Here is a 57,671-nt window from a genome sequence, read left to right as displayed (position 1 = left end):
GACGGCCACGATGATCAGGATCTCGGCCCAGGACGGCAGGCTCTTCGGGCGGTTCACCGGACGGGTGTCGTCCGGGAGGGCGAAGGCCGCCAGCGATACGGCGGAGACCACCAGGGCAACAAAGCCGCCGGGCTCCAGATTGACCACGCCGCCGAGCTTCGCCGCGATGGCGACGACGGTGTAGGCGGTGGTGCCGAAGGCGCCGAGGGCGAGCATCCGCAGCGCCCGGGCGGAACCGGCGGGCACCAGCCAGCCGAGGCCCTTGACGCCGAGGCCGGCCAGCGAGAACAGCACGACCAGCAGACCGGCGACGAGGCTCAGGATCTGGAGGCCGCCGGGGTAGCCGTAGACCGTCAGATCGCCGGGGAACTCGTCGGTGTAGGTCCAGGCGAGGAAGGTGCTGATGACGGTGGCGACACCGCCGCCCGCCGTGATCAGGCGCAGCATCCGGGTGCGGGACTCCGCGTCCGCGGGCGCGGAGGAGTCGGTGGTGGGGGAGGTCTCTGTGGTCATCTCTCTCACGCCCGATCCGCGACGCGCTCACCGAGCAGGCCCTGGGGCCGCACGAGGAGCACAAGGATGAGGAGGACGAAGGCCCAGACGTTGGCCCAGGCGCCGCCGCCGAGCTGCTCCATCCCGGGGATCTCGGCGACGTAGGCGATGGACAGTGCCTCCGCGACGCCGAGGACCACTCCGCCGACCATCGCTCCGTAGATATTGCCGATACCGCCGAGCACGGCGGCGGTGAAGGCCTTCAGCCCGAGGATGAAGCCCATCTCGAACTGGATCTGGCCCTTGTCCAGGCCGTAGGCGACCGCCGCGATGGCGGCGAAGCCCGCACCGATGGCGAAGGCCATCACGATGATGCGGTCGGTGTTGATGCCCATCAGCTTGGCCGTGTCCGGGTCCTGCGCGGTGGCCTGCATCGCCCGGCCGCTGCGGCTCTTGGAGACGAACATCCCGAGCGCGAGCATGCAGAGCGGGGCGAGGACCAGCACGAACAGGTCTGCCCGCTGGAGGTGCAGATTCTCGGTGATCTCGAAGGACTTCCCCGCGAACTCGGGGAAGCTCCGGGCCTTCTTGGCGTCCGGGTACCAGGCCCAGACGACCTGCTGGAGGGCGATGGACAGGCCGATCGCGGTGATCAGCGGGGCAAGTCTCGGGGCACCTCGGAGAGGCCGATAGGCGAACCGTTCCGCCGCGGTCGCGACGGCGACCGCCGTGATGGCCCCGCCTATGATCATGACGGGGATCGCGATGATCAGCGAGCTTCCGTCGGGGAGGATCAGATAGGCGGTGAGGGCGCCGAAGCCCCCGATCATAAAGATCTCGCCATGGGCGAAGTTGATGAGCTGGACGATGCCGTAGACCATGGTGTACCCGATGGCTATGAGGCCGTAGAGGGCACCGAGGGCGAGGCCGTTCGCCAGCTGTTGCGGCAGTTCGTTCACCGCAGAGCCTCCGATGAGCGTGTCGGATATGACTCCGCGCGAGGGCGCTGTTTGCACCCTCGCGCGGCTGGGGTCAGATGCTGGGGGCCGGTCGGCTCAGTCCTCGAAAGTGGCGTTCTTGATGGACTTCCACTCGCCCTTTTCGACCCGGTACACCGTGAGCTGCTTGTTCGTGGTGTCACCGAACTCGTCGAAGGAGACCTTGCCGGTCACTCCGTCGAAGGAGACCTTGCCGAGCGCCTCGGTCACCTTGGCGCGGGCATCGCTCGGAACCTTGCCGTCGTTGGCCTCGACGACCGTCTTCACGGCCTGGATGATCGCCCAGGCGGCGTCGTAGGAGTAGCCGCCGTACGCCGCGTACGGGTCCTTGTAGCCGCCCGCCTTGTAGTCGTCGATGAACTTCTTCGCGGTCGGCAGCATCTCGATCGGGTAGCCGACCGAGGTGGCCAGGTCGCCGTCGTTCGACTGGCCGGAGGCCTTGATGTACGCCGGGTCGTAGAGCGCGTCGCCGCCCATGGTCGGGACGTTGGCGCCGGCCTTCTTGATCTGGTCGGCCAGCAGACCGCCCTCGGGGTACTGACCGCCGAAGAAGACGGAGTCCGCGCCGGACGCCTTGATCTTGTCGGCGGCGGGGGAGAAGTCGGTCTCCTTGACCGTCACCTTGTCGGTGCCGACCACGGTGCCGCCGAGCTTCTTGAACTCGTCCGCGAAGATCGCCGCGAGGCCGGCGCCGTAGGTCTGCTTGTCGTCGACGACGAAGACCTTCTTCTTCTTGGCCTCGTTGAACAGGTACTGGGCGGCGAACTTGCCCTGGATGACGTCGGTGGTGGCGGTCCGGAAGTAGGTCTTGAAGGTGCGCTTCTTGTCGCCGGAGGCCCAGTTGTCGCCCTGGGACAGGGACGGGTTGGTGTTGGCCGGCGAGATCTGCGCCAGGTCCGCCTTGGCGAAGTCGCCCTGCATGGACTGGGCGACGCCCGAGTTCAGCGGGCCGACGACACCGAGGACGTCCTTGTTGGCGACCAGCTTGATGGCGTTCTGCTGGCCGGACGCGGGCAGCGCCTGGTCGTCGTAGGACTCGACCTTGAACTCGATGCCCGGGACCACGTTGTCCTTGTTCGCGGTCTTGGCCGCGAGGTCCACGGAGTTCTTGATGCCCTGGCCGAGCGCGGAGAGCGAGCCGGTCAGCGGGGCGTCGATGCCGATGACCACGGTGGTCTTGCCACCACCACCGCTGTCGCTGCCCTTCTTGTCGTCATCGCGCGATCCGCAGGCGGTGAGGGTGAGTGCTCCCGTGGTGACCACGGCGGTAAGTATGAGCAAGGAACGGTGTCGCACGATATGTCCTTTCCCTGGCACGGCCCTCCCCCTAGAGGTGCCGTTTGGTCGCCGGGCCGAACGGGAATGCGCGGTGCTGATATGCGCCCGGCGGCGCGGTAACTGGCGGTGACTCTAAGGGGAGGTGCTCGGGCACGGCACTAGGGAAGTCAGGATGTGACGTTCTTGTTATGCGGATCGGATATCGGTGCACCCGAAAGAGGGTGCCGTGGGGCCGTCTCGTCGGCCCTGTGCTGACCACATGGTGAGAACGCCCTGTTCCGCTAAGGTCCTTGAGGCGATCATGCTCCTGTCGGTCCCTCTATCACGACTTTCCGGGCCCGCTGACCGTCCGATATCCGGTGAGGGGCGGAAGGGCGGTTTTCGGACCCTGAGGGCGATTACGCAGAGTGAAAATCTTGCGAGGGTCGCGATATCTTATATGGCATATGCATCCATCTCGGGGTGGCCGCACCGCTCGAACGCCGAGCCGTGGCGCGGGTGTTCGCGGGCCCCTGGCTGATGGAGCGTCAGTTCGCCTCGGGGTGAGGTGATCGACCCGCGTAGACGCATGACAGCAGGTGAGATGTCCCTGTCATGCCCTGGGTTCGCCGGGCCGGGCGGCGGCCGGCCCGCCGGTGAACATCCCGCGGCCGGCGGCCGGTCGGCCGCCTCCGGGGATCGTTGATGACGGGCGTGCGACGCCTGTGTTTCGGGTGCCTGAAGGGCGGCGGCGGCCCCGGCGCGGGAAGATCACGCAGAGTGCGGGTGCCGCCACCGCCGCCCCGGGGCCGGAGACCCCGGAGCGGGCGCGGGCGAACTCTGCGGTAAGGCGTGCGGTACGGCGACGCTCATGTCCCCGGGGTGGGGTCGGGCGGGATGGGGTGGGGCGGGCGGAAGACCGCCCGGCCGCGAAATGTGCGGAATTTTCTGAAAAGTGGGTGAACAGGAAGCGCCGCCCGGGTGGGGCGGACGGCCCCGCGGGCCCGGCGCGCGCACTCCCGTCCTGCGGGATCAGGCGGTGCGGCCCCGGTCCGGGACATGTCCGGCGTCGGAGGGGTTGATGTCCCGCAGCATGCACGTCAGCCGGGCCGTGCAGACCCGCCGCTCCTGTTCGTCGGAGATCACGATCTCGTACGTCGCCGTGGACCTGCCCCGGTGCACGGCCGTCGCGACCCCGGTCACCAGCCCCGACCGCACCCCCCGGTGGTGGGTGCAGTTGAGGTCCACCCCCACCGCGATCCGGCCGCTGCGGCCGTGGAGCATGGCGCCCACCGAGCCCAGGGTCTCCGCCAGCACGGCGGAGGCCCCGCCGTGCAGCAGCCCGTACGGCTGGGTGTTCCCCTCCACCGGCATCGTGCCCACGACCCGCTCGGCCGAGGCCTCCAGGATCCGCACGCCCATCCGCTCGCCCAGATGCCCGGCCGAGAACAGCGCCGGCAGATCCACCCCCAGGGCCGCGTACTCGTCGACGATGTCCTGCGGGAACTGCACGGTGTGGTGCTCGCCCATGGGCCCGGCTCCGATCTCGGTGGTCCAGTGCGCCGGCGGATGGCTGCCGGCTGCAGGCACCGTCATATCAGATGCCTGAGCGGACGCTTAGGGTCCCCGGCGTGCCGTTGCCCACAGCCCGGCCCCGCAGCCGCCCCGCGCCCGGCCGCGGCCGGTCAGTCGCAGGGCTCCAGCCGCACCACCACCGACTTGCTGGCGGGCGTATTGCTGGTGTCGGCCGTCGAGTCGAGGGGCACCAGGACGTTCGTCTCCGGGTAGTACGCGGCCGCGCAGCCCCGGGCCGTCGGATAGTGCACCACCCGGAAGCGCGGGGCGCGGCGCTCCACCCCGTCCCGCCACTCGCCCACCAGATCCACGTACGCCCCGTCGGCCAGCCCCAGCCGGTCCGCGTCCGCCGGGTGCACCAGCACCACCCGGCGCCCGCCGCGCACCCCCCGGTAGCGGTCGTCCAGCCCGTACACCGTGGTGTTGTACTGGTCGTGGGAGCGCAGGGTCTGGAGCAGGAGCCGGCCCTCCGGCACCCGCGGATACTCCACCGGCGCGGCCGTGAAGTTGGCCCGGCCCGTCGCCGTCGGGAAGCGGCGCTCGTCCCGCGGGGCGTGCGGCAGGGTGAAGCCGCCCGGCCGGGCCGCCCGGGCGTTGAAGTCCTCGAAGCCGGGGACCACCCGCGCGATCCGGTCGCGGATCGCGCCGTAGTCCCGCTCGAACTCCTCCCACGGCGTCCGCGACCCGGCCCCCAGCACCGCCCGCGCCAGCCGGGCCACGATCGCCGGCTCGGACAGCAGCGCCGGGCCCGCGGGCGGCAGATTGCCGCGCGAGGCGTGCACCATCCCCATGGAGTCCTCCACGGTGACGAACTGCCGCCCGCCCTCCTGCACATCCCGGTCCGTCCGGCCCAGGGTCGGCAGGATCAGCGCCCGGCGGCCCGTCACCGCATGGGAGCGGTTGAGCTTGGTGGACACCTGCACCGTCAGCCGGGCGTGCCGCAGCGCCGCCTCGGTCACCGTGGTGTCGGGCGACGCCGCGGTGAAGTTGCCGCCCATCGCGAAGAACACCTTCGCGTCCCCGTCGCGCAGCGCCCGGATCGACCGCACCACGTCGTAGCCGTGGTGCCGCGGCGGCGCGAAGCCGAACTCCTTCTCCAGGGCGTCCAGAAAGGCCGGCGCGGGCCGCTCGAAGATCCCCATCGTCCGGTCGCCCTGCACATTCGAGTGGCCCCGCACCGGGCAGACCCCGGCACCCGGGCGGCCCACCGCGCCGCGCAGCAGCAGCAGGTTCACCACCTCGCGGATGGTGGCCACCGCGTGCTTGTGCTGGGTCAGCCCCATCGCCCAGCAGACCACGGTCCGCTCCGACGCCAGCACCATCTCCAGCGCCCGCCCGATCTCCTCCCGGGCCAGTCCGGTCGCGGCGAGGGTCTCGTTCCAGTCCGCCGCCCGGGCCGCCGCCGCGAACTCCTCGTACCCATGGGTGAAGTCCCGGACGAACTCCTCGTCCACCGCCCCGCCGGCCTCGATGACCAGCTTGTTCAGCAGCCGGAACAGCGCCTGGTCGCCGCCGATGCGGATCTGGAGGAAGAGATCGGCCAGCGGTGTACCCCGGACCAGGCTCAGCGGGTTCTGGGGGTTCTTGAACCGCTGCAGACCGGCCTCCGGCAGCGGATTCACCGAGATGATCCGGGCCCCCGCCGCCTTCGCCTTCTCCAGGGCGATCAGCATCCGCGGGTGGTTGGTACCCGGGTTCTGCCCGGCGACGACGATCAGATCCGCCCGGTGCAGATCCTCCAGCGAGACACTGCCCTTGCCGACTCCGAGGGTCTCGGTCAGCGCCGAACCCGACGACTCGTGGCACATGTTCGAGCAGTCGGGCAGATTGTTCGTACCGAACTCCCGGACGAACAACTGGAACAGGAACGCCGCCTCGTTGCTGGTCCGCCCCGAGGTGTAGAAGACGGCCTCGTCGGGGGAGGAGAGCGCGGACAGCTCCTCCGCGATGATCGCGAACGCCCGCTCCCAGCTCACCGGCGTGTAGTGGGTACCGCCCTCCGGGAGGTACACCGGCTCGGTGATCCGGCCCTGCTGCCCCAGCCAGTAGCCGCTGCGCTCCGCCAGCTCCGCCACCGGGTGCTCGGCGAAGAACGCGGGCGTCACCCGCCGCAGGGTGGCCTCCTCCGCGACCGCCTTCGCCCCGTTCTCGCAGAACTCCGCCAGATGCCGCTTCCCGGACCCCTCGGGCCAGGCGCACCCCGGACAGTCGAAGCCCTCCTTCTGGTTGACCTTGAGCAGGGTCCGTACGGAGCGGACCGCGCCCATCTGCTCCCGGGCGGCCCTGGCCGTGTGGACGAGGGCGGGAACGCCCGCCGCGGCCCGGCCGGGCGGGCCGATCTCGGGCGCGTCCTGGACGGGGTCGTCCGCGGGCGGCTTGCTGACCATGGTGCTCCCCTCGGTCGGGACCGGGCCCGCCCCCGGCGGACTCCGGCGAGGCCGTACGCCGTACGCCGTCGGCACGGCCCGGTGCGGCGGCTGCGGCCGGTGTTCCATCCTGTCACGGACCGGTGACACCGTGCGGTCGCGAGCGGACAGCCGGAGACACGGAGGGTCCGGGCGGCCCGCCCGGACCGGTGGTGCCGGGAGTGCCGGGGGCCCGGCCGAGCATGCCGTGGCCGTCATTGTCAGTGGGGCGTGGCAGGATCGTCCCCGTGGCTGAGACAGCATCGAAGAAGACCCCGCAGACCGTGACGCCCCCGGAGACCGCGAAGGGCGGCGAGGGGCGTCCGCGCCTGCTCCTCATGGACGGGCACTCCCTGGCGTACCGGGCGTTCTTCGCGCTGCCCGCGGAGAACTTCACCACCGCGAGCGGCCAGACGACGAACGCCGTCTACGGCTTCGCGTCGATGCTGGCGAACACGCTCCGCGACGAGGCGCCCACGCACTTCGCCGTCGCGTTCGACGTATCGCGCAAGACCTGGCGCTCCGCGGACTACCCCGAGTACAAGGCGAACCGCTCCTCGACGCCCGACGAGTTCAAGGGCCAGGTCGAGCTGATCGGCGAACTCCTCGACACGATGAACGCGGTCCGCTTCGCCGTCGACGGCTTCGAGGCCGACGACATCATCGCCACCCTCGCGACCCGGGCCGAGGCCGCCGGGTTCGAGGTGCTGATCGTCACCGGCGACCGGGACTCCTTCCAGCTGGTCAGCGAGCACACCACCGTGCTCTACCCCACCAAGGGCGTCTCCGAGCTGACCCGGTTCACCCCCGCGAAGGTCGAGGAGAAGTACGGACTCACCCCCGCGCAGTACCCGGACTTCGCGGCCCTGCGGGGCGACCCGTCGGACAACCTCCCCGGTATCCCCGGCGTCGGCGAGAAGACCGCCACCAAGTGGATCAACCAGTTCGGTTCCTTCGCCGAGCTGGTCGAGCGCGCCGACGAGGTGAAGGGGAAGGTCGGCCAGTCCCTCCGGGACCATCTGGACGCCGTCAAGCTCAACCGCCACCTCACCGAGCTGGTCCGGGACGTCGAACTGCCGAAGGCCGTGGCCGAGCTGGAGCGCGCCCCGTACGACCGCAAGGCTCTCCAGGGCTTCCTGGAAGTGCTGGAGATCCGCAATCCCAGCCTCCGCGAGCGGCTGCTGGCGGTCGACCCGGGCACGGCCGAGGACGAGCCCCCGGCCCCCGCCGCCGGCGTGGAACTGGACGGCTCCGTCCTCACCACCGGCGAGCTGGCCCCCTGGCTCGCCGAACACGGCGGCCGGCCGCTCGGGATGGCCACCGTCGCCGACTGGTCCCTCGGCACCGGCAGCGTCACCGAGATCGCCCTGGCCGCCGCCGACGGCAAGGCCGCCTGGTTCGACCCCACCCGTCTCGACGAGGCCGACGAACGCGCCTTCGCGGACTGGGCCGCCGACTCCGGCCGCCCCAAGGTGCTGCACGGTGCCAAGGAGTCCCTGCGGGTCTTCCCCGAGCACGGCTGGCACCTCGCGGGCATCACCATGGACACCGCCCTCGCCGCCTATCTGGTCAAGCCCGGGCGCCGCTCCTTCGCCCTCGACGCGCTCGCCGTGGAGTACCTCGGCCGGGAGCTGGCCCCGGCCGCCGCCGACGGCCAGCTCGCCTTCGGCACCGACGAACACGCCGAGGCCGATGCCCTGATGGCCCAGGCCCGGGCCGTCCTCGACCTCGGGGACGCCCTCGGCACCCGGCTCGAAGAGGTCGGCGCCACCGATCTGCTCCACGATATGGAGCTGCCCACCTCCCTACTCCTCGCCCGGATGGAGCGGTACGGCATCGCCGCCGACCGCGCCCATCTGGAGGCCATGGAGCAGCTGTTCGCCGGGGCCGTCCAGCAGGCCGTCAAGGAGGCCCATGCCGCCGTCGGCCACGAGTTCAACCTGGGCTCGCCCAAGCAGCTCCAAGAGGTCTTCTTCGGTGAGCTGAACCTCCCCAAGACCAAGAAGACCAAGACCGGCTACACCACCGACGCGGATGCCCTCGCCTGGCTCGCCGGCCAGACCGAGCACGAACTGCCCGTGATCATGCTCCGCCACCGGGAGCAGGCCAGGCTGCGGTCCACCGTCGAGGGCCTGATCAAGACCGTCGCCGCCGACGGCCGGATCCACACCACCTTCAGCCAGACCGTGGCCGCCACCGGCCGACTCTCCTCCACCGACCCCAACCTCCAGAACGTGCCGGTGCGCACCGACGAGGGCCGGGCCATCCGCCGCGGTTTCGTGGTCGGCGAGGGCTTCGAAACCCTGATGACCGCCGACTACAGCCAGATCGAACTGCGGGTGATGGCCCATCTCTCGCAGGACGAGGGCCTCATCCGGGCCTTCGCCTCCGGCGAGGACCTCCACAACACCGTCGCCTCCCAGGTCTTCGGCGTCGCCACCTCCGACGTCGACGCCGAGATGCGCCGCAAGATCAAGGCCATGTCGTACGGCCTGGCGTACGGACTCTCCGCCTTCGGGCTCTCCCAGCAGCTGAACATCGAGGCGGGCGAGGCCCGGGCCCTGATGGACACCTACTTCGAGCGCTTCGGCGGGGTCCGCGACTACCTCCACCATGTGGTGGACGAGGCCCGCGCCACCGGCTACACCGCGACCATCTTCGGCCGCCGCCGCTATCTCCCCGACCTCACCAGCGACAACCGCCAGCGCCGCGAGGCCGCCGAGCGGATGGCGCTGAACGCCCCCATCCAGGGCACCGCAGCGGACATTGTGAAGATCGCCATGCTCCGGGTGGACGCCGCCCTGCGGGAGGCCGGGCTGACCTCCCGGCTGCTGCTCCAGGTCCATGACGAAATCGTGCTGGAGATCTCCCCCGGCGAGCGCGAGGCCGTGGAGGCCCTGGTGCGCCGGGAGATGTCCGGCGCGGCGGAGCTCAGCGCTCCGCTCGATGTCTCCGTAGGTGTCGGCGCCGACTGGGAGTCCGCGGCCCACTGACGCAACACCCGGCCCGGCCGCGCCCCCTGGCACAAGGGGGCGCGGCCGTTGTCGTTCCCGCCCGGCGGCCCGGCGGCCCGGGACTCGCCGGCGGGACGGAGCAGGACGCGGGACTTACAGAGGACTGGCGCGCGGCTGACGCAGGGCGGACACGGAGCCGGACGCGGGGCGGACCGTATCACTCCGGATCTCCATCACGAGGTGGCGAAGTGGTGAAAAACGGTCAGGGCCCGGTGTTCCGGAGGCCTGGGGTGACGTAGGGTCGGCTGAGTTGACGCGTACGCGGACCGTACGCGGACTGGACGCGGACCAGGGAGAACGTCTCGGGGAGGGACAACGTATGGCAGCGCATTTCGGCCGCCGACTGCGCCGAGGGGCTACCACCACGGCTGTGGCGGCCGCCGCCGTGGCCGCGCTCTCGGCCTCGCAGGCGCCGAGCGTCACCCATGCCGTATCGGGTGACAGCCACGGCGCGCAGGACGATGCCACCGACGAAGTGACCCCACCGCCCGGCACTCCCGTCACCGGGGACTCTCCCTACTACACCGACCTGCCGCCGCTGAAGTCCCCGACCCCGACCGGCACGACGGGCCCGGGCGGGACCACCACCGGCGGACACGGACCGGCGGGCGCGGCCGAGGCGGGCATACCCGCGACCGTTCTCGCCGCCTACAAGCGCGCCGAGGAGACCATCGCCTCCTCCGACCCCGGCTGCAAGGTCCCCTGGCAACTGCTCGCCGCGATCGGCAAGGTGGAGTCCGGGCAGGCCCGCGGCGGCCGGGTCGACGCCAACGGCACCACGCTCTCCCCGATCCGCGGGCCGGTGCTCAACGGAGTGGGCTTCGCCAACATCCCGGACACCGACAACGGGGCGTACGACGGGGACACCGTCTACGACCGCGCCGTCGGGCCGATGCAGTTCATCCCCTCCACCTGGGCCACCTGGGGTCAGGACGCCAACGGTGACGGCCGCAAGGACCCGAACAACATCTACGACGCGGCTCTCGCCGCCGGGCGCTACCTCTGCGCCAACGACCGGGACCTGACGAACGCCCAGGACCTGGAGCGGGCGATCCTCGGCTACAACCGCTCCCGGGCGTATCTCAATACCGTCATGTCCTGGTTCGAGTACTACAAGAAGGGCACTCACCAGGTGCCCGACGGCAGCGGGGTGCTGCCCGGCTCCAACACCCCGGACAGCGGCAGCGGCAGCGGCGGCAACCACGGCGGCGGCACGGGCAACAGCGGCACCACGCCGCCGTCCACCGGCACCGGGGAACCCGCGAAGGAGCCCGCCGCCCCCGGGAAGCAGCCCGGGAAGACCCCGCCGGCCGGTCCCGGCACCAAGCCGCCCCAGAAGCCGAAGCCGCCCGTCACCCCGCCCGCGAAGCCCGCCCCGGTCACCGTCGTCGAGAACGCGGGGACCGGCGCGCTGAGCGCGATGGCCGGGCGGGACGTCGAGGAGCGGGTCACCGTCAGGGTGAAGACCGACGGCCGCGCCGTCGCCGGGCAGGAGGTCCGCTTCGAGATCACCGGCACCACCGCCACCGTTTTCGCCGGGGGCCGGAAGAACGTCGTCCTGCGCACCGCCGCCGACGGCACGGTCACCGCGCCGGTGCTGGAGGCGGGCGACCGCACCGGCTCCTTCACCGTGACCGCCACCACCGTGAGCACGAAGCCCGCCGCGACGGGCTTCCGCGGGAAGGTCACCCCCCGCGCCGCGGACCGGGTCGTCCGGGTCGGCGAGGGGAAGCCGACGGCCGCCCCCGGGACGGCGTTCGCCGAGCCGGTCGTGGTCAAGGCCACCTTCCGCGACACCGTGGCGCCCGGAGTGGCCGCCCGTGCCGTCCTGGAGACGACCGGCCCGGAGACGACCGGCCCGGACGGCACGCCGGTGCCCGCCGAGAAGGGCCCCTACTTCAAGGGGGCTGACGGCAAGCCGCTGCGCGTCCTCGACGGACTGGTCACCGCCGCCGACGGGACCCTGACCCTCCCGGAGCTGTTCGCCGACGAGTTGACCGGCCCCTTCCAGCTCAAGCTGGTGTTCTCGGGCGGCATCAGTCTGATCGTCGACATCGAGGTCGCCGAGGCCCCGGCGCCGACGTCCTCCCCGAGCGCTCTCGGATCGGCCACGGCCGGCTGACACCGGCTCCGCCGCACTTCCCCCGTCCCCGTACCGGTATCCGGTGCGGGGACGGTGCCGTATCCCCGGCCGGTGCGGTAGCGGTACCGGGCCGGTCCACGGGTTCTCATCTCACGGCCAGGTTGCTACGGTGCCCCATCCCTGACGGTGTATCAGATTCGGCAGGGGGATCCGACCACCGGGAGGTCGAGCATGCGCGCCCTCGTCGCCGTCGCCGTCGGGCTGGCGGCCGCCTTCGCCCTCGTCCTCACCGTCACCGCGATCGGCGCCCCGCCGGGGAAGACCTCGCCCGAACCGCTGCTGACCACCGTCCCCGGCCCCAAGAAGTAGGGGCGCCGGTCATGCGCCGCCGCGCCGGGCTGGTCCTGCTCTCCCTCGCCGTCTTCTTCGCCGCCCTCGCGCCCCTGCTGCGCTACTACGCCTTTCCCCGGCTGGTCGAAATCCCCCCGGGCCAGTACCAGGAAGTCGTGCTGGAGGCCCGGCCCGCGACCCTGCTCGACTACGGCACCCTCCAGGCGGAGAAGGTCGAGCGGATCACCATCGTCCAGACCCTCAAGGGCAATGTGGAGGAGTCCGAGCGGATCGAACGCGGCACCGACCGCTCCGTCGTCGTCTGGGACGCCCTCACCCATATCCAGGGCCCCGACGGGAAGATGGTCTCCCAGATCCCCGAGCGCTATGTTTTCGACGCCCACAGCCAGGAACCCGTCCACGCGGCCGGAGAGTCCGTCGACGGCGATCCCGTACGGCGCGACGGCATCGCGTACAAATGGCCCTTCCTCACGGAGAAACGGGACTACCGGTACTTCGATGCCCAGACCCGCACCTCCGCCCCCATCCACTACCGGGGCACCCGCACCTTCCGCGGCCTGGAGGTCTACTACTTCGAACAGACGATCCCCTGGACCAAGGTCCCCTTCCCCAGGAAGATGCCCATCCCCGGTGTCGACGCGACCACCCTGGAGAAACAGACCGGCACCACCCGCTGGTACACCACCAAGCGCATGTTCTGGGTGGATCCCGTCACCGGCGCCCCCGTCAACGGGGAGGAGATCCACAAGGAGGAACTCCGCGGCGGCACCCTCCTCGGCGGCCGTGACCGGGTCACCGCCTTCGAGGGCCATGTGAAGATGCGCCCCGACTATCTGGACCACACCGTCGGCCTGGTGAAGTCCCAGCGTCTGCCGATCCTGCTGATGACCTCCTATCTGCCCCTGGGGTTCCTCGGGCTGGCGGGGGTGCTGCTTGCCCTGGCGCTGTACCTGGAGGCCCGCTCCCGCCGCCCCCTTCCCCCCGCCCCGCCCCCCACCCCCTCCCGCCCCGGCCCTCCCGGCCCCCTCCCCGTCTGACGGGCCCTTCCCCGTCCGACCCCGGGCACCTCCGACCCCGGGCACCTCCGACCCCGGGCACCTCCGACCCCGGGCACCTCCGACCCCGGGCACCTCTGAACCCCCGGTGCGCGCCCGCCGCTCCTCCGGCTTTCCGGGGCGTGCCCGCCGTTGTCTCGTCGGCCCGGGGCATGCCTGCCGCCGCTCCGTCCGGTCCCCGGCGCAGGCCACCGCCGCCCCTTCGGACTCCCCGGGGCCCGCCCGCCGTCCCGGGCGGCCCGCCGTGCCGTGCACGGCCGTCAGGGGTTCCGGGTGGCGCGGGCGCGGGCGCTCGTGTGGCGGGTGGGCTCGGCCGTCGCGGGATCCTCCGGCCAGGGGTGCTTGGGATAGCGGCCGCGCAACTCCGCCCGGACCGAGCGGTAGCCGTCCCGCCAGAACGAGGCCAGGTCCGCGGTCACCGCGACCGGCCGCCCGGCGGGGGAGAGCAGATGCACCAGCACCGGCACCCCTGCCACTTCGGGCGTCGCCTCCAGCCCGAACAGCTCCTGGAGCTTCACCGCAAGCACCGGCTGCTCCCCGCCGTACTCCACCCGGATCAGCGAACCGCTCGGCACCGCGATCCGCTCCGGCGCCAGCTGTTCCAGCCGCGCGGCCTCACCACCCGCCCACGGCAGCAGCCTCCGCAGACACGCCTCGGCGTGGATCCGGCCCAGATCCGACCGCCGCCGCGCCCGGGACAGCTCCGGCTCCAGCCACTCCCCGGCCCGCTCCACCAGCGCCTCGTCCGCCGTATCCGGCCAGGGCTCGCCGACCACCCGGTGCAGAAAGGCCAGCCGCTCCCGCAGCCCGCGGGCCTCCCGCGTCCAGTGCAGCAGCCCGAGCCCCTCCCGGCGTATCCCGTCGAGCACCGCGGCCCGCAGCAGTGCCGGGTCCGGATCGGCCGGCGGTCTCGCCGACAGTTCCACCGCGCCCAGCCTGCGCACGCTCCGGGCGACCACATCGCCGTCCTCCCAGCGCACCTGCTCCTCCGACACCAGCAGATGACCGGCCGCCGCCCGCGCGGTCTCCTCGTCGGCGGGCGCGGCCAGCCACACCCGGGCCGACGCCGCCGACGCCGGACGGTCCGCCACCGCGACCGCCAGCCAGGGAGCGCCCCGCAGCGCCGAACCGCTCCCCACCTCCCCACGGGTGCCGGACACCATCAGAAAGGACCCCTCGCCCCGGGCCCGCGCCACCCGCTCCGGGAACGCCAGCGCGGTGACCAGACCGGCGGCCGCGTCGTCCGAGAGCCCGCCCCCGCCCGCCCGGCCGCCCCTGCGGCCGCCCGGGTCCACCGCCGCCAGCGCCGACTCCAGCCGCCGCACCTCCGCCCGCCACCGGCCCGCGTATCCGTCGCCGCCGCGCCGGGCCGTCCGCCAGGTGGCGGTCAGATCGTCCCCGTACTCCCGGGGCGGCTCCTCGCTCAGCAGCGCCACCACCTCGGCCGCCCGGCCCGCGCCGACCTGCCCCGCGCCGTCCAGCAGGGCCCGGGCCAGCCGGGGATGCACCCCGAGCCGGGCCATCAGCACGCCCCGCTCCGTCGCCCTGCCGTCCCGGTCCACCGCGCCGACGGCCCGCAGCACGGAAGCCGCCGCGGCCATCGCCCCGCCCGGCGGAGCGTCCAGCAGGGCCAGCCCCCGCGCCTGCGGATCGCCCCAGCAGGCCACCCGCAGCGCGAACCCGGTGAGGTCCGCGACGCTGATCTCGGGGGCCGGGAACCGGGCCCGCCGGCCGTCCTCCGCCTCCGCCCAGCAGCGGTACACCGTGCCGACGGCCTCCCGGCCCGCCCGGCCCGCCCGCTGGGCCGCTCCCGCCACCGACACCGGGACCGTCGTCAGCGAGCCCAGCCCCCGGGCATGATCGGTCCGCGGCTCCCGGGCCAGCCCCGAGTCGACCACGATCCGCACCCCGGGCACCGTCAGGCTCGACTCCGCGACCGAGGTGGCCAGCACCACCCGGCGACGCTCGCCACCGCCCCGCAGCACCGCGTCCTGGACCGCCGCCGGGGCCCGCCCGTGCAGCTGGAGCACCTCCGCGCCGACCCCCTCCAGCAGCCCCGCCGTACGGGCGATCTCACCCGTCCCCGGCAGAAAACAGAGCACGTCCCCCTGATGGCGGGAGAGCGCCAGCCGGACCGTCGCCGCGATATGGCGCAGCAGCGCGGGATCCACCCGGGTCCCGTGGGCGGGCCGGATTCCGGGCGGCGGCGGCGCGAAGTGCAGCTCGCTGCCGAAGCCCTCGCCCGCACCCCGGACCACCGGCGCGGGCTCCGAACCGTCCACCGAGGTCAGCAGCCGCGCCCAGGCATCGGTGTCGCTCGTGGCCGAGGCCGCGATCAGGCCCAGCTCGGGGCGGAGCGCCGCCCGGACATCGACCAGGAACGCCAGGGCCGTATCGGCGTCGAGATGGCGCTCGTGGCACTCGTCGATCAGCACCACGTCCACGCCCGCCAGCTCGGGATCGCGCTGGAGGCGCTGGAGCAGCACGCCCGTGGTCACCACCTCGACCAGGGTCTCCGCACCGGCTCTGCGCTCGCCCCGGACCGTGTAGCCGACGGTCCCGCCGGTCTCCTGCCCCAGCAGCCAGGCCATCCGCCGGGCCGCCGCCCTGACCGCCATCCGCCGCGGCTCGGCGACCAGCACCCGGCGCCGCGGCCCGGTCCCGACCACCCCGGCCAGCGCCAGCGGCACCAGCGTCGTCTTCCCCGTGCCCGGGGGTGCGTGCAGTACCGCGGTGCCGTGCCCTTCGAGCGCGGTCAGCAGCTCGGGGACGCAGTGGCGGACCGGGAGCCGGTCGATTGCCTCGGTTCGGATCATGCTTTCAGTGTGGTCCGTGCCCTCGGGGCGGGCGGCCGGTTGTCCACCGCCGCCACCCGTCGGTCTGTTGATATGACGAATCGGTCCCGTGTGCCGGACCCCGTGCCGGACCCCCTGCCGGACCTTGCGTCAGTCCCGTGCGCAGACGAAGATCGCCGTGCCCGGGATCAGGTTCCCCCGCAGCGGAGACCAGCCGCCCCACTCCTGGTCGTTCCACGCGGGCCACTCCGGCTCCACCAGGTCCACCAGCCGGAAGCCGCCGGCCACCACGTCCCTGACCCGGTCGCCGAGGGTCCGGTGGTGCTCCACGTACACCGCGCGTCCCTCGTCGTCCTGCTCCACGTACGGGGTGCGGTCGAAGTAGGAGGCGGCGATGCTCAGCCCCTCGGGCCCGGGCTCGTCGGGGAAGGCCCAGCGGATCGGATGCGTCACCGAGAACACCCACCGGCCGCCCGGCCGCAGCACCCGGCGGACCTCGGCGAAGACCGCGGCCGGGTCCGCGACGAAGGGCACCGCCCCGTACGCCGAGCACGCCAGGTCGAAGGAGCCGTCCCGGAACGGCAGCGCCCCGGCGTCCGCCTCGACCAGCGGCAGCCCGCCGCCGATCCGCAGCGCGTGCTGGAGCTGCCGGTGGGACAGGTCCAGCGCCACCGGCCGCGCGCCCTGCGCCGCGAGCCAGCGGGAACACTGCGCGGCGCCGGCCCCGATCTCCAGGACGTCGAGCCCCTTCAGCGACTCCCGCGGCCCGAGCAGTCCCGCGTCCGCCTCGTCGAGACCCTCGGGGCCCCAGACGAAACGGTCGTCCCCCAGGAACGCGCCGTGGTCGTGCTGGTACTCGTCGGCGTTCCGGTCCCACCAGCCCCGGTTCGCCCGGCTGCTCTCGGTGGCGCCGGCGTCACGGCGGGTGGCCTCGGCCTCTCCGTCCGGCGCCTCCGCCGGATCTGCCGGGTCCGCCGCTCCCGGGGCCCGGCGGGCCCCCGGATCGCCGGACGGGTGTGCGGGACCTCGGACGTCTTGGCTCATGTTCACCGTCGTTGTAGTTTGCGTTCAGAGTGCCGACCGGCGGCCATAACGGCCTCCGCAAACCTCAGTTGCGCCGGGTATGGGGCGTTCCGCCCCCGGTGTGCGCCTTCGCGCATTGACCGCCTCCGGCTGCCCCCGTATGCTACAAGTTGCGCTGCGAGCCTGCGCGCCTCAGACCGAGCAGGCCGCTCGCATCTGTGATGTATGTCCCCTCGGTTCACGAGGTGCCTCCAGACGGAGGCCGGTTTCCCGGGAGCTTCCCAGCCCCCGGATCGCCGGCCCGGTCGGCGCCTCCACGCTGTTCGGCTTATTGCAGGTTGCGATACGGGGCTCCCGGCGTAGCAGTACCTACGACTTCAATGTCCGTACCGGAGCCCTTTCCCACATGACGAGCAGCACCGAGACCACCGCCACTCCGCAGGTAGCGGTCAACGACATCGGTAACGAGGAAGCCTTCCTCGCCGCGATCGACGAGACGATCAAGTACTTCAACGACGGCGACATCGTCGACGGCGTCATCGTGAAGGTCGACCGGGACGAGGTCCTGCTCGACATCGGTTACAAGACCGAAGGTGTCATCCCGAGCCGCGAGCTCTCGATCAAGCACGACGTCGACCCGAACGAGGTCGTCAAGGTCGGCGACGAGATCGAGGCCCTCGTCCTTCAGAAGGAGGACAAGGAAGGCCGCCTGATCCTCTCGAAGAAGCGCGCCCAGTACGAGCGTGCCTGGGGCACCATCGAGAAGATCAAGGAAGAGGACGGCATCGTCACCGGTACCGTCATCGAGGTCGTCAAGGGTGGTCTCATCCTCGACATCGGCCTCCGCGGCTTCCTCCCGGCCTCCCTGGTCGAGATGCGCCGTGTCCGCGACCTCCAGCCGTACGTCGGCAAGGAGCTCGACGCCAAGATCATCGAGCTGGACAAGAACCGCAACAACGTGGTCCTGTCCCGCCGTGCCTGGCTGGAGCAGACCCAGTCCGAGGTCCGCCAGACCTTCCTCACCACCCTCCAGAAGGGCCAGGTCCGGTCCGGTGTGGTGTCCTCGATCGTCAACTTCGGTGCCTTCGTGGACCTGGGTGGCGTCGACGGTCTGGTCCACGTCTCCGAGCTGTCCTGGAAGCACATCGACCACCCGTCCGAGGTCGTCGAGGTCGGCCAGGAGGTCACGGTCGAGGTCCTGGACGTCGACATGGACCGCGAGCGCGTCTCCCTGTCGCTGAAGGCGACCCAGGAAGACCCGTGGCAGCAGTTCGCCCGCACCCACCAGATCGGCCAGGTCGTCCCCGGCAAGGTCACCAAGCTGGTTCCGTTCGGTGCGTTCGTCCGCGTCGACGAGGGCATCGAGGGCCTGGTCCACATCTCCGAGCTGGCCGAGCGCCACGTGGAGATCCCGGAGCAGGTCGTCCAGGTCAACGACGAGATCTTCGTCAAGGTCATCGACATCGACCTCGAGCGTCGCCGGATCTCGCTGTCGCTGAAGCAGGCCAACGAGTCCTTCGGTGCCGACCCGGCGTCGGTCGAGTTCGACCCGACCCTCTACGGCATGGCCGCGTCGTACGACGACCAGGGGAACTACATCTACCCCGAGGGCTTCGACCCGGAGACCAACGACTGGCTGGCGGGCTTCGAGACCCAGCGCGAGGCCTGGGAGACCCAGTACGCCGAGGCGCAGACGCGCTTCGAGCAGCACCAGGCCCAGGTCATCAAGTCCCGCGAGGCCGACGAGGCCGCCGCTGCCGAGGGTGGCACCGCCGCTCCGGCCGCCGCGCCGACCGGTGGTTCGTACTCCTCGGAGTCGGACGACAACTCCGGCGCCCTGGCGTCGGACGAGGCCCTCGCGGCTCTGCGCGAGAAGCTGGCCGGCGGCCAGAGCTGAGGCTCTGACCTGCTGAACCACGGCTGAAGCACCAGGCCCGTCCCTCCGGGGGCGGGCCTGGTGGCGTATCCGGGACCGGGCACACCGGGCCGCCCTGCTTCATCCGGCCCGCGGTTCGGGCGTGTTCGATCCGTACCGGGGGAATGCCCGTACGTCACCTCGTGTTGTTCGGACAGACACGAGGAGGAGCGGTGATCGTGGCTGATCCGCAGGATTTGTACACATGGGACCCGAAGGGTCTCGCCGTCGTCGACATGGCGCTCGCGCAGGAGTCGGCCGGCCTGGTCATGCTGTACCACTTCGACGGCTACATCGACGCGGGCGAGACCGGCGAGCAGATCGTCGACCATCTGCTGGCCACCCTGCCGCATCAGCTGGTGGCCGCCTTCGACCACGACCGGCTGGTCGACTACCGGGCCCGCCGTCCCCTGCTGACGTTCCGGCGCGACCGCTGGACCGCCTACGAGGTCCCGGCCATCGAGGTCCGGCTCGTCCAGGACGCCACCGGGGCGCCGTTCCTGCTGCTCTCCGGCCCCGAGCCGGATGTGGAGTGGGAGCTGTTCGCGGCCGCCGTCGCCCAGATCGTGGAGCGCCTCGGAGTCCGGCTCTCGGTCAACTTCCACGGCATCCCCATGGGCGTTCCGCACACCCGCCCGGTCGGGCTGACCCCCCACGGCAACCGTACGGACCTCACCCCCGGCCACCAGAGCCCCTTCGACGAGGCCCAGGTCCCCGGCAGCGCGGAAGCCCTCGTCGAGTACCGGCTGATGAAGGGCGGCAAGGACGTCCTCGGCGTCGCCGCCCATGTACCGCACTACGTGGCCCGGTCCGCCTATCCCGACGCCGCACTGACCGCCCTGGAGGCGATCACCGCCGCCACCGGGCTGGTCCTGCCGGGAGTCGCGCACGCCCTGCGCACCGCCGCCCACCGCACCCAGAACGAGATCGAGCGCCAGATCCGCGAGGGCGACGAGGAGCTGACGGCTCTCGTCCAGGGGCTCGAGCACCAGTACGACGCGGTGGCCGGGGCCGAGAGCCGCGGCAATCTGGTCGCCGAACCGGTCGATCTGCCGTCCGCCGACGAGATCGGGCTGGAGTTCGAGCGGTTCCTGGCGGAGCGGGAGGGCGAGTCCTGAGCCGCTGCGGCGGCCGTGAGGCGGGCCCGCTCCCTCCCGTATCCGATTCCCTCCCGGACACGACCCCGTCCGTACGGCCGCGACCGGCGGGCACCCGCGCCCGCGGACGGATGACCTAAGCTGCTGCCCATGCTGTCTGTGGGCCTGACCGGCGGAATCGGCGCCGGCAAGAGCGAAGTCGCCCGGCTGCTGGAGTCGTACGGCGCCGTGCGCATCGACGCCGACCTGATCGCCCGGGAGGTCGTGGCGCCGGGCACCGAAGGGCTCGCCGCCGTCGTCGCGGAGTTCGGCGACGACATGCTCCGGCCCGACGGCACCCTGGACCGCCCCCGGCTCGGTGCGATCGTCTTCGGCGACGCCGGGAAGCTCGCCGCGCTCAACGCCGTCGTGCACCCCCTGGTGGCGGCCCGCTCCGCCGAACTGGCCGCAGCGGCCCCCGCGGACGCCGTCGTCGTCCACGAGGTACCCCTGCTCGCCGAGAACGGACTCGCGTCCCGGTACGACCTCGTCGTCGTGGTCGACGCCGCCCCCGCGACCCGCCTCGACCGCCTCGTACGGCACCGGGGCATGACCGAGTCCGACGCCCGGGCCCGGATGGCCGCCCAGGCCACCCCCGAGGAACGGCGCGCGGTCGCCGATCTGATCGTCGACAACGACGGTCCGCGCGAGGAACTCGAACCCCGGGTCCGCGAACTGTGGGCGGAACTGAACCGCCGGGCCGCCGCCATGTCCGGCTGACCGCCCCGCACACCATCCGTCAAAGGCCCGTCAGTGACCCGTCAGAGGCCCGTCAAACCGCGTGGCACGGCGCGGGCCGCGGAGTACGCCGGGCGCTAGCATCGGCGCGATGCCGACCGTCTTCGCCGCGTTCACCGCCCTCGGCGGGCTGATTGCCGTCCTCGCGGGCGGGTACGGGCTGCACCGGACCCGCCGGATCCGGGGTACGGGACGCACGGCCACCGCCCTGGTGAAGCCCCCGCCGCCCGGCGCCGAACGGCACCTGCTGGAGTACGAGACCGGCGACGGGCGGATCGTCGAGATCCCGTCACCGGTACCGCTGCCCACCGTGCCCGCCGGAGGCACCGTGACGATCTCCTACGACCCCGGCGACCCGCGCGAGGTCGTCGTCCGCGGCCGGGAACGCACCGGACTGGACGCCTCCTTCGTCCTCGCCGGACTGCTCCTCGTGATCGCCGCGGCCGTGCTGACGGCCGCCCTGCCGCGGTCCGGCGGCTGAGCACCGGCAGCTGAGCACCGGCCGGTCCGCGCCTCCCGGAATAGCTCCGGCACGGCCGGTGTTGCAAACGTGCGGCCGAGGGGAAGGATTCGACCGTGCCCACAAGTGATCCGCACACGCATGTCATCGACTACCGCGCGGCCGAGCAGCTGCTCGCCGCGAGGGACCCCCGCGGTGCCGTGAAACTGCTGGATTCCGTCATCGCGGCCCACCCCGAGAACACGGCCGCCCGCCTGCTGCGCGCCAGAGCCTTCTTCGCCGCCGCCCAACTGCGCCCGGCCGAACTCGAATTCGAGCTGGTGCTGGAGCGCGAACCCGACAACGCCTTCGCCCACTTCGCCCTGGCCCGTACCTTCCAGCGGTCCGGCCGCCCGCAACAGGCGAAACGACACTTCAGACTGGCCGCCGCACTCGACCCCAGGCCCGAGTACCTGGAGGCGGCCCGCTTCGACGAGAACCGGAAGGACGAGAACCGGACGGCGGACGGTGGCGGCCCGGACCCCGGGACCCCCGGAAGCTGAGCCGCGCCGCCCGCCCGCGGCCTCACGGGCCGCCCGGCCCACTGTGCCCCGGCCCACCGTGCCCCGGACGGTGCTCCTCCCGCACCGGCTCGTACGGCGGTATGTCCCGGCCGGGCTGGAAATGCGGGCCCTGCCGGATATGCCGGACCACGACGACCAGATCGACCACGACGATCAGCAGCAGCACCCCGCAGAAGGCCGCCCACTTGGGGTGCCCGGTCAGCAGAAAGCCGGCCAGGCCGCCACCGGCCCAGACCAGACCCCAGATGCTCAGCCAGAACCGCATCCGCAGCGGACTGCGTGCGGTCACCGGCTCACTGCCGGTACGCATCGCCTCTCCTTCTCCCCTCCAGCATGCACCCGGGCGCGCTCCGTACCGCCGTACGGCGGGCCGGACCGCGGCACGCTTCCCCGGGCCCCTCGCCCCGGCCTTCCCGCGGGCATACCGTGGAGGGAACGGGCGTACCGGAAGGGGGTGCCCCGATGGTCGAGGAGCTGGTGCTCGGCGTGCTGGCCGCCGCCTCCGGGATAGCGGTCTACACATCGGCCGCGGCCAGGGTGATCAAACAGTTCGAACGGGGCGTCGTCTTCCGGCTCGGACGGCTGCACGGCGGGGTCCGGGGACCCGGATTCACCATGATCGTTCCGCTGGTCGACCGGCTGCACAAGGTCAATATGCAGATCGTGACCATGCCCGTGCCGGCCCAGGAGGGCATCACCCGGGACAATGTCACGGTCCGCGTCGACGCCGTTGTCTACTTCAAGGTCGTCGAGGCCACGGACGCCCTCATCGAGGTGGAGGACTACCGCTTCGCCGTCTCCCAGATGGCCCAGACCTCCCTCCGTTCGATCATCGGCAAGAGCGATCTCGACGATCTGCTCTCCAACCGGGAGAAGCTCAACCAGGGCCTGGAACTGATGATCGACAGCCCGGCCATGGGCTGGGGCGTCCAGATCGACCGGGTGGAGATCAAAGACGTCTCCCTGCCCGAGGCGATGAAACGCTCCATGGCGCGGCAGGCCGAGGCCGACCGGGAACGGCGGGCCCGGGTGATCAACGCCGACGCCGAACTCCAGGCGTCCAGGAAGCTGGCCGAGGCCGCCGGAGCGATGTCGGCGGAACCGGCCGCGCTCCAGTTGCGGCTGCTCCAGACCGTCGTCGCCGTCGCGGCCGAGAAGAATTCCACCCTGGTCCTGCCGTTCCCCGTCGAACTGCTGCGCTTCCTGGAGCGGGCCGCGCAGCCGGCGGACCATCCGGCACCACCCGCCGCCCCGGGGCCCGGGCCGGACCCGGCGGCACCGGCCGTCGGACCGTCCGCACCGCCGCCGTCGGCGCTGCCGGGGACCGGGCCGCCGGTCCCGCCGGAGCACGCGGTCACGCCCCCGCCCGCCGAACCACCGCACCCGGATCTCCCCGGGGCCCCGGAACCGCCACCGCCGAAGCTGCCCCCGGCCGCCTGACCCCCGTGCCGCCCGAATCGCGTCGCGCCCGTACCTCGTGCGACCCGTACCCGGTGCCACCCGCACCTCGTACCGCCCGGCGCCGTGGCCGTACTGCCGCCCCCGCCGCTCCCCGGCCGCCGCCGCTTGAGCCCGCCGGGCCCGCCGCCGCTCAGGGGAGCGGCAGCGGGCCCCGCGGAGGTACGGGGGCGGGCCGCCCGTACGAGGGGCGGGAGCCGGGAGGGCGGCCCGCTGTCAGACCCCACCCGTATCGTCGGAGACGACAGCATCCGGGAGTACGGCGACCAGGGCAGGAGGTGACCGATGACATCCGCGACCGCGTCCAGACCAGCCGTACCGGCACCGCCGCCCCCGACTGCGGTGCCGTCTCCCGCCTGGGCCGCCGTCTTCCTGCCCGGCGCCCTGCCGCGTGAGGGCCGGATCGCGTTCTGGGCGCCCGAAGGGGATCCTCCGCCGGGCACCGCCGACACCCTCACGGTCGCCGTGCCCGTCCCCGGCGACCCCGCGGCACCGGTGGCCCGGAGCCGTACCGTCCCCGCGCTGCTGCTGCCCGTCGCCGACGCCCTGCCGGCCCTGGTCCGGGCCCGGGGGCTCGCCGCCGCCCACCCGGCCGCCGCCTGCTGGGGCGCCGCCGCGCTGCACGCCCTGCACCTCGTGGCGCGCGGCAGACTGCTGCCGGGGCTGACCGCCGGCGACCACGACGTCTGGCGCGCCGGCCCGCTCGACGCCGCCGACATCGCCCAGCTGAGGGCGATCGCCGCCGCCATGCCCTGCGAGGCGTACGCGTCGGTCGTGCCGGGCCCCGGGCCCCTCGCGCTGCCCGACCCCGAGGCCCTGGTGCGGGCCTTCTTCGACGCCGTCGCCGACACCCTGCCCAGGACCCCCGCCGCGGCCCATGCGGCGGGCGGCCCGTTCGCCGCCCGCGCGGCTCACCATCTGCCCCGCGCCCGCGCCTGGGCGGAGCGGACGGCCGAGGGCATGGACGCGGGCGTACGGGTCTCCCTCCGTCTCGACCTCTCCGCCTTCCGGCTCTTCGACACGGCCGACCAGGCAGATAGGGACGTCCTGGGCGATACGGCCGCCGTCGCCGACGGGCCGGGCACGGAGGGCGCGGGCGTTGCGGTCAACGGCACCGGCGATACGGCTTACGGCACCGGCGGTCGGCGGGCCGGTCAGGATCTCCGCCGGGCGGGCGCCGCCGTGGTGCAGGTCCACAGCCTCGGCGACCCGACACTCCTCACCGACGCCGCCCGCCTCTGGGCGGGCGAAGCCGGCCCGGGCTTCGGTCCCCGGGCCCGGATCGACACGCTCCTCGCGCTGCGGCAGGCGGCCCGCGCCTGGCCCCCGCTCGCTGCCCTGCTCGACCGGGACGTGCCCGACGTCCTCGCGCTGACCGAGGAGGAGCTGTACGACCTGCTGGGCCCCGGGGCGGCCCGGCTGGAGGCGGCAGGGGTGGCCGTCCACTGGCCCCGCGAGCTGGCCCGAGGACTGACGGCGACGGCCGTGGTCAGACCCGCGCCCGGCTCCGCGACCGACGGGACGCCCTTCTTCGACAGCGCCGAACTGCTCCGCTTCGACTGGCGGCTCGCCCTGGGCGACGACCCGCTGACCGAACGCGAGATGGACGAACTGGCCGCCTCCCACCGGCCCATCGTGCGGCTGCGCGACCAGTGGGTCGTCGTCGACCCCGCCCTGGTCCGCAAGGCCCGCGCCCGCGAACTGGGGCTGATGCGCCCCGCGGAGGCGCTGAGTGCCGCGCTCACCGGCACCGCCGAGGTCGGCGGCGAAACCGTCGAGGCGGTCCCGGGCGGTGCCCTCGCCGCCCTCCGCGACCGGATCGTCGCCGGACCCGAGCCCGTGCCCCAGCCCCCGGCCCTCGCCGCCGCGCTCCGCGACTACCAGCTCCGCGGCCTGGCCTGGCTGGACCGGATGACCTCGCTGGGCCTCGGGGGCTGTCTCGCCGACGATATGGGACTGGGCAAGACGATCACCCTGATCGCCCTCCACCTGCACCGGGCCCGGCCCGAGCCGACCCTGGTCGTCTGCCCCGCCTCCCTCCTCGGCAACTGGCAGCGCGAGATCGAACGGTTCGCCCCCGGCACCCCGGTCCACCGCTACCACGGTGCGGGCCGGACCCTGCCCGAAGCGCCAGGCGGCTTCGTCCTCACCACGTACGGCACCATGCGCAGCAGCGCGGAGCGGCTCGCCGGACAGCCCTGGGGCCTGATCGTCGCCGACGAGGCCCAGCACATCAAGAACCCGTACTCCGCCACCGCCAGGGCCCTGCGGCGGATCCCCGCACCCGCCCGGGTCGCCCTCACCGGCACCCCCGTCGAGAACAACCTCTCCGAGCTGTGGGCCCTGCTGGACTGGACCACCCCCGGACTGCTGGGCCCCCTCAAGGCGTTCCGGGCCCGGCACGCGCGCCCCGTCGAGCTGGGCGAGGAGGACGGCGCCGCCGAACGGCTCGCCCGGCTCGTCCGGCCCTTCCTGCTGCGCCGCCGGAAGACCGACCCCGGCATCGTCCCCGAGCTGCCGCCGAAGACCGAGTCCGACCATGTCGTCGCCCTCACCCGGGAACAGACCTCGCTGTACGAGGCGGTGGTGCGGGAGGCGATGGCGGTCATCGGCACCGCCGAGGGCATCGCCCGCCGCGGCCTGGTGATGAAGCTCCTCACCGACCTCAAACAGATCTGCAACCACCCCGCGCAGTATCTGAAGGAGTACGGCGGCGCGAGCCCCTCCCGGGCGGCGGGCCGGGCGGCTGGCCCGGTCCGGCTCACGGGCCGGTCCGGGAAGCTCGCCCTCCTCGACGAACTGCTGGACACGATCGTCGCCGAGGACGGCTCGGTCCTCGTCTTCACCCAGTACGTGACCATGGCCCGGCTGCTGATGGACCATCTCGCGGCCCGTGGCGTCCCCGCGCAACTGCTCCACGGCGGCACGCCCGTCGCCGAACGCGAACGCATGGTCGACCGGTTCCAGGAGGGCGAGGTCCCCGTCTTCGTCCTCTCCCTCAAGGCGGCGGGCACCGGGCTCAACCTCACCCGCGCGGGCCATGTCGTCCACTTCGACCGCTGGTGGAACCCGGCCGTGGAGGAACAGGCCACCGACCGCGCCTACCGCATCGGCCAGACCCGCCCCGTGCAGGTCCACCGGCTGGTCACGGAAGGGACCGTCGAGGACCGCATCGCGTCGATGCTCACCGCCAAGCGGGCCCTCGCCGACGCCGTCCTCGGCTCCGGCGAGACCGCCCTCACCGAACTGACCGACCGTGAGATCGCCGACCTGGTATCCCTGCGGAGGAGAACGTGACCCCGCCGACCACCGGTCCCCGGCAGGCCGCGCTCCGCTCCCGGGCCGGGCGCACCCCGCCGTCCGCCGACGACCGCAGACGCACCTACCCCGCCGCCGAACTCCTGCCCGACGGGAACGCCGCGCGGAGCTGGTGGGGCGAAGCCTGGGTGCGGGCGCTGGAGGAGAGCGCGCTGGACACCGCGCGGCTGGCCCGCGGCCGGGCGTACGCGAACCGCGGCCTGGTCGACGCGATCACCGTCACCCCCGGCCGGATCACCGCCTATGTCCACGGCAGCCGGCCCCGCCCGTACCGCACCCGGGTCGGGCTGCGGACCCTGGCCGACAGCGAGTGGGAGGACTTCCTCGATACGGCCGCCGCCCGGCCCGGACACCTCGCCGCCCTCCTCGACCGGGACGTGCCCCGGGCGCTCGCGGCCGTCGTCGACCTGCTGCCGGGATCGGGTGATCTGATCCCCGACTGCTCCTGCCCGGACGACGGCTTCCCCTGCAAACACGCCGCCGCCCTCTGCTACCGGACCGCCGCGCTGCTGGACCGGGACCCGTTCGCGCTCTTCCTCCTGCGGGGCAGGGGGGAGCGGGAGATCCTGGCGGATCTGGCTCTGCGCCATGCCCGCGGCTCGGCCGCCGGACGCCCTGCCTCCGCGGGCGGGGCGCCGGTCCCGGAGCCCCTGCCGACCGTCCCCGCCGAAGCCGCGCACTCCCGCCGCCCGGGTGTGCTGCCTCCGCCGTTCCCCGCGCCGCCGCTGCCGGGGCGACCGCCCGTCTGCCCGGAGCTGCCCGGCGCCCCCGACCCGCTCGGCCTCGACCTGCTGGCGACCGAAGCGGTCCACCGGGCCCATTCCCTGCTGACCACCGGCACCGACCCGGTCGCCGGGCTCACGGAGTGGCAGGACACGGTCCGGCTGGCCGCGGCCCACCCCGGCGCGGGCCTGACCGCCTCCAGCCGGACCCTCTACCGCGATCTGGCCGCGGCCACCGGGCGCACCCCCGGCGCACTCGCCCGGGCCGTGGCCGCCTGGCGCCAGGGCGGACGGGCCGCCCTCGCCGTGCTGGAGGACCCCTGGGACCCGCCTGCGGGCCCCTTCGACCGGGCCGGGCCCGCCCTCGTGGCCGCCGGGTTCCCCGGCTTCCGGCCCCGGCGCAACAGCCTGTCGGCCGCCGCCGCGCAACTGCGCCTCGGCCGGGACGGGCTGTGGTACGGGTACGAATCGGACCCCGGGCGCGAGGAGTGGTGGCCGCGCGGCGGCCCGGACGCCGATCCGGTGGCGGTGGCCACCGCGCTCCTCGGCCGCTGATCCCGGCCCGGGAGGACGGTCTCCCAGGGGCCCCTCAGAGGGACTCGGCCCAGGACCGGAGGCGGGCGAAGTCCGCCTTCCGCAGCCCCCGCTGGGGCGGTATCCGCAGCAACAGCGCCGGGGCGTCGTGGTGTTCGGCGACATGGGCGGCGTCCAGCTCGGTGAGCATGTCGTCGACCCACGCGAACGGCCGCCCGGCCGCCCACTCCAGCAGCGGACGCGTCTTCCAGCACAGCCCGCCCGGGTCGGCGGCCGCGGGTACCGGCCACTCCACCACCCGCAGATCGCCTGCCAGACCGATCCGCGGCGAGATCAGGGTGTTGGCGTCCTGAGCCCAGGCGGTCGCCCACACCGGCTCGTACGGCAGCCCGGCCAGCCGGGCACCGTGCGAGGGGTTCAGCCGGACCCGCAGCCCCCGCCGGTGCCGGGAGGAGCCGGGTGTCTGGCGCGCCAGCCATACGGCGGGCCGCAGCCGGTGGCTGGTGTAACCGCGCAGCCGGGGAAAGCGGGCCGCGAAGGGATTCAGGGGGCCGTCGACGTCGAGGAGCAGCAGCGGGCGGTCCGTCATGACGGAGAACTCTCCCACTCTCCGCGGGTCATGGCCCACACGGCCCCGCCCGGGGCCGCTGCCTGGGGAGGGCGAACACGTTGGCGAGTAGTCGCCAAGGGGCTCGACGGCCGCCGTGGACGATGATGAACTGATGGAGAGGTTCGAACCGATCACCTGGGAGCGGCTGACCGAAGCCGTCACCGACCGGGCCCTGGCGGCCGGGTCCTTGACCGGCCCGGCGGAGGCCGGTGGCCCCTGGGTGCGGATCGGTATCGACGGGGCCCCCGCCGCGGGAGGCGGGGAGTTCGCCGTCCGGATCGCGGAAGCGCTGCGGCTGAGCGGGCGGCGCGGACTGGTGGTCGGGACGGGCGGTTTTCTGCGCCCCGCGTCCCTGCGGTACGAGTTCGGGCGGGACGACCCCGATGTGTACTACACGGACTGGTTCGACACGGGCGCCTTGTGGCGGGAGGTCTTCGGGCCCCTGGAGACCGGCGGCACCGGCCGGGTGCTGCCCGATCTCCGGGATCCGGCGACCGACCGGGCGACCCGCAGCCCCCGGATGGAACTGCCGCGCGGCGGAGTGCTCCTGCTGCACGGCCCGTTCCTGCTGGGCCAGGGGTTCCCGTTCGACCTGACCGTCCATCTGAGGCTGTCGCAGGCCGCGCTGCGACGGCGTACGGAGCGGTCCGAGCAGTGGACGCTGCCCGCGTTCCGACGATACGAGGAGGAGGTGAGGCCGGAGGAGACGGCCGACATCACGGTACGGGCGGACGATCCCCGCCACCCGGCCCGGGGCGCCCCGGGCTGACGGGGCCGGGCCGCCGGACTGCCCCGGGGGTGGTGACCGGAAAGCGCGCCGGTGACCGCTGCCGGAGTGGGCCGGCGCCACGGCCGCCGGGCTCCCGCGGAGCGCCCGGTGATGACCGGTGGTGTCGGGCCTGCGGGAGCGGCCGGGCCGTCCGGGTCCTCCGAAGCCGTAGGGCGGTGCCGTTTCCGGGCCGCCGTCCGGATCCTTCGAAGCCGTACGGCGGTGCCGTTTCCAGGCCGTCCGCGGGCCGTTCACGGGCCCGTGCCCGGGCCCGTCGGAGCTTTTCCGGACACCAGGGGCCTCCGGGATCGCCTGGGCCTCCGGGATCGCCCGGGCGTCCGGGTGCGCTCCGTACGGCCGAGGCGGGCCGGAAGGTCCGGTCCCCGGAGCTCCGGGGGCTTCCGGCGTCCCTATGCCGGGCGGCCGCCCGGCAGGGCCACCGCCGCCGCGCCCGCACGGCAGCCCTCGGCCGCCGCCGTCACGGGGTCGGCGCCCGACAGGCGGGCGGCGAGGAAGGTGCCGGTGAAGGCATCGCCCGCGCCGGTGGAGTCGATGGCCTCCGCGGCCGGAGAAGGGACCCGGGCCATGACCGCACCGCCCTCGGCCACCACCGCACCGGCTGCGCCGAGAGTTGCCACGACCAGCGGGAAACGGCGGCTCAGCGCCGCGGCGGCCGCCGCCGCGTCGGGGACGCCGCTCAGCAGCCGGGCCTCGTCGGCATTGGGCACGAGGAGGTCGGTGCCGTCGAGCGCGGAGAGGAAGGAGTCGACGCCCCGGCGGGCGATGAACCCCGCCGACGCCGGGTCCACGCTCACCGTGACCCCCCTGGCACGGGCCGACTCCCGGGCCGCTTCGACGAGCCGGGCGCCCGGGCCCGGGAAGAGGAGGTAGCCGGAGAGATGGAGATGGCCGACCCCGTCCAGCAGCGACGGCGACCAGTCGTCCGGGCCGAGGCGGTGGGCCGCGCCCCCGTCGGTCAGAAAGGTCCGCTCGGCCCCGGCTCCCGCGTCGACGAGGACGACGACGGTCGCCGTCGGTACGGCGCCGTCCGGGACCAGCAGCGGACGGACCCCGGCCGCCCGCAGCCGCTCCGTGTGCCAGGCGGCGTCGGCCCGCCCCACCCGGCCCAGCAGCCGTACCTCCGGGGCCGTACCCGCAGGCCCCCGGTAACGGGCCGCCCAGCACGCCGTGTTCGCCCCCGAGCCCCCCGGCAGAATCCGGATCCGCGCCGTGGTGTCCGTCCCGGGGGAGAGCGGATCGGTATGCCGGGCGACGACGTCCGTGACGATGTCACCGACCACCAGCAGCCCCCTCGGCCCGCCGGACCCGACCCCGGACCCGGCCCCGGATTCTGCCTCTGCCTCTGGCCCGGGCCGGAGCCGGGGGTCCGCCCCGGCCTCTTGCGGAGTCCGCCCGCCGCCCGGCCCGGCCCCGGCGGAACGCACCCCGGTACCGGCCGGACTGCCGCCCGTGGCCGCCGCCACGGCCGTACTCCGGTCCCGGTCCGGGTCCCGGCCCTGTTCCGGGATCGGGGCCGGGGCCGGGTACAGAGGCAGGGGCGGGGGCCTTCGGCGGTCCGGGCCGCCGGGCGTCACAGCGCCGCCGCGATCCGGGCGGCCAGCCGGACATTGCCGCGTACGGCAGCCACATTGGCCTCCAGCGAGGCGCCCGCGGTGTGCCGGGTGAGGAAGTCCAGCAGAAAGGGGGTGACGGCCTGGCCCGTGATGCCGTGCTCGGTGCAGGCGTCCAGGGCCTCCTCCAGCACCCGGTCGTGGAGCGCCGGGTCGAGCTGCTCCGACTCCGGCACCGGATTGGCGACGATCAGGGCCGACGGGGCGCCGCCCAGCTCCTCCCGGGCCCGGATCACCGCGGCCGCCTCTTCCGGGGAGCGCACCGTCCAGTCGACGGGTTCGCCGGAGGACGTCAGATAGAAGCCGGGGAAGCGGTCCGTCCGGTAGCCGACGACCGCCACCCCGAGGGTCTCCAGCCGCTGGAGGGTGGCCGGAACGTCCAGCACGGACTTCACCCCCGCACAGACCACGGCGATCCCCGTCCCGGCCAGTTGCGGCAGATCGGCGGATTCGTCCTGGGAGTGCGTCCAGTCGCGGTGCACTCCACCCAGGCCGCCCGTGGCGAAGACCCGGATTCCGGCCCGGGCGGCGAGGAAGGCCGTCGCCGATACGGTCGTCGCCCCGTCCGCGCCCGCCGCCAGCGCGGGCGCCAGATCCCGGCGGCCCAGCTTGCGCACCCCGTCCCCGTCGGCGATCCGGGCCAGCTCGGTGCCGTCGAGCCCGATCCGCGCCCGGCCCGCGAGGACCGCGATCGTCGCCGGGACGGCACCCTGCGACCGTACGATCTCCTCCAGCTCGGCCGCGACGGCCAGATTCCGCGGCCGGGGCAGACCGTGCGCGATGATCGTGGACTCCAGCGCGACGACCGGCCGCCCGGCGCCGAGCGCGTCGCGGACTTCCTCGGAAACCTCCATGAGCACCATGTCCCCATCCCTGGCACCGGGAGGCCGCGGGCAAACCCGCCGCGGCCTCGGCCCGGCGCGGGACCTCCGGGTCAGCTCCGCGAACGGCGGACGGTCAGTACGGCCAGCGGGATCAGCAGCAGTGCCCCGACGAGGTTCAGCCGGCCGTAGCCGAGCTGCGAGACGATCAGCCCCGACAGGGCACCGCCGACGCCCGCCGCCGTGTTCATGGCCAGATCGGAGAGCCCCTGGACGGCGGCCCGCGAGGCGTGCGGAACCGAGTCCGTGAGCAGCGCCGAACCGGCGACCACCCCCGCCGACCAGCCGAGTCCCAGGACGAACAGCCCCGCGGCGACCCGGGAGTGGCTCGACCCGGCGGTACCGGCGAGCAGCGCGGCCAGCGCCAGCAGACCGACGGCGAGCCCGATCACCGCCGGCCGGCCGAACCGGTCCGCCAGCCAGCCCATCACCGGGGAGAACGCGTACATCCCCGCGATATGCACGCTGATCACCAGGCCGATCAGTTCGATCTCGGCCCCGTGGTGTTTGAGAGCGACCGGAGTCATCGACATGATCGAAACCATGACGGTGTGCGATACGGCGATCGCCACCAGCGCGAGCAGGGCCGCCGGGGACTCCCGTACCGCGCGTACCGCGGACCGCAGCGAGCCCGCCGCACGGTCGGCGGGCTCCGGGGCGAGCGCCCGCGCCGTCAGCAGCGGATCGGGTCGCAGCATGGCCTGGAGGACGACCGCCGCCACCAGGAAGACCCCGGCGGCCCAGAGGAACGGGCCGGCCTCGGCCGGAATACCGAGCCCGGAGACACTGCTGCCCGCGGGGGCCGCGATGTTCGGGCCGAGTACGGCGCCGATGGTCGTCGCCCACACCACCATCGAGATGGCCCGGCCGCGGCGTTCCGGCGGCGCCAGGTCGGCGGCGGCGAACCGGGCCTGGAGATTGGCCGAACTGGCCGCGCCGAACGCCGCCAGCCCCAGCAGTACGAAGGGGAAACTGCCGGCGGCGGCCGCCACGACCACCACGACCGCGCCGACGGCGCCGACGACATAGGCCAGGACCAGTCCGGCGCGCCGTCCGCGCGCCGTCATGAGGGCCGCCAGCGGCACCGACATCAGGGCCGTGCCCACCACGGACGCCGTGGACGCCAGGCCCGACAGCGCGTCCGTGCCGCTGACCTCCTGTGCCAGCACCGCGGCCAGCGCGACACCGGTCGCGATGCCCAGACCGCCGAGGATCTGGCTGATGACCAGAGCCGTGGTGACCCGCCGCCGCAGGGCGGGGAGTTCCGCGTCGGTGACCACCCCCGCCGGCCGTCCCGCCGCCGGACCGCCCGCCACCCCGCCCGGCGTCCCGGTCCCCACGCCGGTTCCCGCCCCGGCGGCCGTCTCCGCGGCCGCCGGGCCGGGCGGCGGTACGGGCGGCGGTACGGTGCCGGACGCGCCGCCGTCCGGGCCGGTGGCGGACCCCGCGACGGTCCCGGATATCCCGGCGGTCTCGGCCGTTTTGGCTGTCTTGGAAGGGTCAGGGCTTCGGCTCACCGACGCAGTCTGCCATTGGACTTCCCGTCAAGGAACCGTCGGTACGCCTCTCACCTGGACGTTCTTCCGGTCGCCCACCGCACCCGCCGCCCGGCGGCCCCGCTCAGAACAGCGGCTCCGGCAGCACCCCCTCCAGTGCCAGCAGCCGTCGCTTCGCCTCCAGCCCGCCGCCGAAGCCGCCCAGCCCGCCGTCCGTCTCCACCACCCGGTGACAGGCCACCACCACCGGCAGCGGATTGGACCCCATGGCCGCGCCCACCGCCTGCGCCGCGTCGGGCCGGCCCACCCGGGCCGCCAGCTCGCCGTAACCCACGACCGTGCCGTACGGGACGCCCTCGTCCAGCTTCCGCAGGACCTCCCGGTTGAACCCGCCCGACAGCGACCAGTCCAGCGGCAGCGAGAACTCCGTCAGCCCGCCCGCGAAGTAGGCCGCGAACTGGCGTATCGGCTCGGCCAGCCGGCCCGGGGCCGCCGGACCGACCTCGACGGGGGTCGCCTCCAGCCGCCCGGCCAGCTTCCGCACCGCCGCGTCCCGGACCCGCCCGTCGGCGTGGAACACGACATTGACCAGCCCGCGGTCGGTCGCGGCCAGCAGCAGCGGCCCGACCGCCGAGTCCACGACGGCCCATTCGAAGGTCTTCATACCGCCACGGTACGACCGGGCACCGACAGTGCCCCGGAACCGCCGGGCGCCCCTACCCGGAGGCACCGGCTCCGATAAACCGGACCCTCCTGTTCACCGGCGGCACCCGGCGTCATACGCTCAGCACCCGGACAGACGTTCCGCCTGGGGATCACGGGATCGCACCAGGTGAGCGGGCGCTGCTGGGAGCAAGGACGCAGGACATGCAGGGAACCATCGACGGATTCAGCTACGGGATCATCACCCCCCTGGCCGCCTATCTGATGGCCTGCCTCGGTGGTGCCCTCGGGCTGCGCTGCACGACGCGTTCGGTCCGCAACAGCCACTCCTTCAAGGCCGGCTGGCTGGCCCTGGGCTCGGCGGCGATCGGCTCCGGCATCTGGACCATGCACTTCATCGCCATGATCGGCTTCTCCGTCGAGGAGACGTCGATCACCTACGACCCGCAGATCACCTTCGCCAGCCTCGGGGTGGCGATCGTGATGACCGGCATCGGGATCTTCATCGTGGGGCACCGGGGGGCCGGTCCGATGGCTCTGATCACCGGGGGCACCATCACCGGTCTCGGCGTCGCGTCCATGCACTACCTCGGCATGGCCGGAATGCGGTTCGGGGGGACCGTCTCGTACGACACCGTCACGGTCGCCCTCTCCGTCGTCATCGCCGTCGTGGCGGCCACGGCCGCCCTCTGGGCCGCCGTGTCCATCCACGGCTTCCTGGCCAGCCTCGGCGCCAGCCTGGTCATGGGGATCGCGGTCACCGGCATGCACTACACGGGCATGGCGGCCGTCAGCGTGCATCTGCACGGCTCGGGCGCAACGGTCCGGGCGGGCGAGTCGGCCGCCTCCCTGCTGCTTCCGCTGATGATCGGCCCGCTGGTCTTCCTGATCCTGGCCGGGGTCGTGGTGATGTTCGACCCGCTGCTGGTGATGGGCGAGCCGGAGGAGCGGACCCGGCCCCGCCGGTCCGCCGCCGTCCCCGGGCCCCCCGGCGCCGCCCCGCGCCGGACCACCGGTGTCGGCGCCGCCGACGCGACCGGTTCCTGGGGCCCGGGGGCCGGTGACGGCACCCCGCACCGCGATGCGCGGTCGCCCTACTACGACGGCTGGTGACCCGGGACCACGGCGGCCGGTAACCCGGGCCGTCCCGCCGCCGCGGGCGTCCGGGACCCGATTGTCGGTGGCGGGTCGTACGGTGGATGCCATGCGGCCCGTTTCCGATATCGAACGTACGGCGGCGCCTTTCGAGGTCGTCAGCCCCTTCCGGCCCAGCGGCGACCAGCCCACGGCCATCGCAGACCTGGAGCGGCGCATCCGCGCCGGGGAGAGGGACGTCGTCCTCCTCGGCGCCACCGGCACCGGCAAGTCGGCCACCACGGCCTGGATGATCGAGAAGCTCCAGCGCCCCACCCTGGTCATGGCGCCGAACAAGACCCTGGCCGCCCAGCTGGCGAACGAGTTCCGGGAGCTGCTCCCGAACAACGCCGTGGAGTACTTCGTCTCGTACTACGACTACTACCAGCCCGAGGCGTACGTCCCGCAGTCCGACACCTATATCGAGAAGGACTCCTCGATCAACGAGGAGGTCGAGCGGCTGCGGCACTCCGCGACCAACTCCCTGCTCACCCGGCGCGACGTGGTCGTGGTCGCCTCCGTCTCGTGCATCTACGGCCTCGGCACCCCGCAGGAGTACGTGGACCGCATGGTCCAGCTCAGGGTGGGCGAGGAGACCGACCGCGACGCGCTGCTGCGGCGCTTCGTCGACATCCAGTACACGCGCAACGACACGGCGTTCACCCGGGGCACCTTCCGGGTCCGCGGCGACACCATCGAGATCTTCCCGGTCTACGAGGAGCTGGCCGTCCGGATCGAGATGTTCGGCGACGAGATCGAGGCCCTCTCCACCCTCCACCCCCTCACCGGCGAGATCATCGGCGACCACGCGTCGCTCCACGTCTTCCCCGCCAGCCACTACGTGGCCGGGCCCGAGCGGCTGGAGAAGGCGGTCACCGGGATCGAGGCCGAACTGGAGCAGCGGCTCGCGGAGCTGGACAAGCAGGGCAAGCTCCTGGAGTCCCAGCGGCTGCGGATGCGGACGACCTACGACATCGAGATGATGCGCCAGATCGGCTCCTGCTCCGGTATCGAGAACTACTCGATGCACTTCGACGGCCGGGAGCCCGGCTCGCCCCCCAACACCCTCCTCGACTACTTCCCCGAGGACTTCCTGCTGGTCATCGACGAGTCCCATGTGACCGTCCCGCAGATCGGCGCGATGTACGAGGGCGACGCCTCCCGTAAGCGCACCCTGGTCGAGCACGGCTTCCGGCTGCCGTCCGCGCTGGACAACCGCCCGCTGAAGTGGGAGGAGTTCACCGAGCGCATCGGTCAGACGGTCTATCTGTCGGCCACTCCCGGCGCCTACGAGCTGGCCCGCGGCGACGGTTTCGTGGAACAGATCATCCGCCCCACCGGTCTGATCGACCCCGAGGTCGTCGTCAAGCCCACCGAGGGCCAGATCGACGATCTGGTCCACGAGATCCGGCTGCGCACCGAGCGCGACGAGCGGGTCCTCGTCACCACCCTCACCAAGAAGATGGCCGAGGACCTCACGGACTACTTCCTGGAGATGGGCATCCAGGTCCGCTATCTCCACAGCGACGTCGACACCCTGCGCCGGGTGGAGCTGCTGCGCGAGCTGCGGGCCGGCGAGTACGACGTGCTCGTCGGCATCAACCTGCTGCGGGAGGGCCTGGACCTGCCCGAGGTGTCCCTGGTGGCCATCCTCGACGCCGACAAGGAGGGCTTCCTCCGCTCGGGCACCTCGCTCATCCAGACCATCGGCCGCGCCGCCCGTAACGTCTCGGGGCAGGTCCATATGTACGCGGACAAGATCACCGCGGCGATGGAGAAGGCCATCGAGGAGACCAACCGCCGCCGCGAGAAGCAGATCGCGTACAACACCGAGAAGGGCATCGACCCCCAGCCGCTCCGCAAGAAGATCAACGACATCGTCGCCACCATTGCGCGCGAGGAGATCGACACGGAGGAGCTGCTGGGCTCCGGCTACCGCAAGGGCAAGGACGGCAAGGGGGCCAAGGCTCCGGTGCCCGCGCTGCGGACCGCCCCGGGCGGGGACGGCGCCGGGGGCCGGAAGCGGAAGTCCGCCGGGGCGGACGCCCCGCTCACCGACCGCCCCGCGGCCGAGCTCTCCGCGATCATCGAGGAGATGACCGCCCGGATGCGTGCCGCGGCCGCCGACCTCCAGTTCGAGGTGGCCGCCCGGCTGCGCGACGAGGTCGGGGAGCTGAAGAAGGAGCTGCGTCAGATGAAGGAAGCGGGGCTGGCGTGAGCCCCGCGGACCATGTGTGTTGCAAGACCGACACAATAATCGGCCAATCGTGCCGCACCGTTCGCGAGACTGCGTAGGGTGCGGGGCAGCCGCTCACCGGAGCGGCGGCACTTCAGCGAGAAGGGGACAGCGCGTGACGGTCAATATGACCAAGGGTCAGGCCATCAGCCTGCAGAAGAGCGACGGGGGCACCCTCACGGCTGTGCGGATGGGACTGGGCTGGCAGGCGGCGGCCCGCCGCGGTCTGTTCGGCTCGCGGACCAAGGAGATCGACCTGGACGCCTCGGCGGTGCTGTTCGCCGAGAAGCAGCCGGTGGACGTGGTCTTCTTCCGTCACCTCGTCAGCGACGACGGATCGGTCCGGCACACCGGTGACAACCTGGTCGGCGGGGCCGGCTCGGGCGGCGACGACGAGGCCGTCCTCGTCGACCTGGCGCGGGTGCCGGTCCATATCGACCAGATCGTCTTCACGGTCAACTCCTTCACCGGCCAGACGTTCCAGGAGGTGAAGAACGCCTTCTGCCGGATCGTCGACGAGACCAACGGCGAGGAGCTGGCCCGTTACACGCTGGACGGCGGCGGCAACTACACCGCGCAGATCATGGCGAAGGTCCACCGGGTCGGCACCGGCTGGAAGATGACGGCCCTCGGCAACCCCGCCAACGGCCGGACGTTCCAGGACCTGATGCCCTCGATCCTGCCGCACCTCTGACCGCACGGCACCTCCGGAGGCCCTGGACACGGCACCCGTGAGGACGCGTCCGCCCCGCACCGGGCGGCGGACGTACGACGGATGAACACAGCTCCCGGCGGCAGCAGGCCGCCGGGAGCTGTACCGCTTGCCACTCGCGGGCACCGCACGGCACCGCCGCCGCTCCGCGCACCACCCGCGGTACCCGCCCGACGACAGCAGAACCGAGGGGACGAGGCGATGACGGCCGAGCTGGTCCGTGGGCAGAACCATCCGCTGCCCGAGACCCTCCTGGAGGTGCGGGTGTCCGCCGGCCATCCGCTGGTGGCCTGCGCCGCCGGAGCCGGCGAGGACGGAGCCGTACGTGAGGACTGGCTCGCGCGCCCCGGCGCCCCGGCCGTGCCCGGCGTGGAGGTCCCCGCTGAGGTGACGGGGGCACCGCGGTTCGGGATCGACCTCGGGGCCGTCCAGGACGCCGTGCACCGGGTGCATCTGCTGCTCGCCCTCCCCGAGGACACCGGAGGACCGGCCCATTTCGGGGCCACCGCCGCCCCCTTTCTGGCCGTGATCAGCTCGGACGGCGCCGAGATCGCCAGCTTCACCATCACCGGCCTGAGCGCCGAGACCGCGGTGGTCGCCCTGGAGCTGTACCGCAGACAGGGGGCCTGGAAGGTCCGCGCCGTCGGCCAGGGGTACGAGGGCGGCCTCGCCCGGCTGCTCGCCGACCACGGGCTGGACCGCGCCCGGGAGATCGCCGCCGGGATCCGGACCGCGGTCGCCCCCGCGTCGCCCCGGACCGAGCCCGCCCGGCTTCGTACCCCCTCGGCGGCGGACGGCGCCCGGCCGCCCGCCGCACCCGGCACCGGCACCCCGTACTCCGGGAGCGCCCGGCCCGGCCCCACCCCGGCGGCGGGGATCCCCGCGCCCGGGCCCGTCCCCTCGCCCGGAGTCCCCTCGCCCGGAGTCCCCTCGGCGGCCCCGGGCCGTCCGGACCGCGGCGAGGAGCCGGCGGACGCCCCGGTTCCGCCCCCGGCCGTCCCCGGCGGCCGGATCGACTACGCGCACCCCCGCCGCCGCCCCGCGGCGCCCGTGCCGCCGACCGTCTCCGGCACCGCTCCGGCCGCGGCGGGAGCGGCCCCGGGGGAGCCCGCCCGCCCGGTGGCCGGCGATGCCACCGGCTGGTCCATGGAGGAGAAGCTCTACAACCAGATCTGGGGCATGTTCGAGGATCTGGCCCGGACCGTCGCCTCCTACCGCAACTCCGTGGAGTTCGCCGAGTCCCGGCTGGACCAGGAGCTGGACCGGGCGCTCTCCGACCCCCGCAGCCGGATCGGCGGCGCCGGTGACGCCGCCCGGGCCGCGGCCCGGGCCAAATGCGAGCAGCTGACCGCCCTGGCCCGGCAGTCCCTCGACCGCGACCTGGCCCAGCTGGCCGCCGAGTCCGATGTGGTGGAGCCCGCGCTGCCGCCGGCCTACGCCCGCTGGGACAACCCCGTCTGGCACGCCTACCGGGTACCCATGGAGTCCCCGATGGCGGTCCGGCTGGGCGATCTCCAGCTCCCGGAATCCCCGGAGCTGCGGATCCCCTTCCTGATCCGGCTGCCCCTGGAACGCGGCCTCTGGGTGGACAGCGGCCGGTCCGGCTCCGAGGCCGCGCTGATGGTGGACGAGGCCCGGATGCGCCGGCTGGCCATGGACTGCGCGGTCTCGCACGCCGCCCGGCTGCTCGCCGTCCACCCGGCGGGCGACTACACGGTCCAGGTGATCGACCCGGCCGGGACCGGTGCCGCCTCGCTGGAGCCGCTGGTCCGGTCCGGGGTGCTCGCCGCGCCCCCGGCGACCGGCGCCCAGGGTGTGGCCGGCACCCTGGCCCGGCTCACCCAGCGGGTGGACCTGGTCACCATGGCAATGCGCGGCGGAGCCCCCGACGCGCTGCCGCCGGATCTCGACACCTCCGAGCAACTGCTGATCGTCAACGACTTCCCGCACGGCTTCGACGACCGCGCCGTCACCCAGCTGCGCTACCTCGCCGACGAGGGCCCCCAGGTCGGGGTCCATCTGCTGATGGTGGCCGACCGTGAGGACGCCAGTGCGTACGGTCCCGTCCTCGATCCGCTGTGGCGCTCGTTGCTGCGGATCACCCCGGTACCTGACGACCATCTGGCGGATCCCTGGGTACGGCATTCCTGGACGTACCAGCCACCGCTGGTGCCCCAGGGCAGCGAAGTGCTCCGCCACGTACTGGACCAGATCACCGCGGCCCGTCGTTCATGGGGCCGCTGACCAGCGGATTTTGGTATCACTTTACCAAGTGCTTTACCACTGCTTGGGTACTCCTGTACGCTCGCTCTGAAGCGGAGGGGAGTACTCCCTAATGCGGCGTGCCCGTCAGTACGGACCCTCAGGTCCCGGGGCGCCGGCCCGGGCCGTCTGGAACTCGGGTGGAGGAGACCTCCGGCAGCGACGACGCTGATCAGTAGCCGTACGACGCCGGAGGCGCAGTGGACATCTCATTTTCCGTGTGGTTGTTGACCATTCTCGGTCTCTCCGCACTGATCGCCGTCGACTTCTTCATCGGGCGCAAGCCCCATGACGTGTCGATCAAGGAAGCCGGAATCTGGACGATCGTCTGGATTGCGCTGGCGGTGCTCTTCGGCATCGGCCTCGCCGTCTGGGGTACCGGCCAGGCATCCGGAGAGTTCTTCGCCGGATTCATCACTGAGAAGTCGCTGAGCGTCGACAATCTCTTCGTCTTCGTCCTGATCATGGCGAAGTTCTCGGTGCCCTCGCACCTCCAGCAGCGGGTGCTGCTGATCGGTGTGCTGATCGCCCTGGTCCTGCGCGCCATCTTCATCGCCGCCGGTGCCGCGATCATCTCCAACTTCTCCTGGGTCTTCTACATCTTCGGCGCCTTCCTGATCTACACCGCCTGGAAGCTCGTCCAGGAGGCGCGGGCCGGCGAGGAAGAGGACGACTGGGAGGAGAACAAGCTCCTCAAGGCCGCCGAGAAGCGCTTCGGCGTCGCCGACCGCTACCACGGCACCAAGCTGTTCATCCAGAAGAACGGCAAGCGCATCATGACCCCGCTGATGGTGGTCATGCTCGCCATCGGCACCACGGACATCCTGTTCGCCCTGGACTCGATCCCCGCGATCTTCGGCCTGACCCAGGACCCGTACATCGTCTTCACCGCCAACGCGTTCGCCCTGATGGGTCTGCGCCAGCTGTACTTCCTGATCGGCGGACTGCTGAAGAAGCTGGTCCACCTCAGTTACGGCCTGTCGGTGATCCTCGGCTTCATCGGTGTGAAGCTGGTGCTGCACGCACTCCACGAGAGCGGCGTCTCCGTCCCGGAGATCTCCATCCCGTTCTCGCTCTCCGTCATCGGCGGTGTGCTGGTCATCACCACCATCACCAGCCTGATCGCCTCCAAGAAGCAGGCGAAGCTGGAGGCCGAGGAAGCGGCCGCGGCCGGTTCCGAGTCCGGGACCGACGGCGACGGCTCCCCGAAGGACAGCGTCGACGCCTGACGCCCCCCCCGCGGGGGACAGCGCGACCGAAGGGTGGGTACGACGGCCGGAAGGCCGCCGTACCCACCCTTTCGCGTCCCGCCTGCCGGGGTGTCGGCTAAAGGGGTGTCGGCTAAGGAGTGGCCAGCGCCTCGGTGGGGGAGAGCCGGGCGGCCCGTACCGCCGGATAGAGACCGGCCAGCGCGCCGATGCCCAGCGTGGCGCCGATCCCCCCGGAGACCGCCCACAGCGGGACCACCGAGGGCCAGCCCTGGTAGACCGCGTACCCGACGGTGACACCGGAACCGAGGACCGCGCCGCCCAGCCCGCCGAGCGCCGACAGCAGCAGCGACTCGGCGAGGAACTGCGTACGGATCTGACCCCGGGTCGCCCCCAGGGAGCGCCGCAGCCCGATCTCGGCCCGCCGCTCCAGCACCGAGATGACCATGGTGTTGGCCACCCCGACCCCGCCCACCAGCAGGGCGACCGCGCCCAGCCCCAGCAGCAGGGCCGTGAACGCCTGGTCCGCCGCCTGCCGCGCGGCCAGCGCGTCCGAGGGGCGGGAGACGTCGACCTCGCTGGGCGCCTCGGGATTGGCCGTCGCCCCGAGGACGTTCCGTACGCTCTCCACCGCCGAGTCCGCGGACCGGGTGTAGACCGTCGTCGGATGCCCGTCGAAGCCCAGCGCCGAGACCGCCACCGGCCAGCCCACCAGCGCCGCGTCGTCCAGCTCGGGCGTCAGCGCGGCCGGTGCCAGGATCCCCACCACGGTGAACAGCCGGTCCCCGACCAGGACCCGGACCTCCGGGCCCGGCCGTCCGATGCCCAGCAACTGTGCCGCCTCCGAACCGAGGACCACCGCCGGATAGCGGCCCGTGGCCCCGTTCAGCCAGGTCCCGGCGGACAGCTCGGCCGCGACGGTCTCCAGGAGATCGGTCCGGGCGGCATAGGCCGCCAGACCGTTGGTCTCCGCCTCGGGGATCCGGCCGGTCCGGAAAATCCTGGCATCGGTGATCTTCCCGATCGCCGACACCTCCTCGACCGGTCCGATCCGGCCCACCATGGCCTCGGACTCCAGCGGCAGCCGGGCCGCCCCGCCGGTCAGCGTGGAGCCCGGCGCGACGGTGAGCAGATTGGTGCCCAGCGCGCTCAGCTGCCGGTCCAGCTCGGCCCGGGACGACGAGGAGATGCCCACCACGGCGACCATCGCGGCGATGCCGATCGCGATGCCCAGTGCCGAGAGGAAGGCACGCAGCGGACGGGTCCGCAGCCCCACCGCGCCGACCCGCAGGACATCCCCTGGACCCAGCTTCGCGGGCCGCAGCTCCCGGACCTCCGCCCGCCGCCCGCGGCGCGGCCGGGCGCGGTCCGGCGGGGCGCCGCCGGACCGGGGGAGGGCCGCGGTACGCGGGCTCACCGGGCCGCCCCCGTACTCCCCGCCACCGGGTCGCCGGGGCTTCCCGCACCGGCCGCCGGGGCTCCGGCGGCCGTGCCCGCGGTGGCCGTACCGGCTTCCCGCGCCGCGCCCGCCCCTCCCGCAACAAGGGCCGTGCCAGTGGCTCCCGCACCAAGGGCCGTGCCCGCCCCTCCCGTACCAGGGGCCGTGCCAGTGGCTCCCGCGCCGTACCGGGTGTCGGCCACCATCAGCCCGTCCCGCATCAGCACCTGCCGGGGCAGCGAGGCCGCGATCTCCCGGTCGTGGGTGATGACCAGGACGGTGGTGCCCGCCCGGTTGAGCTGCCGCAGCAGCGCCATCACCCCGTCCCCCGATACGGAGTCGAGGGCCCCCGTGGGCTCGTCGGCGAGGAGCAGCGGGGGATCCCCGGCCACCGCGCGGGCGATCGCCACCCGCTGTTTCTCACCGCCCGACAGCTCGTGCGGCTCATGGTCCGTCCGGTGCCCGAGCCCGACCCGCTCCAGCGCCGCGGCGGCCCGGCGGCGCCGCTCCGCGCGCCGCAGCCCGCTGTAGAGCAGCCCGTCGGCGACATTGTCGAGCGCCGTGGTCCCGGCCGCCAGATGGAAGTGCTGGAACACGAAGCCGATGCGGCGGGCCCGCAGCGCGGAGAGCCGGTGATCGGGCAGCGCCCCGGTGTCGTACCCGTCGATCCGTACCCGCCCCGACGACGGCCGGTCCAGCGTGCCGAGGACATGCAGCATCGTCGACTTCCCCGAACCGGACGGGCCTACGATCCCCACCAGCTCGCCGCGGCCGATCCGCAGCGACACTCCGGCGAGGGCGGCCACCCCGCCGGGGTACACCTTGGTGACTTCCTCCAGCTCGATCACTTGGGCATCCCCACGACCGCGCCTTCGGTGACGCCCCGGCCGGAGATCTCCACCCGTCCCTCGGCGAACAGGCCCGTGGTCACCGGCAGATAGGTGGAGGTGGTGCCGGCGACCACCTCCACGCCGAAGCCGCCGCCCGCGAACGCCAGCAGGGCCGCGACCGGGACGGTCAGGACGTTCCGGCGGGTCCCGGCGACGAAGTCGACGTCCACCGAAGCCGAGCCGAACCTCGCCGCCGCCTTCTGTGCCTTGTCGCCGGTCAGGGCGACGATCACCTCGACCTTGGTGGTCGCCTCCTGCTGGCCGGTGGCGGGTTCGATGACGGTGGAGACCTGGTCGATCCGGCCCTCCGCCCGGCTGTTGTCGGGGAGGGTGACGGTCACCGAGCCGCCCTTCTTCACCAGCCGCAGATGCTCCGGCTCCAGTTCGACCGTGACGGCCCTGGCGGTACCGGTGTACGAGAGGACCTTGCCGCCCTGCTGCACCGGGCCGCCCGGGGCGGCCTCCAGCGCGTCGACCCGGATCGCGGCGGGGGCGAAGACGACGCGCCCCAGGTCCACCACCCCGGTCTCGTCCAGCCCGAGGTCCTCCTGCCATGCCTTCACGGCCGTGGCGGTCGCCTCGGTGAACTCCTCGTCCACGGTGAAACCGGTGTGGCCCAGCGCCCGCAGATTCCGCTCCAGCTGCCGGACGTCCGGCCCCTCGGTCCCCTCCTTCAGCGGGCGGTACGCGGGCAGGGAGCCGTACATCAGCGTCACCGGCTTGTCGTCCACCGCGTACAGCGCCTGCCCGCGGCCGATCCGCTGCCCGCTCTCCGGTACGGAGGTGACCGTGCCGGTCACCCGGCTGACGACCTCCGCGGTATCGCCGTGGCCGAGCGCGCCGTCCGCGGTCTGGATGTCCCGCAGCGTCTGCCGGGTCACCTTCGCGGTGTTCGGCGGCAGCCCGTCGGAACTCCCGCCGCCGGCGTCCGCGCCGCCGGTGAGACCGAGTCCGGCGACGGCCGCCGCGCCGCCCGCGGCGAGCACCACGAGGACGGCGGCGGCCCGCCGTCCGCGCCGTCGCCTGCGCCGGGGTGCGGGCGGCGCCGGCCGCTCCGCGGGGTCCGGGGCCGCGCCGCCCGGGGCCTCCGCGTCACCCGGGAGACCTGTGCCGCCCGGTACCTGCGCCGTGTCCGGAGCTCCCGTGCCGGCCGGTACGTCCGCGGTGTCCCGCACCCCCGTACCCCCCGTACCGTCCGGGGCGGTCCCCCGCTCACCCATCGAGGTCCTTCTTCCCGGGCCCCTTCGGCATATCGGCCTGGCACTTCTTCTCGGCCGCCTTGAAATCGGGGTCCTCGGTGATGCTGCCGTCGATCTGTATCCCGCCGCCCGAGGCCGGGTCGGGGAACTTCTCCACCCCGTTGGTCCGCATGCACTCGGCGAACGTCCGCATCGCCTCGACCATCTTCGCGTCGGGCTTCCCCTTGCCCTTGCCCTTGCCCTGCGGCTGGAACGCCCGGCACGCCTCCGTCGCCTTCTTCGCCTTCTCCTCGGACAGCCCGTTGCCGTCCATGGTGAACCGGCCCTCCTCCGGATCCCCCACGTCCAGTCCGTGTTTCCGCAGGCAGTCCGCGAACTTCCGGGCCTTGGCCCGGTCGTCGTCGGGCACCGCCGTGTCTCCCGGCGCGCCGTCCCGCGCCGGGCCGCCCGTCTCCTTCGCCGAGGGGGCCGAGGCCACCTTCGGATCGCCGCCCCCGCCCGAACCGCATCCGGTCAGCGCCAGCGCCAGCGCCAGCGCCAGGGCGGCCGGTACCCCGGCGGCCCGGCCCCGGCGGGTGAGTGCTCGCATGGTTGGTCTCCTTGTGCCGGGGGCCGGGCGATTCCGGCCCCTCGGCGACCGATGGAACGCCCACCGCCGTTTCCCCGCCGTTTCCGGGCCGCCGCGGCGCTCACCGTACGGGCCGGGCCGGGCGGGCACGAGACGTACGGGCAGGAGACGTGCGGGCACGAGATGTACGGGCAGAAGACGTACAGGCACGAGATGTACGGGACGCGGCGTACGGGGACGCGGGATCCGGCCGGATTTCACCGCGTGATTGCTCTCCGGAGCCCCGACGCGCCGAACTAACGCGGCGGAAACGTCCCGCTGTTCACCATGGCGGAGTGATCCGGCGCACCACGGGGCCGCGCCGGGGACGCCGCCCGCCGCGGCAGCGCCGCGGCCGGTACGGCGCCGCACAACGGGAACACGGGGAAAGGGCAACTCATGCGCGTACTGGTGGTGGAGGACGAGCCGAGACTCGCCGACGCGATCGCGGAGTGGCTGCGCGAGGACACCCACGCCGTCGACGTCGCCCACGACGGCGCGGCGGCGCTGGAGCGCGTCGGCGTCAACGACTACGACGTCGTCGTGCTCGACCGCGATCTGCCGGTCGTCCACGGCGACGAGGTGTGCCGCGCCATCACGGACACCGGGACCACCGCCCGGGTGCTGATGCTCACCGCCGCCGTGGAGATCGCCGACCGGGTCCGCGGTCTCGGCCTGGGCGCCGACGACTACCTCACCAAGCCCTTCGCCTTTCCCGAACTGGCCGCCCGGGTCCAGGCACTCGGCCGCAGGTCGCGGCCCGCCGCGCCGCCCGTCCTCCGCCGCGCGGGCATCACCCTCGACCCGGCCCGCCGCGAGGTCTTCCGCGACGGGCGGTACGTCCCCCTGTCGCCCAAGGAGTTCGCGGTCCTCACCGAGCTGCTGCGCGCCGAGGGGGCCGCCGTCTCCACCGAGCAGCTGCTGGAGAAGGCGTGGGACGAGAACGCGGACCCGTTCACCGGCGCGGTCCGGCTGGTCGTCCTCAAACTCCGGCGGAAGCTCAGCGATCCGCCGGTGGTCGAGACCGTCATGGGAGTGGGGTACCGCATCTCATGACCCCCGGCTCCGCCGCTCCCGTCCCGCCGGACGGACCGGCCGCCGCCCCGCCCGCCCCCGGGCCCGGGCCCCGGCCGGTCCACGGCCCCCGGGCCCGCCGCCGCCCCGCCGCGGTCCGTGCCCCGGGGCCGGGGGACCGCCGGAACCGTCTGCTCCGGCCCGAGAAGCTGCCGCTGCGGGCCCGGCTGACCCTGATCTACGGCGGACTGTTCATGGTCGCCGGGGTAGTGCTGCTGGGAGTGACGTACGTGCTCTTCGAACAGCAGATGCCGGGCACCGCCAAGCTGGTGCAGAAGGCGCCGTCCGCCGGTACGGCGCCCACCGGGACACCCGCACCGCCGGAGGTGTCGTACGAACTCCCCGGCGGAGCGCGCGGCAGCAGCCCGCCCGACGGCACCGAACTGCTGAAGGCGCACCGCGAGGAGATCCGGGAGGCGGCCGCCACCAGCCTGCTCAGCCAGGGCGGCCTGGTGCTGGTGGTGGTCGGGGGTGCCGCCGCGGGCTTCGGCTGGCTGGTCGCCGGACGGGTCCTGGCCCCGCTGCGCCAGGTCACCGAGACCGCCCGCCGGATCGCCGCGGCCCCCGCCGCCGGGCGCGGACTGCACGAGCGGATCGCCCTGGCCGGCCCCCGGGACGAGGTGAAGGACCTCGCCGACACCTTCGACACCATGGTCGAGCGCCTGGACCGCTCCTTCGACGGCCAGCGCAGGTTCGTCGCCAACGCCTCCCACGAGCTGCGCACCCCGCTCACCCTGGGGCGGGCCCTGGTCGAGGTGGCGATGCACCGCAGGACCGCCTCCGAGGACCTGAAGCAGCTCGGGGCCGACCTGCTGGAGATCAACCACCGGCACGAACGGCTGATCAGCGGGCTGCTGCTGCTCGTGGACTCGGAGAACGAGGTCGGCGAGCGGATCCCGGTCGACCTCGCCGACGTGGTCACCCATGTCGTCGCCCAGACCGCGCCCGAGGCCCGGGCCGCCGGAGTCGCCGTCGAGGAGTCCGCGGCCGAGGCGACGGCCGGCGGAAACGCCCTGCTGCTCGAACGGCTGGTGCACAACCTGGTCGAAAACGGTATCCGGCACAACACCGGACCCGGTGGCACCGTACGGGTCACCAGCCGCCCCGCGCCCGGCGGCGGGGCCGTGGTCGAGGTGGTCAACACCGGCCCCCCGGTGACCCCGTTCGACGTACCGACCCTCTTCGAGCCCTTCCGGCGGCTCGGCCGGGACCGGCTGATCAGCGCCAAGGGGGCCGGGCTCGGACTCTCCATCGTCCGCGCGGTGGCCCGGGCCCACGGCGGCACGGTGACGGCCCGCGCCCGCGAGGGCGGCGGACTGGTGGTCACGGCGGTACTGCCGCCCTGACGCGACCGCCCCCGCGCCGGCTTCGAGCGGGGGCGGTGGCCGTCGGTACGGTCACCAGCCGCGGGCGCGCCACTCCGCGAGGTGGGGGCGCTCGGCGCCGAGGGTGGTGTCGTTGCCGTGGCCCGGATAGACCCAGGTCTCGTCCGGCAGCGGGCCGAAGAGCTTCGTCTCGACGTCCCCGAGGAGCCGCTCGAAGGCCGCGGGGTCCTGGTGGGTGTTGCCGATGCCGCCGGGGAAGAGGCAGTCCCCGGTGAACACGTGCGGATGGCCCTGCGGATCGTCGTAGACCAGGGCGATGGAACCGGGGGTGTGGCCGACGAGATGCCGGGCCGTGAGCCGTACCCGGCCCACGCGGATCTCGTCGCCGTCGTCGACCAGGACGTCGGTCGGTACGGGAACGCCCTCGGCGTCGTACCGCCCCGTGTACGTCCGGGCGCCGGTCGCGGCCACCACCTCGGCCAGCGCCTGCCAGTGGTCGCCGTGACGGTGGGTGGTCACCACGGACGCCGCGGAGTCGTCCCCGATCAGCCGGAGCAGTGTCTCCGGCTCGGCCGCCGCGTCGATCAGCAGCTGCTCCCCGGTGGCCCGGCAGCGCAGCAGATAACTGTTGTTGTCCATCGGGCCGACCGCGACCTTGGAGATCATCAGCTCCGCCAGCTCGTGCACGTCCGCCGGTCCGCCGACCTTCACCGCTCCGCTGTACGTCATGGGGCGAGCCTATCGGCACCGGGGGACGCCGGTCCGGGCCGCCGTCCCCCGGCCGCGGCGCGTTACAGGGCGGGCAGCGCGGGCGGTGCCGCCGGGGTGCCGTCCGGGGCGGTCGCGGTCAGGGCGGGGTCGTCCGTACGGCGCCCGGCGAGCCAGCCGACCAGGGACGCGGGCGGCCCCTCGACCAGGACCCCGGCCGGATCGTCACCGGCGCCGTCGCGTCCGGTGCGCCAGGTGCCGGGGCCGCCGGAGGCCGTGCTGCCGGAGGCCGTGATCCGGACCGGGGGCACGTCCGGGTGACCGCTGAAGCGGTCGGCGAGGAACGCGGTCTCGCGCAGCAGGAACTCCTCCGGGAGGTCCTCCAGCTCGTGCCCGGCACCGAGGTCGACATGGTGCAGCTCGACCTCCACGAGCCGGCGGAAGGGGATCCGGGCGGCCCGGTCCGTGACGCCGTTGCGCAGGACGACCGTCCGCTCCTGGTCCGCGGGCAGGGCCAGTACGGCGTGCAGCCGGGCCGCGCTGTCGCGGACATCGGCGAGCTGGACGTCGAGCGGGCGGTCCGCCCCCTTCTCGATATCGGTGTCGCGGGCGTCGGCGCTCGCGTACATGGGACGCCCCTCCAGGACGTTCACCAGCGCCTCGGCGTTCCGGGAGAGATGTGCCAGAACATGCCCACGGGTCCAGCCCGGAAGCCGTGACGGGCCGGCCAGAGCCGCGTTGTCCAGGGTGTGGGCCGTGGTGAGCAGCCGCTCGGTGGCCGCGCGGAGCAGGGCGAGGTCGTGCCGGGGATCGGTCATGCGGCCGACGATAGTCCGCCGCCCGCCCGTTCCCGGCACGGATTCCGCGCCGGTGACCCGCCTGCTCCATGGGGGGATCGGCGGGGGATCGGCCACACGATCGGGTGAAGGTGTCTCCGGACCGCGATAAATCGAATGTACGTGCTATAGCCTGGGGTCAGGCATCCTTGGTCGTCGGGCATCCCGACCGCGACCGGTCCGGCCGGCGCCCCGCGCAGCGGGCATCCGGCGGAACCGGTCCGCCGCCTCGGCGACCGCCGTAGGCTTGAAGGTCCGGTCCGTGGCCGTCACCGGCCGGTGCCTCCCTTCAGGACCGGATCACTCAAGAAAGGTGCGGACCCGGCGTGGCCGACCGTCTTATCGTCCGTGGCGCTCGCGAGCACAATCTGAAGAACGTCTCGCTCGACCTCCCCCGTGACTCCCTCATCGTGTTCACGGGTCTCTCGGGGTCGGGCAAGTCGTCGCTCGCCTTCGACACGATCTTCGCCGAGGGCCAGCGCCGTTACGTGGAGTCCCTGTCGTCCTACGCACGGCAGTTCCTGGGGCAGATGGACAAGCCCGACGTCGATTTCATCGAGGGCCTCTCCCCGGCCGTTTCGATCGACCAGAAGTCGACCTCGCGCAACCCCCGCTCCACCGTGGGCACCATCACCGAGGTCTACGACTACCTCCGGCTGCTCTTCGCCCGGATCGGCAAGCCGCACTGTCCCGAGTGCCGCCGCCCGATCTCCCGGCAGTCGCCGCAGGCCATCGTGGACCGGGTGCTGGAGCTGCCCGAGGGCAGCCGCTTCCAGGTGCTCTCACCGCTGGTGCGCGAGCGCAAGGGCGAGTTCCTCGACCTCTTCGCCGACCTCCAGACCAAGGGGTACAGCCGGGCCCGGGTCGACGGGGCGACGATCCAGCTCGCCGAGCCGCCGAAGCTGAAAAAGCAGGAGAAGCACACCATCGAGGTGGTCGTCGACCGCCTGACCGTCAAGGACAGCGCCAAGCGGCGGCTCACGGACTCCGTGGAGACCGCACTCGGGCTCTCCGGCGGCATGGTCGTGCTCGACTTCGTCGACCTCCCCGAGGACGACCCCGAGCGCGAGCGGATGTTCTCGGAGCATCTGTACTGCCCGTACGACGACCTCTCCTTCGAGGAGCTGGAGCCCCGCTCCTTCTCCTTCAACTCCCCCTTCGGCGCCTGCCCCGACTGCACCGGCATCGGCACCCGGATGGAGGTCGACGCCGAGCTGATCGTCCCCGACCCGGACAAGTCGCTCGACGACGGCGCGATCCACCCCTGGTCCCACGGCCACACCAAGGAGTACTTCGGCCGGCTGATCGGCGGGCTGGCGCAGGCCCTCGGCTTCTCCACCGAGATGCCGTGGGCGGGGCTGCCGCAGCGCGCCAGGAAGGCGCTGCTCTACGGCCACAAGACGCAGGTCGAGGTCCGCTACCGCAACCGGTACGGCAGGGAGCGCGCCTACACCACCCCGGCCTTCGAGGGCGCCGTGCAGTTCGTGCGGCGGCGGCACCAGGAGGCCGAGAGCGACTCCAGCCGTGAGCGCTTCGAGGGCTATATGCGCGAGGTGCCCTGCCCCACCTGTGAGGGCACCCGGCTGAAGCCGGTCGTCCTCGCGGTGACCGTGATGGACCGTTCCATCGCCGATGTCTCCGGGATGTCGATCAGCGAGTGCGCCGAGTTCCTCGGCCGGCTGAAGCTGACCGCCCGCGACAAGAAGATCGCCGAGCGGGTGCTGAAGGAGGTCAACGAGCGGCTGCGGTTCCTGGTCGACGTGGGCCTGGACTACCTCTCCCTCAACCGGGCCGCCGGGACGCTCTCCGGCGGCGAGGCGCAGCGGATCCGGCTCGCCACCCAGATCGGTTCCGGTCTCGTCGGTGTGCTCTACGTCCTCGACGAGCCCTCCATCGGTCTGCACCAGCGGGACAACCACCGGCTGATCGAAACCCTGGTCCGGCTCCGCGACATGGGCAACACCCTGATCGTCGTCGAGCACGACGAGGACACCATCAAGGTGGCCGACTGGGTGGTCGACATCGGCCCGGGCGCCGGTGAGCACGGCGGCAAGGTCGTCCACTCGGGGCCGCTGGCCGAACTGCTGGCCAACGACGGCTCCGCGACCGGCCAGTACCTCTCCGGGAAGAAGGCCATCGCGACCCCCGACATCCGCAGGCCGGCCGATCCGGAGCGCCGGATCACGGTCCGCGGCGCCCGGGAGAACAACCTCAGGGACATCGACGTCTCCTTCCCGCTCGGGGTGTTCACCGCGGTCACCGGAGTCTCCGGATCCGGTAAGTCCACGCTGGTCAACGACATCCTCTACACCCATCTCGCCCGTGAGCTGAACGGCGCGAAGTCGGTGCCGGGGCGCCACACCCGGGTCGACGGCGACGACCTGGTGGACAAGGTCGTCCATGTCGACCAGTCGCCCATCGGCCGTACCCCGCGCTCCAACCCGGCGACGTACACCGGTGTCTTCGACCATGTCCGGAAGCTCTTCGCCGAGACCATGGAGGCGAAGGTGCGGGGCTACCAGCCCGGCCGGTTCTCCTTCAACGTCAAGGGCGGCCGCTGCGAGAACTGCTCCGGCGACGGCACCATCAAAATCGAGATGAACTTCCTCCCGGACGTCTATGTCCCGTGCGAGGTCTGCCACGGCGCGCGGTACAACCGGGAGACGCTGGAGGTCCACTACAAGGGCAAGTCCATCGCCGAGGTCCTCGACATGCCCATCGAGGAGGCGCTCGGCTTCTTCGAGGCCGTACCGACGATCGCCCGCCATCTGCGGACCCTCAACGAGGTCGGTCTGGGGTACGTCCGGCTCGGCCAGCCCGCCACCACGCTCTCCGGCGGTGAGGCACAGCGGGTGAAGCTCGCCTCCGAGCTCCAGAAGCGCTCCACCGGGCGCACGGTGTACGTGCTCGACGAGCCGACCACGGGTCTGCACTTCGAGGACATCAGCAAGCTGATCACGGTGCTCTCGGGCCTGGTCGACAAGGGCAACACGGTCATCGTCATCGAGCACAACCTCGATGTGATCAAGACCGCCGACTGGGTGGTCGACATGGGTCCCGAGGGCGGCAGCGGCGGCGGTCTGGTGGTCGCCGAGGGCACCCCGGAGGAGGTCGCGGGCGTCCCCGCGAGCCACACCGGCAAGTTCCTCCGGGACACCCTCGACCCGGAGCGGGTCAGCGACGCCTCCGCCGCACCCCGTTCGGCCGCGCCGCGCAAGCGGGCCGTGAAGAAGGCGCTGGCCGCACCGGCGAAGGCCGCGGCGAAGAAGCCGGCCGCGAAGAAGACGGCGGCCCGCGCCCGCAAGGCGTAGCCCGCGGGCGGGCGCGAGCCCGTCGTCCGGAGCCGGGGCCCGTACCGCGCGTTGTCCGCGCCGGTACGGGCCCCGGGCCGTTCTCCCGCAAGGGCCGCCCGTCCCGCCGGGCAACGGGCCGTGTACGCCGGGAAGCCCGTCGGCGCTACGCCAGTTCCGCCGCGTACGGCGGCTCGGCGCCCGGGCGGGAGCAGGTCACGGCGGCCGCGCGGGCGGCCAGCGCGAGGATCTCGTACCAGTCGCCGGGACCGAGGACGGCCATCGTGTCCGCCGAGAGGGCGTCCCGGGCCGCCAGCCCGTGCAGCAGGGCCGCGTTCACGGTGTCGCCCGCGCCGATGGTGTCGGCGATCTCCACCGGGACCGCCGGGACCGAGACCCGTACCCCGCCCCGGGTCCGGACCGTCAGCCCCGCGGCGCCCCGGGTCAGCACCACGGCACCCGGCCCCTCCGGGACCCCGCCCAGCCAGGCCGCGTCGTCCTCGGAGAGCTTCAGCACCGAGACGTACGGCAGCCACGAGCGGAACCGCTCGCGGTAGGCGGCGGCGTCCGGGATCAGCGCCGGCCGCACATTGGGGTCCAGCAGGACGCACCGCCCGAGCCGGGACTCCCTGCGCAGCAGTGCCTCGTAGGCGGAGGCGCCCGGTTCGAGGACCAGCGAGCAGGTGCCGAACGCCACCGCCCGGGTCTCCGGCGGCAGCGGCGGCGGCAGCTCGAACAGCCGGTCCGCCGTGCCCCCGGCGTAGAAGGAGTAGCCCGCCGAACCGTCCGGTCCGACCGTGGCGACCGCCAGGGTCGTCGGCTCCGGCCCCCGGGCCACGTACGCCGTGCCGACCCCGGCCGCCGCCAGCCCCGCCACCAGGGCGTCCCCGAACCCGTCCGCCGAGACCCGGGAGCAGAACGCGGCCGGTCCCCCGAGTCGGCCCAGCGCGATCGCTGTGTTGTACGGGCCGCCGCCGGGCCGGGGCACCAGTGCCGGCAGCGGCCCCCCGGGCTCCGGCGCGGCGAGGGGGACCAGGTCGATCAGTGCCTCTCCGGCGACGACGATCATGGTCCGAACGTAGCCCATGGCCCGGCCGCCGGGGGAGGGAGCACGGGCGGCGGCGGGGAGGGAGCCCGGCCTCGGGGCGCCCGGTCCGCGCCGGTATCGTCGGACCAGTCGCCGCCGGCCCGGACCGGTGCCGGACCGGTACGCCCCGGACCGGCGCACGACCGGTCAGCCGGCCCCGGCCCCGTACGCTCGCCCCCGAACCACCGGAGCCCCCTATGTCCGCCGCCACCCCCGCCGCCCGCCGCACCGTGCTGAAAGGCGCGGCCCTCGCCGGAGCCGCGGGCCTGGGGGTCGCCGCCTGCTCCACGGAGTCCAAGCTCGGGCATGCGAAGACGCCCACGCCCACCGCTCCCGTCGACCTGGGCGCGGCGGACGCGGTGCCGGTCGGCGGCGCCAAGCTCTACCGGGAGCAGCGGCTCGTGGTGAGCTGCCCGGCGAAGGGCGAGTACAAGGCGTTCAGCGCGCAGTGCACCCACGCGGGCTGCGCGCTCGACAAGGTCGAGGGCATCGAGGGCAACTGCCCCTGTCACGGCAGCCGCTTCGACATCACCACCGGAGAGGCGCTCAACGGCCCGGCGACCGTCCCGCTGCCGCAGGTCCCGGTCGTGGTCCGCGACGGCCGTCTGATCGCGGGCCCCGAGGCCTGACCGGCCGGGCCGGTCCGCGGCCCCGGGCCCGGGAGGACCGGCGGACACCGGGGCGCAACGACCCGGCAGGCCCGGGCCCCGGCCCTGGAAACGGCTGCGGTGCCCCGACCGGGCCTCCTACGGTCCGGTGACCCGGTGACCCGGTGATCCCCGCGGGCCCTCGCCCGCCCCGGACGGCTCCGCGTTCACTCCCAGTCCCAGTCGATCCCCAGGATCCCCGGCCGGACCCCCTGCTCGACCAGATGGACCGTACGGTGGCGGCCGCTGAGCGTCAGTTCGGAGCGGCCGCCGCGCGGTGCCCCGGTGGTCGCCTGGGAGAACCGGCGGCAGCGCGCGGGCAGCGCCCCCTCGTCGAAGCGCACCTGGAGCACGTACTGCCCGCCCGCGTAGGTGAAGCCGCGGACGTACTCGGCGCTCGGACCGCCCGTGCCGTCCTCGAAGCCGTAGCCGAAGAAGTACGTCTCCCCGGCCCGCAGCCGGGTGTCGAAGAGCAGCTCCGCGACCACGATCGCGCTCTCCCGATCCCGCCGCACCCGTCCCGTACGGCAGTTCTCCAACGCGCTGACCTGCACCCGCGCCGGTTCGCAGCCCGGGTCGCCGCGGTGGATGGCGAGGCAGCGGTCGACCCCGTCGCGATGGGCCCGTACGACGTGCTGGGAGTCCCGGCCCAGCAGTTCGCGGGCGGCTCCGATCCGGACCCGCTCGTGGTGGCCGACCGTGTGCAGTCCGCCGTCCGCGGGCGACTCCAGATCGGCCAGCAGCGCCTCCACGGTGTCCGAGACCTCCAGCAGCGAGCGGTACGAACGGGACGGCGGCCGTTCGACCTCGGACTGCTCCCCGGCGCCCAGCAGCCGGGTCAGCGAGTTCCCCGGCAGGTCGAGTACCTCCTCCAGGGCCCGTACGGCCCGCAGCGACTCCGGCCGCTGGGGGCGGCGGGCGCCCTGCTGCCAGTAGCTGAGGCTGGTGACCCCGACCTTGATACCGCGGTGGGCGAGATGGTGCTGGACCCGCTGGAGCGGCAGCCCGCGCACCGAGAGCGCGGCCCGCAGCGCCAGATGGAAGGGGCCGGTGTGCAGCACCTGCGCCAGATCGGCTTCGGTGTGACCCATGGATACCTCCAGCGGCGTCGCGTCCCGGCGCGCCGGGCGGACCGCGGCCGGTCCGCGCGGTTTCCGGGCCTGTGCCGCGCGTCGGCCCGCGCGGGAGCCGGGCGCGGGTGAACGTTCACGGGCCCGGACCGCCGCCGGTGCCGGGCCGCGGTGGCGGCGCAGGTGGGACCGGGCGGGCCGTTCACAACCCGGTCGGGCCGTTCACAGCGCCGTGTCCCCCGCATTGAAGCGTGTTGACCTGCCCCGGACAAGGACTGATGCTCGACGAGCAGCGTCCGGACGCGCTCCTCCACCCCCACCATTCCTTCGGGAGGAACGCGATGAGCAACACCACGAGACGGCTCGCCGCCGTGGCGGCCGTCCTCGCCGCGGTGGTCGGCCTTCCGCTGTCCACCGCGCAGTCGGCGGCGGCGGCACCCCCCGCCGCCGTGGCACCGGCTCCGGCCGGGGCCGGTCAGAGCGGCCCCGGCGACGTCGGAGCCCTCGCCTGGAAGAAACTGAATATCGCGATGCAAGCTCAGCTGAAGACCAACTGGTGCTGGGCCGCCGCGGGCAACACCATCGCCAACTACTACGGCCGCAACTACTCCCAGAACCAGTTCTGCAACGCCGCCTTCAACCGCTCCCAGAACACCGAGTGCCCCAACTCGCAGGCCACCCTGGCCACTGTGCAGACCGGGCTGCGCTGGACGGGCGTCAGTCCCGGCACCTATATCGCCGACTGGCTGCGCTACACCGCCGTCCAGACCGAGATCAACGCCAACCGGCCCGTCGAGACCCGGATCCAGTGGTCCTCCGGCGGCGGCCACATGCATGTCATCCACGGCTACGACACCGCGAACAGCCTGGTCTACTGGGCCGACCCGTGGCCCTCCAGCTCCCGCTACAACTGGGCCTCCCACTCCTGGTACGTGAACAACAGCTCCTTCTCGTGGACCCACTCGCTGTACCGGATCGGAGCGTGAGCGCCATGAAGCGGACCCCCCGCACCGCACCGGCCCGTACCGGAGCCGCGAGAGAGGCCGCCCTCGCCGGGGCCGCCGTCTGCCTGGCCCTCGGGGCGCTCGGCACCCTGACCGGACAGGCCTCCGCGGCCCCCGTCCCCGTACCGGCCCCGGCCGCCGCCGCGGACCTGGCGGCGGCCCGGGCCGCCGCCACCTCCCCGGCCACCCTCGCGACGCTCTCCCGCTTCTTCGCCCGGGACGGCGCGGTGGCCCGGTCGGCCGCCGCGCCGCGCGCCGCCGGTGCGACCGTCGCGGTCTACGTCCTGTCGCCGGACTTCGTGGCCGGGAAGAAGGGCGCCCCGGTCGCCCGCAGCGAGTTCCTGGCCACCCCGGCGGTCTCCTCGGACGGACAGGCGGCATCCGTCTGGACGGCCGAGACCGGCTCCGGCTGGCAGGTGGTGAACATCGCCACCGGCGACGACGAGTTCCGGTACGCGAAGGCGGGCGCCGCCAAACTGCCCGGCGGGACGGTCTTCCGGGAGCCGCAGACCGACGCCTGGTACGTGACCGGCGGCAACAGGGTGCTGCCGCTCGACGAGGACGCGGTACGGGCCGTGGGCGCCGGGGGCACCGGCCTGGCCGCCTACCGGGCCCGGGTGTCGGCCGCGTACGGCGACAAACTCCCGGGCACCGCGTACGCGAAGAAGGGCGCGGCGGGCGGCTACGGAAGCCCCGCCGCGCAGGCGGCCCCGGCGGCGGCCCCGGAGCGGGCCGCCCCCGCCCCGGCAGGCGGCGGCGGACCGGCCGGGACGGCCGGTCTCGCGGCGGCCGGCGCGGGCGGGCTGACCGTCCTCCTCCTCGGCGGCCTCGCGGCCCGGAAGCTGCGCCGCACGGCCGGGGAGGCCTGACCCCGGGCCGCCGTCCCCCGGACCCCCACGGTCCCGGGCTGCTGCATCCGCGGCTCTTATCGCTTCAGACCATTTTCGACATGCCCGACGAGAACCCCCACAAGGGCCAAGACGCCCCCGGGCGCAAGGAGGA

At 73.3% G+C, this 57,671-nt stretch carries 44 protein-coding genes and 1 pseudogene (1 of these 45 running past the window's edge); 24 read left to right on the top strand and 21 right to left on the bottom strand.

Annotated elements, in window-relative coordinates:
* The 5 genes from ACWDR0_RS01345 to ACWDR0_RS01325 all read right to left on the bottom strand — a co-directional run.
* On the bottom strand, positions 1-513 hold the start of the coding sequence (locus tag ACWDR0_RS01345) for a branched-chain amino acid ABC transporter permease (RefSeq protein ID WP_456349520.1). 1,224 nt of this gene lie to the left of the window's left edge; 513 of the gene's 1,737 nt are visible here — the first part of the coding sequence; it begins with the start codon at positions 511-513; the stop codon falls past the left edge of the window.
* Between the two features lie 5 nt (positions 514-518).
* Entirely contained in the window at positions 519-1,451 is a 933-nt protein-coding gene (locus ACWDR0_RS01340; RefSeq protein ID WP_456349519.1) for a branched-chain amino acid ABC transporter permease, read from the bottom strand.
* Between the two features lie 96 nt (positions 1,452-1,547).
* On the bottom strand, positions 1,548-2,786 hold the full coding sequence (locus ACWDR0_RS01335) for a branched-chain amino acid ABC transporter substrate-binding protein (protein ID WP_456349518.1): 1,239 nt from the start codon (positions 2,784-2,786) through the stop codon (positions 1,548-1,550).
* A 993-nt stretch (positions 2,787-3,779) separates the two neighbouring features.
* Positions 3,780-4,277 (bottom strand): hotdog fold thioesterase, encoded by a 498-nt coding sequence (locus ACWDR0_RS01330; protein ID WP_456349659.1) that lies wholly within the window; start codon positions 4,275-4,277, stop codon positions 3,780-3,782.
* Between the two features lie 155 nt (positions 4,278-4,432).
* Positions 4,433-6,709, bottom strand: a complete 2,277-nt coding sequence (locus ACWDR0_RS01325) for an FdhF/YdeP family oxidoreductase (RefSeq protein WP_456349517.1) — start codon at positions 6,707-6,709, stop codon at positions 4,433-4,435.
* A gap of 266 nt (positions 6,710-6,975) precedes the next feature.
* On the opposite strand from ACWDR0_RS01325, the gene polA reads away from it, so the two are divergent.
* The 4 genes from polA (at position 6,976) to ACWDR0_RS01305 (ending at position 13,212) form a co-directional block, all read left to right on the top strand.
* Positions 6,976-9,720, top strand: coding sequence for a DNA polymerase I (polA, locus tag ACWDR0_RS01320; protein WP_456349516.1), 2,745 nt, complete (start codon positions 6,976-6,978; stop codon positions 9,718-9,720).
* 340 nt (positions 9,721-10,060) lie between these two features.
* The gene (locus ACWDR0_RS01315) at positions 10,061-11,863 is read left to right on the top strand and encodes a lytic transglycosylase domain-containing protein (RefSeq protein WP_456349515.1); all 1,803 of its coding nucleotides are present in this window, start codon (positions 10,061-10,063) and stop codon (positions 11,861-11,863) included.
* Positions 11,864-12,055: 192 nt separating this feature from the next.
* A complete protein-coding gene (locus tag ACWDR0_RS01310) occupies positions 12,056-12,193 on the top strand; it encodes an SPW_0924 family protein (RefSeq protein WP_456349514.1) in 138 nt (45 codons plus the stop codon).
* A gap of 11 nt (positions 12,194-12,204) precedes the next feature.
* Positions 12,205-13,212, top strand: coding sequence for a DUF3068 domain-containing protein (locus ACWDR0_RS01305; RefSeq protein WP_456349513.1), 1,008 nt, complete (start codon positions 12,205-12,207; stop codon positions 13,210-13,212).
* Positions 13,213-13,490: 278 nt separating this feature from the next.
* Here ACWDR0_RS01305 and hrpB read toward each other — a convergent pair whose 3' ends face one another.
* Both hrpB and ACWDR0_RS01295 read right to left on the bottom strand, forming a co-directional pair.
* Entirely contained in the window at positions 13,491-16,046 is a 2,556-nt protein-coding gene (gene hrpB / locus ACWDR0_RS01300) for an ATP-dependent helicase HrpB (RefSeq protein ID WP_456349512.1), read from the bottom strand.
* Between the two features lie 129 nt (positions 16,047-16,175).
* Positions 16,176-17,069, bottom strand: a complete 894-nt coding sequence (locus ACWDR0_RS01295; protein ID WP_456349511.1) for a class I SAM-dependent methyltransferase — start codon at positions 17,067-17,069, stop codon at positions 16,176-16,178.
* 385 nt (positions 17,070-17,454) lie between these two features.
* Between ACWDR0_RS01295 and rpsA the strand changes: the two genes are divergently transcribed.
* The 5 genes from rpsA (at position 17,455) to ACWDR0_RS01270 (ending at position 21,839) form a co-directional block, all read left to right on the top strand.
* The gene (gene rpsA / locus ACWDR0_RS01290; RefSeq protein WP_456349510.1) at positions 17,455-18,945 is read left to right on the top strand and encodes a 30S ribosomal protein S1; all 1,491 of its coding nucleotides are present in this window, start codon (positions 17,455-17,457) and stop codon (positions 18,943-18,945) included.
* Positions 18,946-19,142: 197 nt separating this feature from the next.
* Positions 19,143-20,081 (top strand): PAC2 family protein, encoded by a 939-nt coding sequence (locus ACWDR0_RS01285; protein WP_456349509.1) that lies wholly within the window; start codon positions 19,143-19,145, stop codon positions 20,079-20,081.
* Positions 20,082-20,210: 129 nt separating this feature from the next.
* Positions 20,211-20,819 carry a dephospho-CoA kinase gene (gene coaE / locus ACWDR0_RS01280; protein WP_456349508.1) on the top strand — a complete coding sequence of 203 codons (609 nt, stop codon included), beginning with the start codon at positions 20,211-20,213 and terminating at the stop codon, positions 20,817-20,819.
* A gap of 109 nt (positions 20,820-20,928) precedes the next feature.
* A complete protein-coding gene (locus ACWDR0_RS01275; RefSeq protein WP_456349507.1) occupies positions 20,929-21,318 on the top strand; it encodes a hypothetical protein in 390 nt (129 codons plus the stop codon).
* 95 nt (positions 21,319-21,413) lie between these two features.
* The gene (locus ACWDR0_RS01270) at positions 21,414-21,839 is read left to right on the top strand and encodes a tetratricopeptide repeat protein (RefSeq protein WP_456349506.1); all 426 of its coding nucleotides are present in this window, start codon (positions 21,414-21,416) and stop codon (positions 21,837-21,839) included.
* A 22-nt stretch (positions 21,840-21,861) separates the two neighbouring features.
* Here ACWDR0_RS01270 and ACWDR0_RS01265 read toward each other — a convergent pair whose 3' ends face one another.
* Complete coding sequence (locus ACWDR0_RS01265) at positions 21,862-22,170, bottom strand: DUF6343 family protein (RefSeq protein WP_456349505.1); 309 nt, start codon at positions 22,168-22,170, stop codon at positions 21,862-21,864.
* Between the two features lie 152 nt (positions 22,171-22,322).
* Here ACWDR0_RS01265 and ACWDR0_RS01260 point away from each other — a divergent pair, with 152 nt between their 5' ends.
* The 3 genes from ACWDR0_RS01260 (at position 22,323) to ACWDR0_RS01250 (ending at position 27,913) form a co-directional block, all read left to right on the top strand.
* Positions 22,323-23,300: a slipin family protein gene (locus ACWDR0_RS01260; RefSeq protein WP_456349504.1), complete on the top strand. Its 978-nt coding sequence runs from the start codon at positions 22,323-22,325 to the stop codon at positions 23,298-23,300.
* 303 nt (positions 23,301-23,603) lie between these two features.
* Positions 23,604-26,615 (top strand): SNF2-related protein, encoded by a 3,012-nt coding sequence (locus ACWDR0_RS01255; protein WP_456349503.1) that lies wholly within the window; start codon positions 23,604-23,606, stop codon positions 26,613-26,615.
* Positions 26,612-27,913, top strand: coding sequence for an SWIM zinc finger family protein (locus ACWDR0_RS01250; RefSeq protein WP_456349502.1), 1,302 nt, complete (start codon positions 26,612-26,614; stop codon positions 27,911-27,913). Before ACWDR0_RS01255 ends, ACWDR0_RS01250 begins: the two co-directional genes overlap by 4 nt.
* Positions 27,914-27,947: 34 nt before the next feature.
* Here the strand turns inward: ACWDR0_RS01250 and ACWDR0_RS01245 are convergent, their stop codons facing one another.
* A complete protein-coding gene (locus ACWDR0_RS01245) occupies positions 27,948-28,481 on the bottom strand; it encodes a hypothetical protein (protein ID WP_456349501.1) in 534 nt (177 codons plus the stop codon).
* Positions 28,482-28,614: 133 nt separating this feature from the next.
* On the opposite strand from ACWDR0_RS01245, the gene ACWDR0_RS01240 reads away from it, so the two are divergent.
* Positions 28,615-29,271, top strand: a complete 657-nt coding sequence (locus ACWDR0_RS01240; RefSeq protein ID WP_456349500.1) for a uridine kinase — start codon at positions 28,615-28,617, stop codon at positions 29,269-29,271.
* A 410-nt stretch (positions 29,272-29,681) separates the two neighbouring features.
* Here ACWDR0_RS01240 and ACWDR0_RS01235 read toward each other — a convergent pair whose 3' ends face one another.
* The 4 genes from ACWDR0_RS01235 to ACWDR0_RS01220 all read right to left on the bottom strand — a co-directional run bounded on the left by ACWDR0_RS01235 (position 29,682) and on the right by ACWDR0_RS01220 (position 33,943).
* Entirely contained in the window at positions 29,682-30,572 is an 891-nt protein-coding gene (locus ACWDR0_RS01235; RefSeq protein ID WP_456349499.1) for a carbohydrate kinase family protein, read from the bottom strand.
* 290 nt (positions 30,573-30,862) lie between these two features.
* Positions 30,863-31,765, bottom strand: a complete 903-nt coding sequence (locus ACWDR0_RS01230) for a pseudouridine-5'-phosphate glycosidase (protein ID WP_456349498.1) — start codon at positions 31,763-31,765, stop codon at positions 30,863-30,865.
* A 71-nt stretch (positions 31,766-31,836) separates the two neighbouring features.
* A complete protein-coding gene (locus tag ACWDR0_RS01225; RefSeq protein WP_456349658.1) occupies positions 31,837-33,063 on the bottom strand; it encodes an MFS transporter in 1,227 nt (408 codons plus the stop codon).
* Positions 33,064-33,403: 340 nt separating this feature from the next.
* Positions 33,404-33,943, bottom strand: coding sequence for a methylated-DNA--[protein]-cysteine S-methyltransferase (locus tag ACWDR0_RS01220; RefSeq protein ID WP_456349497.1), 540 nt, complete (start codon positions 33,941-33,943; stop codon positions 33,404-33,406).
* A 203-nt stretch (positions 33,944-34,146) separates the two neighbouring features.
* Here ACWDR0_RS01220 and ACWDR0_RS01215 point away from each other — a divergent pair, with 203 nt between their 5' ends.
* The 5 genes from ACWDR0_RS01215 to ACWDR0_RS01195 all read left to right on the top strand — a co-directional run bounded on the left by ACWDR0_RS01215 (position 34,147) and on the right by ACWDR0_RS01195 (position 41,515).
* Positions 34,147-35,055: an MHYT domain-containing protein gene (locus tag ACWDR0_RS01215; RefSeq protein WP_456349496.1), complete on the top strand. Its 909-nt coding sequence runs from the start codon at positions 34,147-34,149 to the stop codon at positions 35,053-35,055.
* Between the two features lie 91 nt (positions 35,056-35,146).
* Positions 35,147-37,294, top strand: a complete 2,148-nt coding sequence (gene uvrB / locus ACWDR0_RS01210) for an excinuclease ABC subunit UvrB (protein WP_456349495.1) — start codon at positions 35,147-35,149, stop codon at positions 37,292-37,294.
* 133 nt (positions 37,295-37,427) lie between these two features.
* Entirely contained in the window at positions 37,428-38,006 is a 579-nt protein-coding gene (locus ACWDR0_RS01205) for a TerD family protein (RefSeq protein WP_456349494.1), read from the top strand.
* Positions 38,007-38,225: 219 nt separating this feature from the next.
* Positions 38,226-40,268, top strand: coding sequence for a TerD family protein (locus ACWDR0_RS01200; protein ID WP_456349493.1), 2,043 nt, complete (start codon positions 38,226-38,228; stop codon positions 40,266-40,268).
* A gap of 218 nt (positions 40,269-40,486) precedes the next feature.
* Positions 40,487-41,515 carry a TerC family protein gene (locus tag ACWDR0_RS01195; protein WP_456349492.1) on the top strand — a complete coding sequence of 343 codons (1,029 nt, stop codon included), beginning with the start codon at positions 40,487-40,489 and terminating at the stop codon, positions 41,513-41,515.
* A 112-nt stretch (positions 41,516-41,627) separates the two neighbouring features.
* On the opposite strand, the gene ACWDR0_RS01190 is transcribed toward ACWDR0_RS01195, so the two are convergent.
* From ACWDR0_RS01190 to ACWDR0_RS01175, 4 genes and pseudogenes are all read right to left on the bottom strand, one after another.
* Entirely contained in the window at positions 41,628-42,818 is a 1,191-nt protein-coding gene (locus ACWDR0_RS01190; protein WP_456349657.1) for an ABC transporter permease, read from the bottom strand.
* A gap of 308 nt (positions 42,819-43,126) precedes the next feature.
* Positions 43,127-43,780 (bottom strand): annotated as a pseudogene (locus tag ACWDR0_RS01185) (ABC transporter ATP-binding protein); the annotation flags it as partial.
* On the bottom strand, positions 43,777-45,042 hold the full coding sequence (locus tag ACWDR0_RS01180; RefSeq protein ID WP_456349491.1) for an efflux RND transporter periplasmic adaptor subunit: 1,266 nt from the start codon (positions 45,040-45,042) through the stop codon (positions 43,777-43,779). The gene ACWDR0_RS01180 and the pseudogene ACWDR0_RS01185, both read right to left, overlap by 4 nt.
* Positions 45,035-45,610 carry a hypothetical protein gene (locus ACWDR0_RS01175; protein WP_456349490.1) on the bottom strand — a complete coding sequence of 192 codons (576 nt, stop codon included), beginning with the start codon at positions 45,608-45,610 and terminating at the stop codon, positions 45,035-45,037. The genes ACWDR0_RS01180 and ACWDR0_RS01175 overlap by 8 nt, the downstream gene beginning before the upstream one ends.
* A gap of 417 nt (positions 45,611-46,027) precedes the next feature.
* Here ACWDR0_RS01175 and ACWDR0_RS01170 point away from each other — a divergent pair, with 417 nt between their 5' ends.
* Both ACWDR0_RS01170 and ACWDR0_RS01165 read left to right on the top strand, forming a co-directional pair.
* Positions 46,028-46,684, top strand: coding sequence for a response regulator transcription factor (locus ACWDR0_RS01170; protein ID WP_456349489.1), 657 nt, complete (start codon positions 46,028-46,030; stop codon positions 46,682-46,684).
* Positions 46,681-48,048, top strand: a complete 1,368-nt coding sequence (locus tag ACWDR0_RS01165) for a sensor histidine kinase (protein WP_456349488.1) — start codon at positions 46,681-46,683, stop codon at positions 48,046-48,048. The genes ACWDR0_RS01170 and ACWDR0_RS01165 overlap by 4 nt, the downstream gene beginning before the upstream one ends.
* Before the next feature lie 51 nt (positions 48,049-48,099).
* Here ACWDR0_RS01165 and ACWDR0_RS01160 read toward each other — a convergent pair whose 3' ends face one another.
* The gene (locus tag ACWDR0_RS01160; protein ID WP_456349487.1) at positions 48,100-48,756 is read right to left on the bottom strand and encodes an MBL fold metallo-hydrolase; all 657 of its coding nucleotides are present in this window, start codon (positions 48,754-48,756) and stop codon (positions 48,100-48,102) included.
* Between the two features lie 62 nt (positions 48,757-48,818).
* Positions 48,819-49,553: a maleylpyruvate isomerase family mycothiol-dependent enzyme gene (locus tag ACWDR0_RS01155; protein WP_456349486.1), complete on the bottom strand. Its 735-nt coding sequence runs from the start codon at positions 49,551-49,553 to the stop codon at positions 48,819-48,821.
* Positions 49,554-49,897: 344 nt separating this feature from the next.
* On the opposite strand from ACWDR0_RS01155, the gene uvrA reads away from it, so the two are divergent.
* Positions 49,898-52,882 (top strand): excinuclease ABC subunit UvrA, encoded by a 2,985-nt coding sequence (gene uvrA / locus ACWDR0_RS01150; RefSeq protein ID WP_456349485.1) that lies wholly within the window; start codon positions 49,898-49,900, stop codon positions 52,880-52,882.
* A gap of 145 nt (positions 52,883-53,027) precedes the next feature.
* On the opposite strand, the gene ACWDR0_RS01145 is transcribed toward uvrA, so the two are convergent.
* Positions 53,028-53,930 carry a carbohydrate kinase family protein gene (locus ACWDR0_RS01145; protein WP_456349484.1) on the bottom strand — a complete coding sequence of 301 codons (903 nt, stop codon included), beginning with the start codon at positions 53,928-53,930 and terminating at the stop codon, positions 53,028-53,030.
* Positions 53,931-54,145: 215 nt separating this feature from the next.
* Here ACWDR0_RS01145 and ACWDR0_RS01140 point away from each other — a divergent pair, with 215 nt between their 5' ends.
* Positions 54,146-54,577, top strand: a complete 432-nt coding sequence (locus ACWDR0_RS01140; RefSeq protein WP_456349483.1) for a Rieske (2Fe-2S) protein — start codon at positions 54,146-54,148, stop codon at positions 54,575-54,577.
* Between the two features lie 185 nt (positions 54,578-54,762).
* Here the strand turns inward: ACWDR0_RS01140 and ACWDR0_RS01135 are convergent, their stop codons facing one another.
* Positions 54,763-55,686, bottom strand: a complete 924-nt coding sequence (locus ACWDR0_RS01135) for a hypothetical protein (protein ID WP_456349482.1) — start codon at positions 55,684-55,686, stop codon at positions 54,763-54,765.
* 320 nt (positions 55,687-56,006) lie between these two features.
* Between ACWDR0_RS01135 and ACWDR0_RS01130 the strand changes: the two genes are divergently transcribed.
* Positions 56,007-56,651, top strand: a complete 645-nt coding sequence (locus tag ACWDR0_RS01130; protein WP_456349656.1) for a papain-like cysteine protease family protein — start codon at positions 56,007-56,009, stop codon at positions 56,649-56,651.
* Between the two features lie 5 nt (positions 56,652-56,656).
* Positions 56,657-57,538, top strand: a complete 882-nt coding sequence (locus ACWDR0_RS01125; protein WP_456349481.1) for a hypothetical protein — start codon at positions 56,657-56,659, stop codon at positions 57,536-57,538.
* Positions 57,539-57,671: the final 133 nt, after the last annotated feature.

Source organism: Streptomyces sp. NPDC003691 (assembly GCF_053981115.1).
Note: the sequence above shows the minus strand (reverse complement) of the source record. Positions and strands in the feature narration are given on the sequence as shown.

Bases quoted from the DNA above. Each gene is read 5' to 3' on its own strand.
- ACWDR0_RS01330 (WP_456349659.1), bottom strand. From the start codon at position 4,277: ATGGGCGAGCACCACACCGTGCAGTTCCCGCAGGACATCGTCGACGAG.
- ACWDR0_RS01325 (WP_456349517.1), bottom strand. From the start codon at position 6,709: ATGGTCAGCAAGCCGCCCGCGGACGACCCCGTCCAGGACGCGCCCGAG.
- ACWDR0_RS01315 (WP_456349515.1), top strand. From the start codon at position 10,061: ATGGCAGCGCATTTCGGCCGCCGACTGCGCCGAGGGGCTACCACCACG.
- ACWDR0_RS01310 (WP_456349514.1), top strand. From the start codon at position 12,056: ATGCGCGCCCTCGTCGCCGTCGCCGTCGGGCTGGCGGCCGCCTTCGCC.
- ACWDR0_RS01305 (WP_456349513.1), top strand. From the start codon at position 12,205: ATGCGCCGCCGCGCCGGGCTGGTCCTGCTCTCCCTCGCCGTCTTCTTC.
- hrpB (WP_456349512.1), bottom strand. From the start codon at position 16,046: ATGATCCGAACCGAGGCAATCGACCGGCTCCCGGTCCGCCACTGCGTC.
- ACWDR0_RS01295 (WP_456349511.1), bottom strand. From the start codon at position 17,069: ATGAGCCAAGACGTCCGAGGTCCCGCACACCCGTCCGGCGATCCGGGG.
- rpsA (WP_456349510.1), top strand. From the start codon at position 17,455: ATGACGAGCAGCACCGAGACCACCGCCACTCCGCAGGTAGCGGTCAAC.
- coaE (WP_456349508.1), top strand. From the start codon at position 20,211: ATGCTGTCTGTGGGCCTGACCGGCGGAATCGGCGCCGGCAAGAGCGAA.
- ACWDR0_RS01275 (WP_456349507.1), top strand. From the start codon at position 20,929: ATGCCGACCGTCTTCGCCGCGTTCACCGCCCTCGGCGGGCTGATTGCC.
- ACWDR0_RS01265 (WP_456349505.1), bottom strand. From the start codon at position 22,170: ATGCGTACCGGCAGTGAGCCGGTGACCGCACGCAGTCCGCTGCGGATG.
- ACWDR0_RS01260 (WP_456349504.1), top strand. From the start codon at position 22,323: ATGGTCGAGGAGCTGGTGCTCGGCGTGCTGGCCGCCGCCTCCGGGATA.
- ACWDR0_RS01255 (WP_456349503.1), top strand. From the start codon at position 23,604: ATGACATCCGCGACCGCGTCCAGACCAGCCGTACCGGCACCGCCGCCC.
- ACWDR0_RS01245 (WP_456349501.1), bottom strand. From the start codon at position 28,481: ATGACGGACCGCCCGCTGCTGCTCCTCGACGTCGACGGCCCCCTGAAT.
- ACWDR0_RS01240 (WP_456349500.1), top strand. From the start codon at position 28,615: ATGGAGAGGTTCGAACCGATCACCTGGGAGCGGCTGACCGAAGCCGTC.
- ACWDR0_RS01230 (WP_456349498.1), bottom strand. From the start codon at position 31,765: ATGGTGCTCATGGAGGTTTCCGAGGAAGTCCGCGACGCGCTCGGCGCC.
- ACWDR0_RS01220 (WP_456349497.1), bottom strand. From the start codon at position 33,943: ATGAAGACCTTCGAATGGGCCGTCGTGGACTCGGCGGTCGGGCCGCTG.
- ACWDR0_RS01215 (WP_456349496.1), top strand. From the start codon at position 34,147: ATGCAGGGAACCATCGACGGATTCAGCTACGGGATCATCACCCCCCTG.
- uvrB (WP_456349495.1), top strand. From the start codon at position 35,147: ATGCGGCCCGTTTCCGATATCGAACGTACGGCGGCGCCTTTCGAGGTC.
- ACWDR0_RS01200 (WP_456349493.1), top strand. From the start codon at position 38,226: ATGACGGCCGAGCTGGTCCGTGGGCAGAACCATCCGCTGCCCGAGACC.
- ACWDR0_RS01180 (WP_456349491.1), bottom strand. From the start codon at position 45,042: ATGGGTGAGCGGGGGACCGCCCCGGACGGTACGGGGGGTACGGGGGTG.
- ACWDR0_RS01175 (WP_456349490.1), bottom strand. From the start codon at position 45,610: ATGCGAGCACTCACCCGCCGGGGCCGGGCCGCCGGGGTACCGGCCGCC.
- ACWDR0_RS01170 (WP_456349489.1), top strand. From the start codon at position 46,028: ATGCGCGTACTGGTGGTGGAGGACGAGCCGAGACTCGCCGACGCGATC.
- ACWDR0_RS01165 (WP_456349488.1), top strand. From the start codon at position 46,681: ATGACCCCCGGCTCCGCCGCTCCCGTCCCGCCGGACGGACCGGCCGCC.
- ACWDR0_RS01160 (WP_456349487.1), bottom strand. From the start codon at position 48,756: ATGACGTACAGCGGAGCGGTGAAGGTCGGCGGACCGGCGGACGTGCAC.
- ACWDR0_RS01155 (WP_456349486.1), bottom strand. From the start codon at position 49,553: ATGACCGATCCCCGGCACGACCTCGCCCTGCTCCGCGCGGCCACCGAG.
- ACWDR0_RS01145 (WP_456349484.1), bottom strand. From the start codon at position 53,930: ATGATCGTCGTCGCCGGAGAGGCACTGATCGACCTGGTCCCCCTCGCC.
- ACWDR0_RS01140 (WP_456349483.1), top strand. From the start codon at position 54,146: ATGTCCGCCGCCACCCCCGCCGCCCGCCGCACCGTGCTGAAAGGCGCG.
- ACWDR0_RS01135 (WP_456349482.1), bottom strand. From the start codon at position 55,686: ATGGGTCACACCGAAGCCGATCTGGCGCAGGTGCTGCACACCGGCCCC.
- ACWDR0_RS01130 (WP_456349656.1), top strand. From the start codon at position 56,007: ATGAGCAACACCACGAGACGGCTCGCCGCCGTGGCGGCCGTCCTCGCC.
- ACWDR0_RS01125 (WP_456349481.1), top strand. From the start codon at position 56,657: ATGAAGCGGACCCCCCGCACCGCACCGGCCCGTACCGGAGCCGCGAGA.